General features: G+C 62.7%; 47 protein-coding genes (1 of these 47 running past the window's edge). 26 read left to right on the top strand and 21 right to left on the bottom strand.

What is annotated here, in order from left to right:
- Positions 1 to 1,178, bottom strand: the 5' portion of a protein-coding gene (locus tag VF285_RS07900; RefSeq protein WP_346952077.1) for a chloride channel protein. Its footprint begins 241 nt before the window's first position; 1,178 of the gene's 1,419 nt are visible here — the first part of the coding sequence; it begins with the start codon at positions 1,176 to 1,178; the stop codon falls past the left edge of the window.
- Positions 1,179 to 1,290: 112 nt separating this feature from the next.
- Here VF285_RS07900 and VF285_RS07895 point away from each other — a divergent pair, with 112 nt between their 5' ends.
- The 5 genes from VF285_RS07895 (at position 1,291) to VF285_RS07875 (ending at position 7,800) form a co-directional block, all read left to right on the top strand.
- Positions 1,291 to 2,247 (top strand): TAXI family TRAP transporter solute-binding subunit, encoded by a 957-nt coding sequence (locus tag VF285_RS07895; RefSeq protein ID WP_346952076.1) that lies wholly within the window; start codon positions 1,291 to 1,293, stop codon positions 2,245 to 2,247.
- Positions 2,248 to 2,340: 93 nt separating this feature from the next.
- Entirely contained in the window at positions 2,341 to 4,368 is a 2,028-nt protein-coding gene (locus VF285_RS07890; protein ID WP_346952075.1) for a TRAP transporter permease, read from the top strand.
- A gap of 34 nt (positions 4,369 to 4,402) precedes the next feature.
- Positions 4,403 to 4,822 carry a DUF1850 domain-containing protein gene (locus VF285_RS07885; RefSeq protein WP_346952074.1) on the top strand — a complete coding sequence of 140 codons (420 nt, stop codon included), beginning with the start codon at positions 4,403 to 4,405 and terminating at the stop codon, positions 4,820 to 4,822.
- A gap of 49 nt (positions 4,823 to 4,871) precedes the next feature.
- Positions 4,872 to 6,356, top strand: coding sequence for a DUF2868 domain-containing protein (locus tag VF285_RS07880; protein ID WP_346952073.1), 1,485 nt, complete (start codon positions 4,872 to 4,874; stop codon positions 6,354 to 6,356).
- Positions 6,349 to 7,800: a DUF3482 domain-containing protein gene (locus tag VF285_RS07875; protein ID WP_346952072.1), complete on the top strand. Its 1,452-nt coding sequence runs from the start codon at positions 6,349 to 6,351 to the stop codon at positions 7,798 to 7,800. Before VF285_RS07880 ends, VF285_RS07875 begins: the two co-directional genes overlap by 8 nt.
- 27 nt (positions 7,801 to 7,827) lie before the next feature.
- Here the strand turns inward: VF285_RS07875 and VF285_RS07870 are convergent, their stop codons facing one another.
- Positions 7,828 to 8,433, bottom strand: a complete 606-nt coding sequence (locus tag VF285_RS07870) for a glutathione S-transferase (RefSeq protein WP_346952071.1) — start codon at positions 8,431 to 8,433, stop codon at positions 7,828 to 7,830.
- A 114-nt stretch (positions 8,434 to 8,547) separates the two neighbouring features.
- Here VF285_RS07870 and VF285_RS07865 point away from each other — a divergent pair, with 114 nt between their 5' ends.
- The 5 genes from VF285_RS07865 to VF285_RS07845 all read left to right on the top strand — a co-directional run bounded on the left by VF285_RS07865 (position 8,548) and on the right by VF285_RS07845 (position 13,796).
- On the top strand, positions 8,548 to 9,075 hold the full coding sequence (locus tag VF285_RS07865) for a carboxymuconolactone decarboxylase family protein (RefSeq protein WP_346952070.1): 528 nt from the start codon (positions 8,548 to 8,550) through the stop codon (positions 9,073 to 9,075).
- A gap of 202 nt (positions 9,076 to 9,277) precedes the next feature.
- The gene (locus VF285_RS07860; protein ID WP_346952069.1) at positions 9,278 to 10,750 is read left to right on the top strand and encodes a DEAD/DEAH box helicase; all 1,473 of its coding nucleotides are present in this window, start codon (positions 9,278 to 9,280) and stop codon (positions 10,748 to 10,750) included.
- A 24-nt stretch (positions 10,751 to 10,774) separates the two neighbouring features.
- Positions 10,775 to 11,404 carry a LysE family transporter gene (locus VF285_RS07855; RefSeq protein WP_346952068.1) on the top strand — a complete coding sequence of 210 codons (630 nt, stop codon included), beginning with the start codon at positions 10,775 to 10,777 and terminating at the stop codon, positions 11,402 to 11,404.
- A 19-nt stretch (positions 11,405 to 11,423) separates the two neighbouring features.
- The gene (locus tag VF285_RS07850) at positions 11,424 to 13,034 is read left to right on the top strand and encodes a peptide chain release factor 3 (RefSeq protein WP_346952067.1); all 1,611 of its coding nucleotides are present in this window, start codon (positions 11,424 to 11,426) and stop codon (positions 13,032 to 13,034) included.
- A 111-nt stretch (positions 13,035 to 13,145) separates the two neighbouring features.
- Entirely contained in the window at positions 13,146 to 13,796 is a 651-nt protein-coding gene (locus VF285_RS07845; RefSeq protein WP_346952066.1) for a hypothetical protein, read from the top strand.
- On the opposite strand, the gene rpoN is transcribed toward VF285_RS07845, so the two are convergent.
- Positions 13,793 to 15,130, bottom strand: coding sequence for an RNA polymerase factor sigma-54 (rpoN, locus tag VF285_RS07840; RefSeq protein WP_346952065.1), 1,338 nt, complete (start codon positions 15,128 to 15,130; stop codon positions 13,793 to 13,795). The genes VF285_RS07845 and rpoN overlap by 4 nt on opposite strands.
- A gap of 20 nt (positions 15,131 to 15,150) precedes the next feature.
- Between rpoN and VF285_RS07835 the strand changes: the two genes are divergently transcribed.
- The gene (locus VF285_RS07835; protein ID WP_346952064.1) at positions 15,151 to 15,708 is read left to right on the top strand and encodes a hypothetical protein; all 558 of its coding nucleotides are present in this window, start codon (positions 15,151 to 15,153) and stop codon (positions 15,706 to 15,708) included.
- A 251-nt stretch (positions 15,709 to 15,959) separates the two neighbouring features.
- Positions 15,960 to 17,663 carry a 2-isopropylmalate synthase gene (gene leuA / locus VF285_RS07830; RefSeq protein WP_346952063.1) on the top strand — a complete coding sequence of 568 codons (1,704 nt, stop codon included), beginning with the start codon at positions 15,960 to 15,962 and terminating at the stop codon, positions 17,661 to 17,663.
- Between the two features lie 16 nt (positions 17,664 to 17,679).
- On the opposite strand, the gene VF285_RS07825 is transcribed toward leuA, so the two are convergent.
- A complete protein-coding gene (locus VF285_RS07825) occupies positions 17,680 to 18,027 on the bottom strand; it encodes a DUF1840 domain-containing protein (protein ID WP_346952062.1) in 348 nt (115 codons plus the stop codon).
- A gap of 94 nt (positions 18,028 to 18,121) precedes the next feature.
- On the opposite strand from VF285_RS07825, the gene VF285_RS07820 reads away from it, so the two are divergent.
- Complete coding sequence (locus VF285_RS07820) at positions 18,122 to 21,895, top strand: phospholipase effector Tle1 domain-containing protein (RefSeq protein WP_346952061.1); 3,774 nt, start codon at positions 18,122 to 18,124, stop codon at positions 21,893 to 21,895.
- A 54-nt stretch (positions 21,896 to 21,949) separates the two neighbouring features.
- Here VF285_RS07820 and VF285_RS07815 read toward each other — a convergent pair whose 3' ends face one another.
- The 6 genes from VF285_RS07815 to VF285_RS07790 form a co-directional block, all read right to left on the bottom strand.
- Positions 21,950 to 22,918: a 2-hydroxyacid dehydrogenase gene (locus VF285_RS07815; RefSeq protein ID WP_346952060.1), complete on the bottom strand. Its 969-nt coding sequence runs from the start codon at positions 22,916 to 22,918 to the stop codon at positions 21,950 to 21,952.
- 39 nt (positions 22,919 to 22,957) lie between these two features.
- A complete protein-coding gene (locus tag VF285_RS07810; protein WP_346952059.1) occupies positions 22,958 to 24,856 on the bottom strand; it encodes a TRAP transporter large permease subunit in 1,899 nt (632 codons plus the stop codon).
- Positions 24,853 to 25,836 (bottom strand): TRAP transporter substrate-binding protein, encoded by a 984-nt coding sequence (locus VF285_RS07805; RefSeq protein WP_346952058.1) that lies wholly within the window; start codon positions 25,834 to 25,836, stop codon positions 24,853 to 24,855. The genes VF285_RS07810 and VF285_RS07805 overlap by 4 nt, the downstream gene beginning before the upstream one ends.
- A gap of 113 nt (positions 25,837 to 25,949) precedes the next feature.
- On the bottom strand, positions 25,950 to 27,068 hold the full coding sequence (locus VF285_RS07800; protein ID WP_346952057.1) for a maleylacetate reductase: 1,119 nt from the start codon (positions 27,066 to 27,068) through the stop codon (positions 25,950 to 25,952).
- A gap of 25 nt (positions 27,069 to 27,093) precedes the next feature.
- Entirely contained in the window at positions 27,094 to 28,308 is a 1,215-nt protein-coding gene (gene dgoD, locus VF285_RS07795; protein ID WP_346952056.1) for a galactonate dehydratase, read from the bottom strand.
- Positions 28,309 to 28,462: 154 nt separating this feature from the next.
- Positions 28,463 to 29,353, bottom strand: a complete 891-nt coding sequence (locus VF285_RS07790) for a LysR family transcriptional regulator (protein ID WP_346952055.1) — start codon at positions 29,351 to 29,353, stop codon at positions 28,463 to 28,465.
- A 181-nt stretch (positions 29,354 to 29,534) separates the two neighbouring features.
- On the opposite strand from VF285_RS07790, the gene argS reads away from it, so the two are divergent.
- Genes argS through VF285_RS07775 form a run of 3 tightly spaced genes read left to right on the top strand, consistent with a single transcriptional unit; the run spans position 29,535 to position 32,631 of the window.
- On the top strand, positions 29,535 to 31,217 hold the full coding sequence (argS, locus tag VF285_RS07785; RefSeq protein ID WP_346952054.1) for an arginine--tRNA ligase: 1,683 nt from the start codon (positions 29,535 to 29,537) through the stop codon (positions 31,215 to 31,217).
- Positions 31,218 to 31,220: 3 nt separating this feature from the next.
- Positions 31,221 to 31,985 carry an SPOR domain-containing protein gene (locus VF285_RS07780; protein WP_346952053.1) on the top strand — a complete coding sequence of 255 codons (765 nt, stop codon included), beginning with the start codon at positions 31,221 to 31,223 and terminating at the stop codon, positions 31,983 to 31,985.
- A 19-nt stretch (positions 31,986 to 32,004) separates the two neighbouring features.
- Positions 32,005 to 32,631 (top strand): thiol:disulfide interchange protein DsbA/DsbL, encoded by a 627-nt coding sequence (locus VF285_RS07775; RefSeq protein ID WP_346952052.1) that lies wholly within the window; start codon positions 32,005 to 32,007, stop codon positions 32,629 to 32,631.
- Between the two features lie 13 nt (positions 32,632 to 32,644).
- Here VF285_RS07775 and VF285_RS07770 read toward each other — a convergent pair whose 3' ends face one another.
- The gene (locus tag VF285_RS07770) at positions 32,645 to 32,902 is read right to left on the bottom strand and encodes a hypothetical protein (RefSeq protein WP_346952051.1); all 258 of its coding nucleotides are present in this window, start codon (positions 32,900 to 32,902) and stop codon (positions 32,645 to 32,647) included.
- Between the two features lie 162 nt (positions 32,903 to 33,064).
- Between VF285_RS07770 and VF285_RS07765 the strand changes: the two genes are divergently transcribed.
- The gene (locus tag VF285_RS07765; RefSeq protein WP_346952050.1) at positions 33,065 to 33,808 is read left to right on the top strand and encodes an enoyl-CoA hydratase/isomerase family protein; all 744 of its coding nucleotides are present in this window, start codon (positions 33,065 to 33,067) and stop codon (positions 33,806 to 33,808) included.
- A gap of 26 nt (positions 33,809 to 33,834) precedes the next feature.
- Here the strand turns inward: VF285_RS07765 and VF285_RS07760 are convergent, their stop codons facing one another.
- From VF285_RS07760 to VF285_RS07715, 10 genes are all read right to left on the bottom strand, one after another.
- Positions 33,835 to 34,950 (bottom strand): sn-glycerol-3-phosphate ABC transporter ATP-binding protein UgpC, encoded by a 1,116-nt coding sequence (locus VF285_RS07760; RefSeq protein ID WP_346952049.1) that lies wholly within the window; start codon positions 34,948 to 34,950, stop codon positions 33,835 to 33,837.
- Positions 34,951 to 35,018: 68 nt separating this feature from the next.
- Entirely contained in the window at positions 35,019 to 36,224 is a 1,206-nt protein-coding gene (locus VF285_RS07755; protein ID WP_346952048.1) for a CoA transferase, read from the bottom strand.
- Between the two features lie 22 nt (positions 36,225 to 36,246).
- Positions 36,247 to 37,119: a carbohydrate ABC transporter permease gene (locus VF285_RS07750; protein ID WP_346952047.1), complete on the bottom strand. Its 873-nt coding sequence runs from the start codon at positions 37,117 to 37,119 to the stop codon at positions 36,247 to 36,249.
- 44 nt (positions 37,120 to 37,163) lie between these two features.
- Positions 37,164 to 38,063, bottom strand: coding sequence for a sugar ABC transporter permease (locus VF285_RS07745; RefSeq protein WP_346952046.1), 900 nt, complete (start codon positions 38,061 to 38,063; stop codon positions 37,164 to 37,166).
- Between the two features lie 97 nt (positions 38,064 to 38,160).
- Positions 38,161 to 39,441, bottom strand: a complete 1,281-nt coding sequence (locus tag VF285_RS07740; protein ID WP_346952045.1) for an ABC transporter substrate-binding protein — start codon at positions 39,439 to 39,441, stop codon at positions 38,161 to 38,163.
- 150 nt (positions 39,442 to 39,591) lie between these two features.
- Positions 39,592 to 40,377 (bottom strand): enoyl-CoA hydratase/isomerase family protein, encoded by a 786-nt coding sequence (locus tag VF285_RS07735; RefSeq protein WP_346952044.1) that lies wholly within the window; start codon positions 40,375 to 40,377, stop codon positions 39,592 to 39,594.
- 10 nt (positions 40,378 to 40,387) lie between these two features.
- Positions 40,388 to 41,158, bottom strand: a complete 771-nt coding sequence (locus VF285_RS07730; RefSeq protein WP_346952043.1) for an SDR family NAD(P)-dependent oxidoreductase — start codon at positions 41,156 to 41,158, stop codon at positions 40,388 to 40,390.
- A 205-nt stretch (positions 41,159 to 41,363) separates the two neighbouring features.
- A complete protein-coding gene (locus VF285_RS07725; protein ID WP_346952042.1) occupies positions 41,364 to 42,104 on the bottom strand; it encodes a TetR/AcrR family transcriptional regulator in 741 nt (246 codons plus the stop codon).
- Between the two features lie 93 nt (positions 42,105 to 42,197).
- Entirely contained in the window at positions 42,198 to 43,427 is a 1,230-nt protein-coding gene (gene metC, locus VF285_RS07720) for a cystathionine beta-lyase (RefSeq protein WP_346952041.1), read from the bottom strand.
- 81 nt (positions 43,428 to 43,508) lie between these two features.
- Entirely contained in the window at positions 43,509 to 44,582 is a 1,074-nt protein-coding gene (locus VF285_RS07715; protein ID WP_346952040.1) for an MBL fold metallo-hydrolase, read from the bottom strand.
- Between the two features lie 176 nt (positions 44,583 to 44,758).
- On the opposite strand from VF285_RS07715, the gene VF285_RS07710 reads away from it, so the two are divergent.
- The 9 genes from VF285_RS07710 (at position 44,759) to VF285_RS07670 (ending at position 57,517) form a co-directional block, all read left to right on the top strand.
- On the top strand, positions 44,759 to 45,154 hold the full coding sequence (locus VF285_RS07710; protein WP_346952039.1) for a MerR family DNA-binding transcriptional regulator: 396 nt from the start codon (positions 44,759 to 44,761) through the stop codon (positions 45,152 to 45,154).
- Positions 45,155 to 45,228: 74 nt separating this feature from the next.
- Complete coding sequence (locus VF285_RS07705; RefSeq protein ID WP_346952038.1) at positions 45,229 to 46,407, top strand: isovaleryl-CoA dehydrogenase; 1,179 nt, start codon at positions 45,229 to 45,231, stop codon at positions 46,405 to 46,407.
- Between the two features lie 45 nt (positions 46,408 to 46,452).
- Positions 46,453 to 48,312 (top strand): bifunctional isocitrate dehydrogenase kinase/phosphatase, encoded by a 1,860-nt coding sequence (aceK, locus tag VF285_RS07700; protein WP_346952037.1) that lies wholly within the window; start codon positions 46,453 to 46,455, stop codon positions 48,310 to 48,312.
- Between the two features lie 13 nt (positions 48,313 to 48,325).
- Positions 48,326 to 49,507, top strand: coding sequence for an acetyl-CoA C-acyltransferase (locus VF285_RS07695; RefSeq protein ID WP_346952036.1), 1,182 nt, complete (start codon positions 48,326 to 48,328; stop codon positions 49,505 to 49,507).
- A gap of 58 nt (positions 49,508 to 49,565) precedes the next feature.
- Complete coding sequence (locus tag VF285_RS07690) at positions 49,566 to 51,167, top strand: carboxyl transferase domain-containing protein (protein WP_346952035.1); 1,602 nt, start codon at positions 49,566 to 49,568, stop codon at positions 51,165 to 51,167.
- Between the two features lie 9 nt (positions 51,168 to 51,176).
- Positions 51,177 to 53,198, top strand: coding sequence for an acetyl/propionyl/methylcrotonyl-CoA carboxylase subunit alpha (locus VF285_RS07685; RefSeq protein WP_346952034.1), 2,022 nt, complete (start codon positions 51,177 to 51,179; stop codon positions 53,196 to 53,198).
- A gap of 154 nt (positions 53,199 to 53,352) precedes the next feature.
- The gene (locus tag VF285_RS07680; RefSeq protein WP_346952033.1) at positions 53,353 to 53,817 is read left to right on the top strand and encodes a DUF494 domain-containing protein; all 465 of its coding nucleotides are present in this window, start codon (positions 53,353 to 53,355) and stop codon (positions 53,815 to 53,817) included.
- An 8-nt stretch (positions 53,818 to 53,825) separates the two neighbouring features.
- Positions 53,826 to 54,725, top strand: a complete 900-nt coding sequence (gene gluQRS / locus VF285_RS07675; protein ID WP_346952032.1) for a tRNA glutamyl-Q(34) synthetase GluQRS — start codon at positions 53,826 to 53,828, stop codon at positions 54,723 to 54,725.
- A 122-nt stretch (positions 54,726 to 54,847) separates the two neighbouring features.
- Complete coding sequence (locus VF285_RS07670) at positions 54,848 to 57,517, top strand: DNA topoisomerase III (RefSeq protein ID WP_346952031.1); 2,670 nt, start codon at positions 54,848 to 54,850, stop codon at positions 57,515 to 57,517.
- Positions 57,518 to 57,671: the final 154 nt, after the last annotated feature.

Here is a 57,671-nt window from a genome sequence, read left to right as displayed (position 1 = left end):
TACAGAGTTCCGACGGTGCCACCAAACAGCTCCACTCCCATAAGAATCGCCGCCAGCGGCGTATTCGAGGCCGCCGCCACCACCGACACCAGGCCCACTGCGGCCCCCAACGTAGGGGCGATGCCGAACAAATGGGCAAAGGCGTTGCCCGCCACTGCACCGATCACGAACTGAGGCGTCACGATCCCGCCGTAGAATCCTGATCCCAGCGTGATCGCCACCAGCAGAGTCTTCCAGAAAAACCCGAGATAGGGCATGGTCTCGCCGCTCAAGGCACGGTCCATAAGGGGCAGACTCAACCCGAGGTAGTCGGTGGGAATCACCATCACCAGCGCCGCAATCAAGAGGCCGCCCGCCACCGGCATGAGCGGCGGCCAGACCTTGAACCGCGTCTGCAAGTGGTGGCAGGTGTTGCGCACGGCATAGATCATGTCCACGAAGATGCGCGCCACCAGCCCGCACAGCATCCCCACCAGCACGATGCGCAGGAACAGCGACTCCGAAAACGCCGCCACCCCATGCATGAAGAAATACTCGTAGGGGATGCCCATGAACTGGCTGACCTGAAACGAGGTCACCCCTGCAATCAGCGCCGGGAACAGAAAGTCATGCCGGATGCGGCCAATGATGAGCATCTCCACACCGTAGATTGCGCCCGCGATGGGGGTGCCAAACACGCTGGCAAAGCCCGCACTCACCCCGCAAGCGACGATGCGCTGGCGCAGATCGGCGTTCAGCCGAAACACCTGGCCCACTACCGCCGCCAGCGACGCGCCTATGTGCGAGCACGGCCCTTCCTTGCCCGCCGAGCCCCCACTGGACAAGGTGATGAGCGCCGCCACCGGCTTGATCCAGAGCGTGCGCCACGGCATGTGCCCACCCTGCTCATGGACGGCAGCAAAGATCGAATCCTTCAGCTCCGGCGTACCCAACCTGCGGTAGCCCGGCCCCATGAGCAGCCCATTGATCAACCCCGCGGCGGGCAGCGTCAGCCAATACGCCCACAAGGGCAGATGCACCGTACGGTCTGTCAGGTAGAACAGCGCACGTAAAAACACGCTGGTGCCCACCCCCACCACCAGCCCGGTGATCGTGGCGAGCACGAGCCACTGCACCACGGTGGCCAGCATCACGGCGGGTTCCAGCCAATCCACACGCGGCATGACGGGTCGTTTCATGAATGTAAGTATTTCTTCTCGGCTGATTCTTTAGGGTGATTCCGGAGTTTGAAGCTGACACAAGGCTGATACCATGCGGGGCTACAACAACAGGTGAAGAGGAGTTTTTATCATGACCATCACAAAATGGCTGGCGGCGTGCGCCATGGTCGCGGCCACCGTGGCTGCGGCACCGACCCAAGCTGCCACGCAATTCGTCAATATTCTCACAGGCGGCCAAAGCGGCGTGTACTACCCGTTGGGCGTCGCCCTGTCCCAGATCTACAACAAGCATATCCCCGACGCCAAGTCTACGGCTCAGGTCACCAAGGCGTCAGCCGAAAACATGAACCTGCTGCAGGCCGGGCGCGGTGAGCTGGCTTTTGCCCTGGCAGATACGGTGTCTGACGCCTACGCGGGCAACACCGAAGCCGGCTTCAAGGCGCCCCTGAAAAAGCTGCGCGGGATGACGGCCACGTACAACAACTACATCCAGATCGTGGCCAATGCCGATTCCGGCATCAAGACGTTGGCTGACCTCAAGGGTAAACGCATTTCAGTGGGCGCGGCGCGCTCGGGCACCGAACTCAATGCCCGCGCGGTCTTCAAGGCGGCGGGCCTGAGCTACGACGATTTCAAAAAAGTGGAGTACCTGCCGTTTGGCGAATCCGTCGAACTCATGAAAAACCGCCAGCTGGACGTCACCCTGCAGTCCTCCGGCCTCGGGGTATCTTCCATCCGGGACCTGGCCACCTCGGTAAAGATCGTGGTGGTCCCCATCCCGACTGACATTGTCCAGAAGATCGGCAATGCGGCCTATCAGCCGGCCACCATTCCGGCAGGCACGTACGAAGGCATGACGGGCGACACCCCCACGGCGGCCGTACCGAACTTCCTGGTCACGGCCAGCACGGTTCCCGACGACCTGGTCTACCAGATGACCAAGGTGTTTTACGAAAATCTGGACACCCTCAAATCGGCACACAACGCAGCCAAGACCATCCAGCTGCAAAACGCCCTCAAAGGCATGCCAGTGCCGGTGCATCCAGGGGCCGAGCGCTACTACAAAGAAGTGGGCCTGATCAAATAGGCTTCAGCCCCCCGAAAACACGCCGCACGCCCCGGCGGTCCAGATGACAGATCCGGACCGCCTTTTTACCGTTTCGCCGCTCAGGATGACCCCATGAGTTCTCCTCACGACATGCTCGACCAGCCCCTGCCACGCGCCATCTTCTGGATTGCGGTGGCTTTTTCCAGCTTCCAGATCTGGACCGCTGCCTACAGCCCGCTCTCCAGCCAGGTGATCCGGGGCATCCACGTAGGCTTCGTGATGCTGATGATCTTCACTTTGTATTCGGGCGGACGCACGGGCTCCTGGGGCAAGTGGCTGGGCTGGGGGCTGGGCATCCTGGCCTTTGCGCTGGGTCTGTATCACTGGGTCTACGAGGCCGACCTCACTGCCCGAGCCGGGCAGATGACCGAGGCCGACATGGTCGTGGGTATCCTGACCATCGTGCTGGTCTTCGAGGCCACGCGACGCATGATGGGTTGGGCCTTGCCCATCATTTGCGGCATTTTCCTGCTCTACGGCCTGTTTGGCCAGTACCTGCCCGGGCCGTTCGTGCACCGGGGCTTCGGGCTCGACCAGATCGTGAGCACGCTCAGCTTCGGGGTGGAAGGTATCTACGGCACGCCCACCTACGTGTCTTCGAGCTACATCTACCTGTTCATCCTGTTCGGTGCCTTTCTGGAACAGGCCGGCATGATCACGCTGTTCAGCGACTTCGCCATGGGCATGGTGGGCCACACGCGAGGCGGTCCGGCCAAAGTGGCGGTAGTGAGTTCCGGCCTCATGGGCACCATCAACGGTTCGGGGGTGGCCAACGTGGTCACCACGGGCCAATTCACCATTCCGCTCATGAAGCGCTTCGGCTATTCGCCGGCCTTCGCCGGCGGGGTTGAAGCCACCTCCAGCATGGGCGGCCAGATCATGCCTCCCGTCATGGGCGCCGTGGCTTTCATCATGGCCGAAACGCTCAACATCGCGTACATCGAGGTCGTCAAGGCTGCCGTCATCCCCGCCATCCTGTACTTCGCCACGGCCTTCTGGACCGTCCACCTCGAAGCGGGCAAGCGCGGGCTGCACGGCCTGGCCAAGGAAGACTGCCCAGCCCCCTGGAAGGCCGTGCGCGAGCGCTGGTTCCTGCTGCTGCCGCTCATCGGTCTGGTACTGCTCCTGTTTTCGGGCTATACCCCCCTCTTTTCCGGCACCGTGGGCCTGGGCCTGACGGTCGTGCTGATTTTCGGCGCCGCCGTCATCCAAGGGGTGGGCGCCCACTGGCTGCGCTATCTGTTCTGGTTGCTGCTGGGCGTAGCCTGCGCCGGCTTCGTGCAGTTCGGTGTCAGTGCCTTCTTCGTCATCGTGGCCGTTCTGGGCGTGCTGCTGGTGGCCCGCACCCAGGGCCGCCACACCCTGCGCCTCGCACTCGACGCGCTGGCCGAAGGCGCTCGCAATGCCTTGTCAGTGGCCATCGCCTGCGCCCTGGTGGGAGTCATCATCGGCATCATCAACCTGACGGGTGTGGCGGCAGAATTCGGTGGGCAAGTCATTGCCATCGGCGAGAACAACCTGTTCTTCGCGCTCTTCCTCACCATGGTGACCTGCCTGGTGCTGGGCATGGGAATCCCCACCATCCCCAACTACATCATCACCAGCTCGCTGGCCGCCCCCATCCTGCTCAAACTGGGAGTGCCGCTCATCATTTCGCACATGTTCGTATTCTATTTCGGCATCATGGCCGACCTCACTCCGCCAGTGGCGCTCGCCGCCTTTGCGGCCGCGCCCATTGCGCGCGAAGACGGCCTCAAGATCAGCATCCAGGCGCTGCGCGTGGCGGCAGCCGGCTTCGTGGTGCCCTACATGGCGGTGTACTCGCCGGCGCTGATGCTGCAAGGCGGCAGCCTGCTCGCGGTGGCCTACGTCACGTTCAAGGCCGTGGTGGCGATCGGGCTCTGGGGCGCCGGCATCACGGGTTACCTGAAGCAGCGCATGAACTGGGCCGAGCGTGTCTGGGTCGTGGCGGCAGCTGCGCTGCTGGTCGCGGCTGTTCCCATGACCGACGAGCTTGGCTTCGCCGCCACGGCATTGTTCCTGATCTGGCATCTCACCCGGGGGCGGCGCCCGCCGCAAACCCTCCAGGAAGCCGCATGATGCGCCTGCACGAAATGTCACCGCTGGCCAGGCCATGCCAATGATGCTGGCCACGCTGGGCGTGTGTCTGACGCTGGCGGCTGCCCCCAGCGTACCGGCGCGTTTCGTCCCGGTGCGGCACTTCACGCTGGCCTGGATGCACTCCATCGAAAAAATCCGCTGGGAAGAGGACTACACCGTCCGGCCGGACGCTTCGGGCAAGCCCATGCTGGTGGCAGGCCACGCGCGGATTCTGGGCTCGGGCGCCGGCATGGACCCTCCCCCCGATGCCGTGCACCATGCCAACGGATGGTACGAATACCAGCCCCACACCGCCCCTCTGGCCATTCTTCGGCTGACGCGCTCGCCCTACACCGCCGACTACGACTGGTGTGTGCAGGGCCACTGCGAACCACTACGGGCCATCATGCCCACGGATGGCGACGTCACCGTCCTCAAACCTTGCAGGCGTTAAGCACCCCGTCAGGCGGTATCATGGCGACTGAATCCACGCTCCAGATCCCATGAGGAATCCCACGTCTCCTGCCGATTCGACCGATCGTGCAAGGGCCACGACCCCGATCCACGCGCCGATTGCCCCAGACGAAGCAGCGGACGGCCGCCTGTTTCAATGCTGGCAAGCCGAAGCCGTGCGGCTGCGCGAGACCCACTGGGGCCCGCTGGAAGACCGGCTCGCCTGCCAAATGGCACTGCAGAGCGCGCCCACGCTGGAAGCGCGCATCGTTGCTCGCGCGGCCTGGCTCGCGCGTCAAGGTGGCCTGCACACGCGTCTGAGGCAGTGGGCGGTCAGCGCCCGCTGGGCCTTGTGTGCGCTCTGGCTGGCCGCAAGCCTGGCAGGCCTGGGGGCTGCCGCCGCAGCGCTTGGCCAACCCCACAACGCCGTCAATCTCTCACTAGCGCTACTGGCGCTGCTGGGTCTGCACACCCTGACCTTCCTCATCTGGCTGATGAGTCATCTTCCGGGGATTCCAGCCTCCACGGCGCTCTCGCGCCTATGGCTATGGCTCACCAAACGCCTGGCCCACAGTCCTGACAGCGCCCTCGCGGCACAGGCCTTCGTGTCGCTGACAAGCCGCATGCGTGCGTGGCGAAGCATACTGGGTCTCATCAGTCACGGCGCCTGGACCCTCGCCTTCCTGGGCATGGTTCCCACGCTGGTGATGCTGCTGAGCACTCGCCGCTACACCTTTCACTGGGAAACCACGCTGCTCTCGCCACAAGCCTTCGTCGACCTGACCCGTGCGCTGAGCGCCTGGCCGCAACAGCTGGGGTTCCCGCCGCCTGGTTCGATCGAAATCGCCGCCAGCGTGGGGACCCAGCCCTTGGCAGCCAGCGTGCAGGCCGATTGGTCCTGGTGGCTCATCGGCTGCATCGTGGCCTGGGGCCTGATTCCGCGCGCGGCCGCCCTGCTCTTCTGCGTCTTGCACCTACGCCAACGACTGCGCCAGCCACTGGTGGATGCGCACCTGCCGGGCTGGCTCGAGTTGCGCGAACGCCTGCTGCCCACCCACCATCACCTGGGCATAGACCGGCCTGCACCTGGCGACTGCCTCACACACGAAGCTGCAGGCCAGCCAGCACCGTCTGGCAACCAGACGGCGATCCTCGCCTACGAATTGGGCACCAACCTCGACTGGCCGCCGCCCTCATTGCCCGCCACCATCGAAGACTGGGGCCGCTGTGACAGCCGCGACGACCGCCTGCGCATCCGGCAGCGCCTCGAGCGGCCGCCCGCTCACCTGCTGCTCGCCTACGATGCACGACTCACCCCCGACCGAGGCACGCGCGCCTGGCTCCACGAACTGCGCCATCGCTGTCCGGATCTCGCCGTGTTGTCTCTGGGCACTCCCGCAATCGACGACGCCAACCCCAATTCAGTGGCCCACCGCGTGTCCGCATGGACCTCCATGCTGGCGTCCCTCAACATTGAGCAGATCCAAAGCCTGTCGGACTGGCTCAGCCGGGTCGAGAACGCTTCGCATGACTGATTCCCTGATCCCCATCGACCTGGCCATCGTCGGCCATACCAACACCGGCAAGACCTCGCTCATGCGCACGCTGCTGCGCGACGAACACTTCGGTGAAGTTGCCGATAGCCCCGGCACCACCCGCCACGTCGAAAGCACTCAACTGATCACTCAGGACGGGCAGCCCATCCTGATCCTGCGCGACACCCCGGGGCTGGAAGACGCCATGGGCGCCCTGGACTACCTGGAACAACTCATTCCAGACGGCGAGCGGCCCGACGGCCCAGAGCGCATCCAGCGCCTTCTGGACAGCCCCGAATCGGCGGGCCGCTTCGAACAGGAATGCCGCGTGCTCTCTGCGGTCCGTGATGCCCATGCGGCCCTGTACGTCATCGATGCCCGCGACCCGGTGCTCCCCAAGCACAAGGACGAACTCCAGCTGATCGCAGCCTGCGGGCGCCCCATCCTGCCTGTCCTGAACTTCACGCTCAGCGCACAAGCCCATCCCGACACCTGGCGCGAAGCGCTGGCTCGCCTGGGGCTGCACACCAGCGTGGATTTCGACACGGTGGCCCCCGCGCTCGACGGCGAAGCCCAGCTGCTGGACAGGCTCGTCCTCATGCTCGATCAGCATGCCGCCACCTTGCAGACCCTGCGTGCCGACCTGGTTCAACAACGGTTGCAGCGACTGCGCGACGCCACCCGCCTGGTGGCCGAACTGCTCATGGATGCTGCCTCGCTGCGCCTGCCCTGCTCGCAAGCCCCCTCCGACATCGCCGCCCTGACACGGTCGCTACGCACGCGCATGCGCGATCGCGAGCAGGACTGCGTGCACGCACTGCTCAAGCGCTATCGTTTCAGCAAAGCCACTTTCCCGCACCACCCCTTGCCGCTGGAGGGCGAACGCTGGGGCATGGATCTGTTCAGCCCCCAGACGCTGCGCGTCTTCGGTGTCCAGCTCAGCAAAGGACTGGCGACCGGAGCCATGGCCGGCGCCACCCTGGATGTCTTTACTGGCGGCCTGAGCCTGGGGACGGCGACGATTCTGGGCGCCGCCATCGGAGGGGCCTGGCAAGGCGCCAATCAGTGGGGGAAACGCTTGATGAGTCTCATGGCCGGCCACACTGAACTCACCGTGGACGACGCCGTCCTGCACCTGCTGGGCCTGCGGCAGATCGCCCTCATCCGCGCACTGGAAACACGTGGCCACGCCGCCCTGCGGCCCATCGAGGCCAACCTGATGCCGCCCGAAGACGCAGCCCTGCCGGAGGCAACCAGCGCGGCGGCTCCAGATCCGGCCCAACCCGCAATTGCCCAGAATCGCCTGCCACCAGGGATACAGGCCATCCTGCGCGAAGCCCGCAGCCATCCGGAATGGTCGCATGCCGGGGGCCACGTACCCGCCGACGCCCGGCGCGACCTGCTGGTGGGCCAGATGGCCCAATCCTTGTTCGACATTCTGTGATCCAGCAAGCGAGCGGATAGCCGCCAGTCAGCTCTTGAAGGCGGTCGCCTGCATCGAGGCGCGCTGGCTGAACGAAGCCATCCAGGCATCCAACGCCGGGCGCGTGCGGCGCCAGCCCAGGTCGGCAAATCGCAGGTCGAGGTAGCTGAGCGCGCAGGCCAGGCCAATCGTCCCGAGATCAACCCCGGCGAGGCACTGAGCCGCCGTCCGCTCCACTTGATCGAGCGCGCTCAGGACCTTTTCTTGCTGGCCCTGGCTCCAGGCGTCCCAACGAAACTCAGCCGGCCGAAGCGCAACCTCGTAGCGCATCAGCAAGGCCGCATCCAGGACGCCGTCTGCCAGCGATTGCGTCACACGCACCTGCCACCGGCTTGCATCCTTGGGAACCAGCGAGCCGCCCGCCTTCTCATTCAGATAATCGCTGATGACACGGCTGTCGTACAACACCATCCCGTCATCGGTCATCAGGGTCGGCAGCTTGCACAGAGGGTTCACTTGCATCAGCTCGGCATTGTGTGTCGTGGGGCCAGTTGAAAGCATCTTCACCTGCAGCTGATCGAAGAGCCCCAGCTCATGCGCCACCACAAGGCACTTGCGAGCATAGGGCGAGGTCACCGAACCAAATAATTTCATCGTCATTCCAGTCTTTGCCCAAAAGCCAAACCCACGCGTGCTATCACCACAGCACGCCCAGCCTTATTGTTACCATATCTTCAGCGCACCGACCAGTGCAGAAAGGAACCCCTGATGGCCCGAATCGAATATGCAGACCTCACCGCACCGGCTGCCGCCCAACTGGCTCAACGCATCGTGGCCGAACGCGGCAGCGTGCTGCACCTCTACCAGATGCTGCTGCACAGCGTGCCCGTGGCCGAAGGCTGGCTGCGGTACCTGACCGCCATCCGCCAGCAAACCCAGCTGAACGCCGCCATCCGCGAAATGGTGATCATGCGCATTGCGCACCTGAACCACGCGCCCTACGAGGCCGATCAGCATGCGCCCATCGCGCGACGCGAGGGCCTCGACGACGCACAAATCGAGGCCCTTGCCCAAGCAACACCGCCGGCGTTGCTGTTCAACGCAAGGCAAAACGCCGCGTTGGCTTATACCGATGCCATGACGCGTGAGATCCAGGTCGCCGATCCGGTATTTCAGGCAGTACGGGAGCAGTTCGGGGCGCAGGATCTCGTCGAACTGACTGCAGTCATCGCCGCCTACAACATGGTTTCCCGCTTTCTGGAAGCCCTGCAGATTCACTCGAACGATCCACGCTGAATCCGCCTTGCCTCCAATGGGCACTCACGCGCTATAATTGTGGGCTTCGCGCCGCCTACCAGTCGCTGCGCGTCAAAGGGATACGAGCACAAGGTTGAACCTTGTATCGGCAACGTCCTTCTTCCTTTCAGACACTCTTCATTCGTCAGCCTCGATTGGTATCCCTCGACTCGAGCGATAGGCGGTCGCTGGAGCACTATTCGTGGAATCAACCATTACCTTTGCCTCGCTAGGCCTGGCAGAGCCCCTGCTGCGCGCCGTTACTGACGCGGGCTACACCCATCCCACCCCCATTCAGGCGCAAGCCATCCCGCGCGTCATGACGGGCGGGGACCTGCTCGCCGCCGCACAAACCGGTACGGGCAAGACCGCAGGCTTCACCCTGCCCATCCTGCATTACCTGCTGCAACACCCTACGGCCAAGCCCATGCCGGGGCGCCCACGTGTCCTGGTGCTCACGCCCACCCGCGAGCTCACAGCCCAGGTCGAAGAATCCGTACGACTCTACAGCAAGTACACCAAGGTGCATTCCATGGTGATGTTCGGCGGAGTCAACATCAATCCCCAGATCGCCGCCCTGCGGCGTGGCCCCGACATCCTGGTGGCCACCCCGGGTCGCCTGCTGGATCACGTGGGCCAGAAGACCCTGGATCTGTCCGGCATTGAAATCCTGGTGCTGGACGAAGCCGACCGCATGCTGGACATGGGCTTCATCCATGACATCAAGCGCGTGCTCAAACTGCTGCCCAAAGAACGGCAGACACTGCTGTTCTCGGCAACGTTCTCGGACGAGATCCGCGGGCTTGCCCAGCACATGCTCAACCACCCGGACGAAGTCTCGGTGGCGCGGCGCAACACGGCCTCAGAACTCGTCACCCAACGCGTCGTGATGACGCAGCAGTCGCACAAGCGCGACCTGCTGAGCCACATCATCCGCAACAGCGGCTGGCATCAGGTGCTGGTGTTCACGCGCACCAAACACGGCGCCAACCGCCTGGCTGAAAAGCTCGAAAAAGACGGCCTCTCGGCCGCTGCCATCCACGGCAACAAGAGCCAGGCCGCCCGGACTCGGGCCTTGGCTGGATTCAAGGATGGCAAGGTGGCAGTGCTGGTCGCCACAGACATCGCCGCGCGCGGCCTGGACATCGAACAGCTGCCTCAGGTCGTGAACTTCGAGCTGCCCAACGTGCCCGAAGACTACGTGCACCGCATCGGCCGCACCGGCCGTGCCGGCAGCACGGGATCGGCCCTCTCGCTGGTGGATGCCTCCGAGATCAAGCTGCTCAAGGCCATCGAGCAGCTCATCAAGCAGCCCATCGAACGCCAGGAAATCGAAGGCTGGAACCCCTCCATGGCCACGGCAGACTCGGCCCCCGACGCACGCGAGCAGCGCGCCATGGCGCGCCTGCAGGGCGACTTCCGGGGCGCACCGCGCACCTCGGGGCGCCGCGATGGCGCTCCCGCGAACCGCGAAGGACGCCGCGACGGCACTCCTGCCGGGCGCAACGGACGCCGGCCGGCCGCCACGGGTGACCGACGCACCGCGCAAGAGCCGCGCGGCGGCCGCCCTTCCGGCGGCAACCGCCCTGCCAGCGCAGCATCGGGGGCCCCTCGGCGTGACACCCGTGCACGCACCGGCGGCCGTGCGGGTGCTTTGCTGCACAAGGCCGACTGACCTTCGACGAACTGGAGCATATTCATGGCTCTCTCGACCTGGTTGGCATTCTTTGCGGCGTCCTGGGCCATTTCATTTGCGCCCGGGCCCGGGGCCATCTGTTCGATGGCATCGGGCCTGAAATACGGCTACCGGCAAGGCCTCTGGACCATTTTCGGCCTGCAGCTCGGCATCCAGTGCCAGCTCTTCATCGTGGCCGTAGGCGTGGGCGCCCTGCTGGCGGCATCCGACACGGCCTTCAACGTCGTGAAGTGGATCGGCGCGCTCTACCTGGTGTACCTGGGCGTAAAGCAGTTTCGCACCGACGCCATGCCTGTCACGGTCGAAGCCGGACAGCCCTTGGACCGTCACCCCGTTCGCACCCAGATCCTGCACGCGTTCCTGGTGAACATGACCAATCCCAAGGGCACCATGTTCCTGCTGGCCGTGGTGCCTCAATTCCTGGACGTGAGCCGTCCACTTGCGCTGCAATACGTCCTGATCGGCGCCACCCTGTCGTTCACCGATCTGATTGCCATGAGTTGCTATACTTCGCTCGCCTCGCGCATGTTGCTGCTGCTGCGCAAGCCCGGCCGCATTCGCTGGATGAATCGAGGCTTCGGCTCCCTGTTCATCCTCGCCGGCACGGCGCTGGCCGCGTTCAGCAAGAGCTGAATCTCCACTCCACATCATCATGAGCCTGACTGCAGAAGTCGCCCGTCGACGCACCTTTGCCATTATTTCCCACCCGGACGCCGGGAAGACCACCCTGACCGAGAAGCTGTTGCTGTTTTCGGGCGCGATCCAGATCGCCGGCAGCGTCAAGGCGCGCAAGGCCAGCCGCCATGCGGCCTCCGACTGGATGGAGATCGAAAAGCAGCGTGGCATCTCGGTCGCTTCCTCGGTCATGCAGATGGAATACCGCGACTGCGTGATCAACCTGCTCGACACCCCGGGCCACCAGGACTTTTCCGAAGACACCTATCGCGTACTCACGGCAGTGGATGCGGCGCTCATGGTCATCGACGCCGGCAACGGCGTGGAACCGCAGACCATCCGCCTGCTGCAAGTCTGCCGCGCCCGCAATACCCCCATCATCACCTTCATCAACAAGATGGACCGCGAGGTGCGCGAGCCGCTGGAGTTGCTCTCCGAGGTGGAAGCGCACCTGGGCATGGACGCCATCCCGTTTTCCTGGCCTGTCGGCATGGGCCGGCATTTCGGCGGCGTCTTCGACATTCCGCACAACCACATGCGCGTCTTCCGTGCCGGCCTGGAACGTCACCAGGACGACGACGAGACCGTGGACGGGCTGGACAACCCCGAACTGCTCAAGCGTTTTGGCGACCAATACGAAAAGGCGCACGAAGAGATCGAACTGATCCGGGGAGCCTCGCCGGATTTTGATCACGAAGCCTTTCTGGCCGGAAGGCAAACGCCCGTGTTCTTTGGCTCGGCCATCAACAACTTTGGCGTACGTGAAGTGCTCGACGCCCTGGTAGAACTCGCTCCCCCACCCGGCCCACGCCAGGCGGTGGAACGCACGGTCCTGCCCGACGAATCCAAGCTCACAGGCGTGGTCTTCAAGGTACAAGCCAACATGGACCCGGCCCACCGTGACCGGGTGGCGTTCGTCCGCGTCAGTTCCGGCCATTTCCAGCGCGGCATGCGGCTGAAGATCGCCCGCAACGGCAAAGAGATCCGCCCCAACAACGTGGTGTCTTTTCTGTCGCAACGCCGGGAGATCGTTGAAGAAGCCTACGCGGGCGACATCATCGGCATCCCCAATCACGGTTTGCTGCAACTGGGTGACGTGCTCACCGAAGGGGAATCACTCACCTTCACCGGGCTGCCTTTCTTTGCTCCCGAGCTCTTCCAGGCCGTTGAAGTCAAAGACCCGCTGCGCACCAAGCAACTGCGCACCGGCCTCATGCAGCTGGGCGAAGAAGGCGCCATCCAGGTGTTTCGTCCTGAAGCAGCCGGCGGTGCCCTGCTGCTGGGCGCCGTCGGGCAACTGCAATTCGAAGTGGTCGCCCACCGCCTCAGGACGGAATATGGCGCCGACGCCCGGCTCATGCCAAGCCGTTACAACCTGGCGCGCTGGATTACATCCAAGGACCCCAAGGCCTTGAAAAAATTCATGGATGCCAACGCCGCCAACATCGCCCACGATGTGGTGGACGCAGCCGCCTTCCTGGCAACCTCGCCTGCACAGCTCCGAGTGGCCGAAGAACGCTATCCCGACATTGAATTCCACACCATGCGTGAACACGCGGGGAAGGTATTTGGTGAGCAGACACACTAACCCGCGATTGATGCAACCAGATACCAGCCCGGAGGAGGCATCCCGCGTCGTATGGGTCGCTTCTCCTATAATGAATCGCTTACTGGCATCGATCGAAGAGGAAACCTGCCCATGCCTTGGCGCCTGATCTTCGTCTTCCTGTTGCTGGCCGCAGGAGCCTCCGCGTGGGGGGGACTGCAGCTGGGCGACTGGCTGATCGCGCATGGACCAACCCAGATCCAGCGCGATGAGGCCGTGCGCCCAGAGCTGGTGCACAAAACGCCTATTCTGGATGCCAACGGCAAGCCTTTCGTCGCCTCGGCACCGCAGCCTCTGGCAGACGGCCGTCTCGGAGTTCCTCAGCTTCCAGCCCCCACCGATTGGCACCTGCAGCCCGAATCCCTGCTCAGCGAAAATCGGCCCATTGCACTGGCCACCACCACGATTTCCATGGACCAGGCCATAGCTGCAGCACAGCAGCAAATGAACAGCACCGGCGGCAATGGCCTGCAGGGCATTGCCAACGTGGGCAACCTGGGGAGCCAGGCCGTCCAGCCTGTTGACGTTACCGTGCCACCGCCACCGCCACCACCGCAACAAACGACACTGGCGCAAAACGACCCCAACTGGCAAAAAGCCTTCCACGCCGAGCTGAAAGCCTGCGAAAACGTGGGGTTCTTCTCACGCCCAACGTGCGCCTGGGCGGCGCGCAACAAGTACTGTGAGCCCCACAATGCCTGGGGCAAGGTCGCCGACTGCCCGGCCAAGAAACAGAATTTCTAAGACTTGCGCAGGCTGGCGGGCAGCACGCCCATCGCCTCGCGGTACTTGGCGACCGTCCGGCGCGCCACCACCACGCCACGCTCGGCCAGCAACTGGGCAAGCCGCATGTCCGACAATGGCTTGCTCGCAAGCTCGTCAGCCAGCAGTGAGGCCATGAGCACCTGCACCGCCTGTGCAGAGGTCTCGCCTCCGGATTCCGTCGCCACCGCCGCGCTGAAGAACTGACGTAATTCAAACACCCCCCACGGGGTAGAAAGATATTTCAGCCGCACGGCGCGCGAAACGGTGGATTCATGTAATTCCAGCAAATGCGCAACGTCCTTCTGGGCCAGCGCACGCAGCCCCGCCATCCCCTGCTCACGAAACCCGGGCTGCTGCCCGATGATGCATTCCGCCACCCGCAGCACGGTCTGGCGGCGCTGCTGCAAGCCCTGCAACAGACTTCGGGCATCCCGCAATTGCGCCAGCAGGCCGCCTGCATTCTTCAGGCCTTCGAGATCTGCTGCAAGCCCCGGGCTCACCCGGATCGGCCGCTCCACGGCGGGGTTCATGACACACTGCCACTGCCCCCGCACCACCCGCACCAGGACGTCCGGAACCGCATAATGCGTGGCTTCCGCCGACCAGGCTCGCGCGGGTCGCGGCTCGAGCTGGCGCAGCACGGCGCGGGCCGCCTCCAGCGACTCGCGGTCGCACCTCAGGCGGGCACACAGCTGCCCCCAACGGGCTGCCGCCAGATCGTCCAGGTGTTCCGTCAGCTGCGCCGCCAGATCCAGCAGGGGTTTTGACCACTCGGCATGTCGCACATGCAACTGCAAACGCAGGCATTCAGGCAGGTCGCGCGCCGCGACTCCCGCCGGGTCGAACGACTGCAGCAGACGCAGCGCCACCCGCCATTCAGCATCAGCCACCTCGATTCCGTCAGGCAGCTGTTCGGCCAGCACCTGCGGGTCGAATTCCAGGTAGCCCCGGTCGTCGAGTTCACCAATCAGCGCCCAGACCAGCGCCGCATCGCGCTCGCTGACGCGCGTCGCATGTAACTGTTGCAACAAATGCTCTGCGAGACCCGGTGTGTCGGCAGGTTCCGGGATATCATCCGACACAAGGTGTGACCGACCGCTTCCCCAAGGCGAGGCGTCGACCACAAGCGGCTCTGCGCCTGACTCGGGCGCCTCGTCCGCAAGTTCCAGCAAAGGATTGGTCGCCAGTGCCTGATCGATTTCAAGCGCAAGTTCCTGCGACGAGCACTGCAACAAATGCAGCGCTTGCCGCAGCTGCGGCGTCAGGCTCAGTTGCTGGCGCTGAGCCAATCCCAGAAAAGGTTGCGATTGCATACTCAATTAAAATCAGGCTCATGAATCCGGAACAGACGCTGACACCCACCACCCAGGACCATCTGCTGCTGGGGAAAATTCTGATCAAACTGACGGCCACCAGCAAGATCCTGTCGGCCATTCTGGTCGTGGTCATCGTGCTGGCCTGGTACGACCTGCTCAACCGTCTGTTGGCCTTCGGCAAAGGCATAGACTACACGGGCAACCACTTCATGGGCGCTGACGCCTCGGCCCTGTTGCAGCGATACAACCCGTATTTCTGGTGGGCGCTGATCATTTTATGCACGATCCTCATCCTCTACCTGCTGACGCTGGCCGTGCGCGCCATGGCGGATCGCGTGCGCCTGAAACTCGTGGACGACGGCTCGGTCACCCAAATGACTGACCGCCTCTCTGCACCCGCACTGGATGTGCTGCTCTGGGCCTGGCGCGAACGCGACGAGCCACTGCGCGTGGCGGACCTGCAGCTGGCCAGCCGCGCCCTGCGGGCTGGACGCGCAAGGCGCCTGCAACAAGCAGCCCTGCAACTGGCCACGTTGGAAGACGCGAGGGCACGGAAATCCTTGCCAAGTGCATGAAACTATGTTTGACTAATGGTCATGAACGCGACGCGCACCTTTTCTACCGCCAGCCTGCAGGCCTCTGCAGCCGGCTGTGTGCGCCTTCACCCGCGGCAAACCGCGCGTCCTCTTCTGGCCCTGTCGGGCCTACTGCTGCTAGCGACCGGTTGCCGAGCCTAGTGCCTTGTGGCAGTTCGGTAGCCCGCATACGCCACCCCGGTTTTTGCCCGAGCCCGTGATCCGGGCCACCTTACCCGACAGACATCGCCATGATCAAAAATCCTTCTGACAAATACGTCCCCTTCACGCCGTTCGCCCACGATTTTTCCGAACGCACCTGGCCCAGCCGCCGCATCACCCAGGCCCCCATCTGGATGAGCACCGACCTGCGCGATGGCAACCAGTCCCTGATCGAACCCATGAACATCGAGCGCAAGCTGCGCCTGTTCGACCAGCTGGTCAAGGTCGGCTTCAAAGAAATCGAAGTCGGCTTTCCCTCGGCCTCGCAGACCGAATTCGACTTTCTGCGCACCCTGATCGACGGCAAGCGTATCCCCGACGACGTCACCATCATCGTGCTCACGCAGGCCCGCGAAGAACTGATCCAGCGCACGGTCGAAGCCTGCGCCGGCGCCCGTGAAGTCATCCTGCACCTGTACAACGCCTGCGCCCCAGCCTTCCGCAAGATCGTCTTCCACATGAGCCGCGAAGAAATCCGCGACATCGCAATCGCCGGCACCAAAATGGTGAAGGCCGCCATTGCCACTCAGCCCGCCACCCACTGGCGCTACGAATATTCCCCCGAGGTCTTCAGCACCACCGAACTGGATTTCGCGCTGGACGTCTGCAACGCGGTGGTCAACACCTGGGAGCCCACGGTTGACGACAAGATCATCCTGAACCTGCCGGCCACGATCGAGTCCACCACCCCCAACGTGTATGCCGACCAGATCGAGTGGATGCATACCCATCTGCCGCAGCGTGACAAGATCATCCTCAGCCTGCACCTGCACAACGACCGGGGCACAGCGGTGGCTACGGCCGAACTGGGTCTGATGGCGGGGGCCGACCGGGTAGAAGGCTGCCTGTTCGGTAACGGCGAACGCACCGGCAACGTCGACCTGGTGACCGTGGCGCTGAACATGTACACCCAAGGCGTGGACCCCAAGCTGGACTTCTCCGACATCGACGAAGTCCGCCGCTGTGTGGAAGACTGCAACCAGTTGCCGGTGCACCCGCGCCACCCGTACGTGGGCGACCTGGTGTTCACAGCATTTTCCGGCTCGCACCAGGACGCCATTCGCAAAGGCATGGCCCTGCAAAAGCCCGACGCCGTCTGGGAAGTCCCCTACCTGCCCATCGACCCGGCCGACCTGGGCCGCAGCTACGACGCCATCATCCGCGTCAACAGCCAGTCCGGCAAAGGCGGCATTGCCTACTTGCTGGAGCACGAACAGGGCCTGGTACTGCCGCGCCGCCTGCAGATCGAATTCAGCCGCGCCATCCAGCGCGTCACCGACGAAACCGGCCACGAGGTCACGCCCAAAGACGTCTTCGACATCTTCTCGAGCGAATACCTGCAGCTGGATGCTCCCTGGACATTGATTCGCCACCGCATCACGGGCAGTCCCAAGACCACAGGCCAGAAGCAGTTTTCGATTGAAGTCGAGGCTCAGATCGACGGTGAAACCCGCCATCTGACCGGGACGGGCGACGGTGCGATATCCGCCTTTGTCGACGCCCTGGGAATCGATGCCCGGATCATGGATTACCAGGAACACGCAATCGGCACCGGCACCGACACCAAAGCCGCCTCGTACGTCGAGATGCGCATTGGCGATGCGCCCAACGGTTTTGGGGTGGGGATTCACGAAGACATCGTGACGTCTTCCTTCCTGGCAATCCTGAGCGCGGTCAATCGCCACGCAAAAGCAGGGGGTGTGGTAACCCCCAAGGCCTCGATAGCCGCCTGAACCCCCGCCGCCCCGCTTACCAAGAGGGGGCGGGCTCCCAGGTGACGTCCTCATCTTTTGCACGCGCCAGCCGCAGCATGGTCAGCAAAGGCCATGCGCGGCGGCGCATGCCCACGTGCTGCGAAATAGGGTGCTGGGCAGAATCGTCATGATCTCCTGAAGCATCGGTATCGGGGGCCAGATCCGCAGCCACCAAGGCTTCGATGCCGGCAATGGCCTGATCGAGCTGCGCCCGTGTGATCACCCCGCGCTCGGGCAAATTCGGCGTGTCGAACTTTTTTCCGGCGGCTTGCAGAATGGGTTTGGCGTGCTGCGCAAACATCAGGACCTCGGCGGCGGATTTCGACTGAAACAAAATGAGCATGATAGGGTTCCCTACATTGGACACATCCATACACTAACCTAACTGGCGCGCGCTTGCCAAGCAGCAGAATGAGGGCTCTGACAGGAGCCCTTCCATGCCCAAGACGACCGCTGCATGCCGCCTTCGAACCGCCCTGCAGATTGCGTGCGTATGCGTGCTCGTGGCCATCCGGGGAGGGCCAGCGCAAGCGCTCGTCCCGGGCGTATGCCGGGCCCCGGCCGACCACCCGCCTTGCGGGGCCAGCAGGGAAAACGCGGCCATCGAACCCGATCTGGATCCGGGGGTCAGCAACCCCGTGCATCTGGCCACGGGCGAGAAATACCTGCGCGAAATCGACCTGCCGACTCCGCTGCACAGCGGGCACCCCGCCTTTATCCGCTTTTACCGCTCGCGTCCCCCTCAGGCTCCAGACACAATCCTTGGGCCGCACTGGACCCACCAATACGACACCCGGCTCGAATTTCACCCGCTGGGCGCCCTGCTCGTCGAGGCAGACGGCCGACGCCTCGCGTTCAATGCCGCAGGCGCCGGGCCGGATCACAGCGCAGGCCTCCTCCAGCATCTGGCAAAACCCCAAGCCCGGTCACCCGACACTGAATCCACCCCCACCTGGCGCCGGGTGGAGCCGGATGGCCTTGAACAGGATTTCGACAGACATGGCCGCCTGCTCGCCGTTCGACGAACCGGGCAACCTCCGACGCTCATCTCGCGGCACCCCACGGGTCCACTTGCCGGGCAGATCCATCAGATCCGTCATGCCGGCGGCACGCTCACGCTGCAATACGACACGACACCAGGGCCACCCCTGCTGACGGCGCTGCTCACGCCGCTGGGGACTTTTCAGTACCGTTATGACACGGCGGCAGGCTCCTCAGCTCACACACCGACCAGGCTCGCGGAGGTTCTGCGCCCAGACGGCATGCGTCGCATCTACCACCACGAGCCCGAACATCAGGCGGGCCACCGCCACGCCATCACAGGCATCACACTGGCCGGCCCCAAGGGCCAGCACTGGCGGGCACGCACCTGGGCCTGGGACACACAAGGCCGCGTCGTTCAGGCCAGGTCGGGGGAATCCGACACTCACCGCCTGCGCTTCACGTATGACCTGCCGGGGCCACAGCCCGGCCTGCACCTCACCCGAGTCCACGGTCCTCATGGCCAAACGGATCTGACGTATCGTGCCCAGGCAGGCCGCACGCTGGCCCTGAGTGCCAGCACCCAAGCTTGCAAAGAATGTCCCCGCCAGTCATACCCGGTAGAACGCGACCGCCAGGGCAGGCTCGCAGCCATGGGGCCCCTGCAGATCTCGCGCTCTTCCACCGGGGCCATCCAGCAGCTGCAGCTCACGCAGAGCGGTTGGCCGGAGCTCATCCTGGATTACGACGCAATCGGACAACGGATAGCCTGGTCCAGCCAGCTCACGGGCAAGACTCGAGCCTCATACGATGCGAATCAACGGCTCCGGAGCCTGCACCATGCCAATGGCGACACACTGGACATTACCCGAGACGCCGCGGGGCGCCCCCGCCAACTGCACTACGCGGCGGCGGGTCAGGCCCCGATCACTGTGGCGCTGCAATGGCACGGCACCCACCTGCGGCGGCTTGTACACCCCAACGAAGAAGAGACTCGCCAGTACGACACCCAAGGCCGCCTGAGCATGCGCTCCGTCCGCCGCCCCCACCCGGTCGGCACGCTGCACTACCAGGAACGCTTTGCGTACGACATCGCAGGCCGGCTGCTGCGCCACGACCTGCCAGAAGGTGGCGCACTGCACTACCGCTGGGCAGACGGCAACCGCGTGCGGGCCATCACCTGGGCTCCGGCGCAGGGCCCCAGCCAGCCCGTGATCGAGACCGTGGCCGGCCAAGCCGGCTACCGCTATGGCAACGGTCTGCACCTGCAGACGGCGGCCTCGGGGTCCGACATCCACCTGCTGCTATCACAGGGATCGCATCCCCTATGGGGCGAACGCCGTACTCTGGACACACAGGGCCGCATCCAATCGCTGCACCACTTCAGAAGCGCCGCGGGCACCCCCACAGCACACATTCGCCAGGATTACGCCTACGACCTCGACGATCGGCTCGCGGGGTTACGCGAAACCGAGGGCGACACGCCCAGTCGCCACACCTGGCTTGCCTGGGCAGAGGATGGCCGCCTGGCCGGCCGCCACACGAAGCAGATCGGCGCGCTGTCGTACTCACGCGCAGCCGCCCTCAGCCCCATCCCGCGCGACGCCTCGGGTCTGCCGCTGTCGGTACAGGGCCATGCACCGAGATACCAGGCCCAGCGCCTGCTGTCCGAAATCCGCACCCGACAAGGCGTTCAGCTGCACTATCAGCACAATGCCCAGGGCCACACGATCCGCCGCCAGGCAGGCGCGCACGAAACCGAGCGCTACTACCTGGACAACCGGCTGGTGGCGATCTGGCACCGCCCCGAGGCCGGACATTCAAAAGACCTGATCCGCCCCACGTTTGGCGTCACGCAACGCTACATTTATGCCCACGAAGTCCCTGTGGGTCTGCTGCAAACCGATGCCCAGGGCAGTACGCAGCTCTACGCGATTCATGCAGATCTCACCGGCCGCCCCGTCCTGGTCACGGATGCACAGCGCCAGATCCGCTGGTCCGCGACCTACGACGCCTTTGGCAAAGCCCGCACGCAAGGCGACCTGACCCTGCCGCTGCGTGCCCCCGGTCAGGACGAGGACCCGGCCACCGGTTGGCACGACAACGTCTTTCGTACCTATCTCCCCGAACGGGGCCAGTATCTGGAACCCGACCCTCTGGGCCCGGTGCCGGGCCAACAAGCCCTCGGGTACGCAGCCCAGCAGCCCATGCGTCACGCCGATCCCTTGGGCCTCATCCTCCTGTCATTCGATGGCACACGATTCGACCGTCAAAACCAGGGCAACGTGTGGAAGCTCACGCAGGCCTACGACGACGGTCCGGCCTTTTATCGCGGGGGCCCCGGCAACAGTCAGTCCCTGGACTGGGACGCCCTCACTGCCGCCAGCAGCGGCCAGATCCTGCGGACGCAATGGCAATCGCTGCTGGGTGCCCTGCAGCGCGCTCAAGGGGCAGCGCAGGCCATCCCCATCGACCTGCTGGGGTTCTCGCGCGGCGCGGCGCTCGCCCGCGATTTTGCCAACCGCATCGCACGCCAGACGCGCGACGGCTGGTTTTCGTATGACGATCCGCTCCTGGGAACCATCGGGCTGTGCGTCAACCTGCGCTTTCTGGGGCTCTTCGACACCGTCGCCCAGTTCGGCCTGCTGGGCGCCGCCAACGCCGGCTACGACCTGACGCTGTCAGGGGCCTGGCAATGGGTGGCCCACGCGGTGGCACTGCACGAATTCCGCACGCTCTTTCCGCTGGTATCGGCCACCCTGGGAGGCAACGGCCACGCCGTCGAGGTCGGCTTCATCGGCGCACACGCCGACATCGGCGGCGGCCTGGCCCGCAACGATCAGGGGCAGCTTGCGCCCGGCGGCGATCTGTCGGACGTGGCGCTGAACTGGATGCGCTGGCAGGCAATGGCGGCGCTCGTGCCCATGCGCCCTCTGCCGGCCGAAGACCAGCGCGTCACGCAGGCACTGCTGCACGACGAACGAACCCCCGCAGAACGCCTGCTGGGCAGCGACCGCATCGTGCAGGACACCACTGCGCGTTCTCTAGGCCCGCAGAGCGCAACCGACCACATCGGAGCCGCCCAGCGTCAGGCGCTGGACGCCTTCATCCAGCGGATCGGCGCCTGGCAAATAGCGTCTGGCAACATCGTCGGCACGGTGGACATGCGCGGCTACGACCAATGGTTGCAGACGGAACTAGGACTGCCATCACTGGCAATCGAGAACTAGGGCCTACGTCCTCGCAGTCTCCAAGAGCGGGGCACCCGTCGTAACTTCACCGCCTCACCTACTTCTTACGACATTGACGAGGGGCTCTCCTTTCAAAAGACGAGTGATGTTTTGACCAATCACCGCATATCGTCTCGCAGGGAGCGAAGCCGACCACGCCGAACTATGCGGCGTTGCCACGACGTTAGGCAAGTCGAGCAGCGGTTCACCCGATGGTGGAACCGCCTGAGACTCGTCAGTGGGATACCGATACCAGACATCCAGGATGGCACCAGCTATCAGCCGATCACGTAGTGCAACATACAGGGCATGTTCATCAGCAATAGGGGCACGCGATACATTGATGAACACCGAAGTCGATTTCATCCGTGCAAACGCCTGCTCACCGAACAGCCCCTTCGTGCTATCGGTCAGTGGACACGTAACTGCAATGAAATCTGCCTGCGGCAGCACCTTGCCAAAATCCTTAGCCAGATAAAACCCATCAACCTCATTCGCGTAGGTAGACGTACCGTCTACTGCGATAACTCGTACGCCAAAGACCCTCGCACGCCGGGCGATGGCTCGGCCAATGCGGCCCAGGCCTATCAGAGCCAGAGTCTTCCCATATAACTCACCATGGGGCTGGCGATGGCGATAGCGGTCCGACCACGTCCGAGCGGTGAAACCAATACGCATCTCGCGAGAGCGTATCTCCCATTCGAGCATGCTCAACATGACGAATTCGGCAATCGGGATTTCATGCTCGAACACATTGCAGACCGTACAGCTATCAGGGACGTTCCCCAGATCTATCCCGTCGAGTCCCGCACCAGGCACATGGAGCAGCCGAAAATCAGGCATCACTCCCCCGGTACGAGTGAATCTCAGCGAGACCACGCAATCTTCTGCACCAACCTGGCTGTCAAACGTATCCGTATAAGCGGCCTCTCTGGGCCAAGGGACCAATTCGACACTGTCGGGAATATGTACGGCAAGCTGCGCAATGTGGCTAGCCGCCTCGCCCACCATAAAGACCTTCACGTTTCGTTCTCCCAGCCATGATGGCTCCAATAGAGCATCTCATTTGATGAATCCAGTGGAAATCCATGGCACTGCCGCAATAATGATGACCCCCACCAGCAGGGCAAGCATGTATCGGCCTATAGAATGAAGCCCAGCATCTGGTGATATGCGACCAATCGCCGAGGCAACGTAATACCCAACTCCGAAGGGCGGCGTGAATAGACCCATGCCCATTGCCAGAATGGCAACCATCGCATAGTGCACTTCATTAATTCCCACATCCCTCGCGATGGGAAACAGCAACGGGCCGAACAAGACAATCGCGGGAACACCTTCAAGAACGCTGCCCAATATGGCAAACATGACGATTGATACTGCCATGAAGCTAACTGCTCCGCCGGGCAACTCAGTCAGGGCATTAGCCAACCCCACTGAGAATCCCGAGCGGGTCAGGCACCAGGCCATACCGTTGGCACACCCAATGATCAGCAAGACCGCACCTGAAAGCGACGCAGTTTCCACCAGCATGGGGATCATGCGTGACCAGTCGAAGCAGCGATAGACGAACAGCCCGACGAGAAACGTGTAGGCAATCCCTATTGTGGAAACTTCTGTCGCGGTCGCCACACCGCTGACCACCGCGTAGCGAATCAGAAAAGGCAGCGCCAGCGCGGGAATAGCAACTACCAGTGACGTCGTGATCTCGCGTCTGCCTGCCTTCCTCACATTCGAAAGATCTTCATGGCGATAGCGTGTCCACACCACGCCACACAACACAATGGCCACCACCAGACCAGGCAATAACCCGCCCGTAAAGAGCGCTGCGATCGACACCCCGGTAACCGAACCGATCGTGATCAGGACGATACTGGGAGGGATCGTTTCAGTTTGTGCCGACGTCGCAGCCAGAAGTGCCAGTAAATCGCCGTCCTTAGCACCCCGCTTTTTCATCTCTGGGAAAAGCGCAGGTACGACTGCCGCCATGTCTGCTGCCTTGGAGCCCGAAATACCCGATACAAGGTACATCGCGCCCACCAGCACATAGGCGAGACCGCCTCGTCGGTGGCCAATCAAACTGGCAAGAAAATCAACCATCTTCCTGGCCATGCCCGTCATTTCCATCAGCAAGCCCAGGAACACGAACAAAGGAATGGCCAAGAGAACCAGATCCGACATCCCCTCATCCATGCGCCCCACGACGATCGTCAACGGCACACGGGTAGTCAAGGCCAAATAACCAAAAGTCGCCAAACCGAACGCAAAGGCAATCGGCACGCCGATCAGGACGGAAAACACGACCACGCCCAGAAAGAAAATCAGCAGATTGAGGTTTCCCAGGTGGGCCAGTACGGGGTGTAACAGATAAAACCCACCCACGATGATCGCGACGGCCCCCAACGCTCCCAACGCATTTTTCACGCTTCCACTGCGCGTCAGCCGAACGATCCCCAGGAGAATCATCAAGACGACACCAGAGGGAAGTGCCGCCGCGCGCCAGCTCCCAGACAACTCTAGAGCGGGGCTGGTAAATGCATTTTGCCCAACGGCATACGACACGGAAGGCACAGCCAACATGACGAGAAAGACCAGCGCCGCGCCAACCGCCAGCACGTCCAGAAAAGTTCTCAATTCAGCCGGGGCACGAGCAATCAGCGCGGTCATCCTCATGTGCTCTCCGCGTTGCAAGGCCACCACGGAGCCCATCATGGCCAACCACAGGAACAAAAGAGAGGCTGCCTCATCCATCCACACAATCGGAGAATGCAACACGAAACGCGCCACGATCCCGACAAAGAGGCTCACCACCTCCAAAATGACAAGCAGAGAAACCAAATACTCGACACCACGCGCCAAGAAGCGTTCGAGAACCCCGGCGCAAGTTGAAAACAGCGCCTTTTCTTGCGCACCGCCACCAGCCTCCCGCGATCGCTCATCAACCGCAGGATCCCGCGTCATGTGAGTTGCCCCGCCGACGCTTCCAACGCATCCCAGGCCTGCGCCCCGAATTTCTTCTTCCAATCATTGTAGAAACCTGCTTTGCGCACCTCTTCCTGGAACGGCGCGACGTCAACTTCATTGAACTTCAGACCCTTCTTCTGCAGGCTACCCTGCAGCGACGCATTCAGTTTCGCGATGTCATCACGCTGCACCGGAGCCATCTCGTTAAATGCCCCACTCACCACTTTTTGCAGATCAGCCGGCAAGGCCTGCCAAGAACCTGCGTTGACAACGATCCAGATTCCGTCCCAGATATGGTTTGTCAATGAGCAATATTTTTGCACCTCATAAAACTTCGTGGTGTCGGTAACCACCAGAGGGTTCTCCTGCCCGTCCACCACTCCAGTCTGTAGTGCGGTATAAACCTCTTTCAAATTGATGCCGGTCGGCGAAGCCTTTAGCGCTTTGAACAAAGACACATACAAGGGGCTGACCGGTACGCGAATTTTCATGGCCACGAAATCGGCAGGCGTACGAATTGGTTTAGTACTGGTGGTGGTCTCTCGGAACCCGTTGTCCCAGACCTTATCCAAAGCATGCAGCCCTTTCTTGGCAAAGGCACCACGCACGTATTCCCCAACGCTCCCGTCCATGGCTGACCAGACCGCTTGGTAATTCGAGAAAGCAAATCCGACGCCACTTAGCCCTGCGCCAGGCACCAAGGTGGACATGATGATGCCCCCCGTGCTGAACATATCGATGGCCCCCGAGTGGACTTGCGACAGCAAATCCGTATCTCCCCCGAGTTGGCTATTCGGAAACACCGAAATATTGAGACGGCCCCCAGTTTCTTTCTTGATGCGAGCAGCCACCTGAACGGCTCTGACGTTCAGGGGGTGAGTCGACGGAAAGCCGTGCCCGAATTGCCAATTGAAGGTTTCTGCAGCGTACACAGGCGTTACCGCGACTCCCAAAGCGGCAGAACCCACCACACTCATGAATTTCCTGCGAGAGATACCCATCGAAAGTTCCTCCTCTGGAACACATTTCACCTACTTCAGCATATGAAGCCCGCAAAGTACCTAGTCACGGTTCACGCACTCTCCAGCCTCTAGATTCGCGTACTGGACGATTCAGGGCGAGCCCCTACCCACGCCGCCTGCAAGATTTCCCGAACGGCCGGCAGAGTGACTGGGCCCGGATTCATGCTATTGTCCGTTTCCACAGTGATGCGTGCGGCCTCTTCGATCTGCCCACCGTCCAAGCCTGTACCCTGCAATCCGGGCGTAATTCCCAGGCGATGCAGCAGATCGTAGACTGCCCCCCCGAGATCCCCTCCCCCCAAAGCATCTGCAATGAGCCCAAGCCATTCGGATTCATACCTGCTGTTGTACTCGGCCACGTACGGCAGCACCAAGGCATGTGAATCACCGTGAGGGATGCCAAACGTACCGCCGAGCACGTGTGCGGCCCCATGCTGCAGCGCAAACCCGCCTGTTAACGCAACCCCCCCCAGGTAAGCGCCATAAAGGAGCGCCGAACGTGCCTGCAAATCATCAGGCCGGTCGATTACTTCCGGTGCCGCCCCGGCAATCACGCGCGCACCCTCAACAGCAGCCAACTTCGTGAAGGGATTTGCCGTCGGTACATATACAACGTCAATGCAGTGCGCCAGCGCGTTCATCGCACTGGCCGCGCTGACATGCACCGGCAGGCTGCGAGTCAATGCTGGATCGTAAATGATCGAATGAGCCAGCATGTTGAGATCAATGTGCATGCGTTTTACGCCATTGATCGTGATGCCACAGAATCCCGTCACTTCCGAGCCAGAATAAGTAGTTGGAACGGCAACAATGGGCAAACCCAACGCCAGCGAGATACCCTTGCCCAGCCCAATGGCGGCACCCCCTCCAGCGCTCACGATGCAATCCGCACCTTGTTCCAATACCGTGGCGCGCGCTTCCTCGGCCAATTCGACAGGAACCTGCGAAACTGCCTTGGCCAAGACGCCAACGCACAGATCTTTCAGCATCTCCCGTATCTGCTCACCAAGGGCGACACGGCCTGGCGTCGTCACCACCACAGCCCGTTTCCCCCCCAAGGCCATGACCTCATCACGCACTCGCGCCAACATGCCCGCGCCAAACAGGACACGAGGCGGCGTAGCGTTATACACGCCCCCGGGGCAAAAGAAGTTCATCATCCCTTTGTTCGTCCAATCAGTACTCATTTTCCACAACCCCTAGCTTCATCGCTTACCAATTCGCGATAGTGCCGTCCGCCAATACGGCATTTCGAGCATGAATGACCTCCGGTTTGAAAGGATGCCTGGCGGCCTGCGTCTCATCGATCTCCACCCCCAATCCTGGCTCAAGCGGTACCGCCCAATAGGCGCCAGTTCGATGCAGAGGGCCTCGCACGACATCGTCATACCAAGGGACAGCCCCACTCATTTCTTCCTGGATCAGGAAATTCGGAGTCGACACTGCAAAATGCAACGCTGCCGCCCCAGCCAATGGACCGTTAGGATTGTGAGGGGCGACGCCGACCAATTCTGCGTCGGCAAGTGCAGCAATCCGTTTCCCCTCGAGTAAGCCGCCTGTATGATTGAGGTCGGGCTGCACTATATTCACGGCCTTCGCCCGGAGTACTGGCAGGAACTCCCTCAAACCAATCAACCGCTCACCTGCCGCAATCGGACAAGGAGAATTCTCCGCAATCCGAGCCAGAGCCTCAGTATCACCCGGCGGAACAGGCTCTTCGCAAAACATCGGGTGATACGGGGCAAGCTCTCTAATGAAGTTCATTGCAGAGCTGATGGATGAAGGTCGCCCGTGAAAATCGACCATGATATCGACGTCATCTCCGACAGCCAAACGCAAGGTTTGCATCAATTCGCCGACATGCTTTCGAGCCGCAGACGATTCCACATGGTTGCCATATGGAATGAATACAACCTTTACGGCATCGTAACCTAGCGCCACGACTTTCTGTGCTCGCTCACGAAGCTCACCCGCGTCAAAAGTTTCATAGACTGCCTTCATGTTACCCAAACCAAGGTGGGTATAGAGTCGCACCTTCTCCCGCACTCTGCCACCCAAGAGACTCCAGACTGGAACCTGGTGAATCTTCCCGAGAATATCCCATAGCGCGTGCTCGATACCGCTGATCGCAGTACAACCTATAATTCCAAGCCGATAATAGCTATGCTTGTGCATGATCTGAAGGCATCGCTCGATATCACGGGGATCCACCCCAATCAGTAGCGGTGCCAGATCGTCCACAGCTCCAGTTACGGCATGCGTTTTCCAATTCAGGCTTGCTTCACCCCAACCAAACAGGCCATCTTGATTGGTAATCACTTTGACAAAAATCCAGTTACGCATTTCTGCGTTGACGACTAGCGTCTGAATCTGCCGTATCCTGACATTGGAGCCATCATTTAGACAGCCCTCTTGATAAGTCTCCATCGCGTTCCGTCCAACTATCAATTTGTCGACTGAACATCTGTTTTTTTAAATTATCTTGGAACGCAGAGAAAATATCCAATTGTTATTTTGTCTCATTTAATAATTTTTTATTATCGTGAGGCCCATAACAAGACGCCATGGCAAAACTGATCAACTAGCCCATTTCCTTCCCCACCGCCTCGGCCTCTTCAATGAATGCCTGCACCGTTGGTGACATATCGCTGACATGGTAGGCAACGCCCAACGGCAGGCTGGGAGCGGGCCCATCGAGCCGGCGGTAAACCACTCCTGGCCGCTGCAACTGCTGCAACGCAGAAGCGATGAAACCGATGCCGAAATTTGATGCGGCCAAGGCAATGATCGATTGAGCAGGCGACGCTTCCAAAATCACCTTTGGGCTGAATCCCGCATCCTGGCACAGACTGATGATCCGATCGTAGAGCTGGGGCCCAATTTCGCGGGGAAAGATGATGAACTGCTCGCCGGCGAGGTCTCGCAAAGAAAGCACCGGGCGGCGGGCCAGGGGATTGCGTTCGGACAGGACGATATTAAAGTTGGTCGTAGCGATGATCTTGTAGGCAAGAGAGGGATCATCCAAGGGTGGATGTCCAATGCCAACCTGTATATCCCCGTTGCGCAGGGCCTCCTCTTGTTCAGCCATCGTCATTTCACGGACAACCACGCCCACTTCGGGCAATCGCTGATTGAAGCGCTCGATAATTTCGGGAAAAACAATGTAAAGGGCGGAAACCGTGATCCCTACGACCAGCTGCCCCACTTCGCCTCTGTCGACACGCCTCGCGAGCGCCACGGCCTGGTCCATGTCACGGACTAGTTTTCTTGCCTGATCGAGAAACACCTCGCCCGACCGCGTCAAAGACACCTGACGGTGATTGCGGTACACAAGCTGCACCTGGAGATGCTGCTCCAACTGGCGCAACTGCTGCGAAAGCGCCGGTTGCGTCAAGTGACATCGGGCTGCAGCCCGATGGAAATGCAGTTCTTCTGCAAGTGCAATGAAGCATTCGAGGCGGCGACGGTCCATGGAAAGATCATACCGTCACAGCGACATCGTCAGGGTAGCTGGCGGTAGCCCGTTACGTGCCACAGTTGCTTTGGCCATCCAGCGCGCCGCCCCTGAATCGGGCTATCATTTCGGGATATCTCGACCCGCACGTCCTCTTTTTTGCAAGACGGCACGCCGCCACCTCCTTCACATCGAATTCATGCTACCAGAGCAACACGCCCAGCTCATCGCCCTTTTGCACGCCGTCGTCCAGACACTGGTCCCCGATCTCAGCCCGGACATCACCCTGGAGCGGCCCAAGGTGGCTGCGCATGGCGACGTCGCCTGCAACGTGGCCATGCAGCTCGCCCGTACGGCGCGGCGCAACCCACGCGAACTCGCGCAGGCCATCGTCGACGGCCTGCTCGCGCAACCGGGGGCGCAAGCCCTCGTGGCCCAGGCCGAAGTCGCCGGGCCGGGCTTCATCAACTTTCGCCTGTCTGCGGCCGCACACCAGGCGGTGCTCGAGGCCATCCGCACGCAGGGCGAGCACTACGGCTGGCAGCCCGCCGGCGATCGCCAGATTCTGGTGGAATTCGTCTCGGCCAACCCCACGGGGCCGCTGCACGTGGGCCATGCGCGCCAGGCGGCGCTTGGGGACTCCATCTGCCGGCTCTTCACGACACAAGGGGCTCGCGTCACGCGCGAGTTCTACTACAACGACGCCGGCAACCAGATCCACAACCTGGCCATCAGCGTGCAAGCGCGAGGGCGCGGGATCACGCCGGACGACCCGGCCTTTCCGGCCGATGGCTACAAGGGTGATTACATCCAGGACATCGCCGCCGATTACCTGGCGCACGCCACCGTGCAGGCCAGCGATGGCGAACCCATCCAGGCGGCGGGCGACCTCGACGACCTCGAAGCCATTAGACGTTTTTCGGTCGCTTACCTGCGCCGCGAGCAAGATCTGGATCTGCAGGCCTTCGACCTGAAGTTCGACAACTATTATCTCGAAAGCTCGCTGTATTCCAGTGGGCGCGTCGAACGCACGGTTCAGGCGCTGATCGCCGCCGGCTACACCTACGAAAAAGACGGCGCCCTCTGGCTGCGCACCACCGACCTGGGCACGGGCGACGACAAAGACCGCGTGATGCGCAAGTCTGAAGGCGGCTACACGTACTTCGTTCCCGACGTCGCCTATCACGTCGCCAAGTGGGAACGCGGTTTCCACACGGCCATCAATATCCAGGGCAGCGACCACCACGGCACCGTGGCGCGCGTACGCGCCGGCCTGCAAGGGCTCAAGCTCGGCATCCCGGCCGACTATCCTGCCTACGTGCTGCACAAAATGGTGCGCGTGATGCGCGACGGTGCCGAAGTCAAGATTTCCAAGCGGGCCGGCAGCTACGTCACCCTGCGCGACCTCATCGACTGGGTGGGTCGTGACGCCGTGCGCTTCTTCCTGGCACAGCGCCGTGCCGATTCCGAATTCACCTTCGACATCGACCTGGCGCTCTCGCACAGTGAAGAAAACCCGGTCTATTACATCCAGTATGCCCACGCGCGCATCCACTCGGTGCTGCGCCAGCACGAAACCACCCTGGACATCGCCACAGCCGACCCGGCCCCGCTTACGGCACCGACCGAAATCGCGCTGATGCAGCGCCTGGCTGAATACCCCAGCATGCTGACCCAGGCCGCGCACGAACTCGCCCCCCACCAGGTGGCATTCTGGCTGCGCGACTGCGCCGCCGACTTCCACGCCTGGTACAACAGCGAGCGCATCCGCGTCGATGACGATCACCTGAGCGCAGCACGACTGCGACTGGCGCAGGCCACCGCACAGGTGATTGCCAATGGCCTGAGCCTGCTGGGTGTCAGCGCGCCGGACCGGATGTAGACCATGGCCCGCAAGAAAGCGTCGCGCAAAGGCAGTACCTGGTCCGGCTTGTTCCTGGGCATCGTCCTGGGAGTCGCTGCCGCCGTGGCTGTGGCGCTCTACGTCACCAAGGCGCCCATGCCCTTCAAGGACAAGGCCAGCCGCAGCATTCCCAGCACCCTGCTGCCCGACGTGGGCCATGCCCCCGATCCCAACATCGCCCTCTACGGCGAAAACGGCCCTGCCGGCACGCGCTCGGCGGCCCAGGGGGGCAGTACCAACAATCCGCCTGCGCCGGCCCCGGAACCCGGGCAGACACAGAGCCCTGACGCCATTGGCCAACTCATCTCTGGCATCGACAACAAGCCGGGCACCGTTCCTGCCGGCAAACCGGCCACCATTGTGGCATCGGCCAAGCCCGCACTGACCCCACCCCCCATGCCGGCGCCCACCGAAAGAGCAGAAAAGCCGGCAAGCAAGCCGGCCTCACATCGGGCCAGCAGTCTGCCCATGCCTCCGCCGGCCCCCCCGGCTCCGGTTCACCGCTCGGCCAACACACAAACCACCTATTACTTGCAGACGGGTGCCTTCCGCTCCCGGGACGAAGCCGAAGCCATGCTGGCACGCGTCGTCCTGCTGGGGCTGCCGGTACACGTCGAAGCCGGGCAAGCCAATGGCTCGCCCATCAACCGGGTTCGTGTCGGCCCCTTCAAAGGCATAGACGACATGAACCGTGCTCGTACCAAGCTGGGCGACGACAAGATCGAATCCACGGTCGTCCGTCCCTGACTGGTCTTTCAGGAGTCCCATGATGAACACGCTGTTTTCCCGCATCGCCTCAGGCCTGGTCCTGGGCCTGGCGGCCCTTGCCATGACCCCCGCCCACGCAGCAGGCTTCCAGACACTGGACCCCGTCCAGCCCTCCGACTACCCTGGCAAGGTCGAGGTGCTCGAGTTCTACGCTTATTCGTGCCCGCACTGCAATGCTGTCGAGCCGCTGGTCATCCAATGGCTCAAGACGGCGCCCAAGGACATGGTGTTCAAGTACGTGCCGGTCGCCTTCAACGCCAGCATGCAGGACCAGCAGAAGCTCTACTACACGCTGGAAGCCATGGATCGGCTCGACCTGCACATGGCCGTCTTCAACGCCATCCACAAAGAGCACAAGCAGATCTTCACCGAGCCCCAGATCATCGACTGGGCGGTATCGCAAGGCCTGGATCGCAAGACCTTCACCGACACCTTCAATTCATTTGGCGTACAGACCAAGGTCAAGCGTGCGGATGAACTCACCAAGGCCTACAAGATCGACGGCACCCCCACCTTCGCCATCGGCGGCAAATACCTGACCTCACCGGCCAGCATGAACAGCTACCAAGGCGCCGTGGATGAAACCGACAAGCTGGTGAAGCAGCTACTGGCGGAAAAGAAGTAGCAGACAGGGGCGGTCACCTCTGAGGCGAAACATCGCCGCCGCCCCAGAATCGGAAATGTTCAAGCACCTGCGCACGCTCGGCGCCGCCATGCCGCAGCAGCAGCGTGAGCAACGCCTTGGCCTTGAGGCCATCCAGCCAGCCCGCGCGGATCAGGCCCCGGCGCTGCAAATCGATTTCACTTCCCGGGAAACCGTAGGTCTGCGCCAAGGTCTCGCCAGAGCCTGTCCGTGACGCCAGCGCCACGGACGTACCGGGCGACCCCGTTCCCATCTCTGCCGTGCAGGTGCATGGGCCGCTGGTACCGTACGGCGCACGAATCCTGTCCGACTGCTGGGCCGTGGCGCCATAATCCCCAAAATCTGACCGGGCTCCACCACGAAAATGCTGTACCCTGAACTAGTGCTGCCGACGCAGCGACAGGGATTGCCGTCCATGCATTACGTCCATATCGATCGCCGCGAATCCGTGGCGATCGTCACGCTCGACCGACCTGAACGGCGCAACGCGCTCGGCTCCGAACTGCTCTCTGGCCTCATCGCCGCGTTTGCGCAGTTGTCCACCGAGGCGGCTGTCGGGGCGATCGTGCTCGACGGCGCGGGCAAAGGCTTTTGCGCCGGGGCGGATCTCAAGGAATTCTCGGGCGACGACCGTGACGCCGTTTCGCGCCTGAATCTCGTCATGGGCGCCTTCGTGCGCTCGATCCCACTGATGTCCAAGCCGGTCATCGCTGCCGTGGACGGTTTCGCGCTGGGCGGCGGCCTGATGCTCGCGATATCCTGCGATCTGGTGGTGACCAGTCCGCAGGCGCGCTGGGGGCTGCCGGAAGTGTCACTTGGATGGTTGCCTGGCTTTGGCCTAAGCACGCTCGTGGACCGCGTCGGCCTCGTCAAGGCGCGGCGCATTGCGTTTGGCGCCGAACCATTCAATGGCACGGAGGCCGTCGCCATCGGGCTCGCCGACATCCTGAGCGGCGAACAGTCGGCGCTCGACACAGCGCTGTCCCATGCGCAGAAGCTGGCAGCGCTACCGGCGCGTGCAGTCGGCTCCGTCAAGCATTACTTCTCGCTCATGACGCGCAATGCCGAGACGATGGACGTGTTTGCCAATCGCGTGTATGCGCAGGATGCCGAGAGTCCCGAGGCACTCGACACGATGCGCGCACGGCGCGAAAAGTAAAAGTAGGAGCAAGCGCGGCCCGACACTTACCCGGGAAGGCAGGAATCGTCCTGAAGATCGATCCCCTTCAGGAGCAGGCCATCCCCCGCATCGAACAGGTACAGCCTGTCGGCGCTGCAGCCAATAGTCACCGTATCGCCCATCGCAATTCTTCGGCCAGGCTCGATCTGAGCCGTCACGACGGTCTTTCCCACCCGAACCTGCATCAGGGTGAAAGCGCCTAGGGGCTCGATGACCTCGACTGTGCCGGTCAGTCGGCGGGAAGAATCCTCCTGTCGCGACAAGTGCAAGTGCTCAGGGCGTATCCCGACGCAGATCTGCGCACGGTCCTTCGCGGCCGCGCGACCAGCCTCGTCCAGCGTCAGCACGAAATCCTCGCCGCCCGCCTTGTCGCCATCCAATGTGGCGTCCAGAAGGTTCATGGACGGCGTCCCGATGAAACCTGCGACGAACCGATTGGCGGGCCGCTGATACAGATTGTTGGGGGTATCGATCTGCTGGACCAGCCCGTCGCGCATCACGGCAACGCGCTGTCCCATGGTCATCGCCTCAGTCTGGTCGTGCGTCACGTAGAAGGTGGTGACTCCCAGGTTGCGGTGCAACTTGATGATCTCGGCGCGCATGTCCACGCGCAGCTTGGCGTCCAGGTTGGAGAGCGGTTCGTCCATAAGGAAGACTTGCGGCTGACGCACGATCGCGCGACCGAGCGCGACGCGCTGGCGCTGCCCGCCCGAGAGCTCACGCGGCTTGCGCTCCAGCAGTGGTTCGATTCCAAGGACCTGTGCAACCTTGATCACACGCTCTTTGATGTCGGCCTTATCGAACTTCTTCAGCTTGAGAGAGAACCCCATGTTCTCGCGCACGCTCATGTGCGGGTAGAGCGCATAGCTCTGAAACACCATCGCAATGTCGCGGTCCTTGGGCTCGACGCCGTTGACGTTGCTCCCATCGATGAGAATGTCGCCCTGCGTATGGTCCTCCAGACCCGCGATCATGCGCATGGTCGTCGATTTGCCGCAGCCCGATGGCCCCACCAGGACGACGAATTCCCCGTCCTCGGTCACCAGGTTGAAGTCATCCACGGCAAGCGACGTGCTTCCCGGGTAGCGCTTTCCGACATGCCTCAGCTCAACGACTGCCATGAACTCTCACCTGAAATTGAATGAATCATCGAATTGCGGCTGGGTGTCCCAGGATATCGCCGCCCCAGTCATGCTTTCGTCCGCGCGAGCGCTGCCATGATCTCGGCCGTGTGCTCCCCCAATTGGGGCGCGCGCTGGCGTGGTTCGGTGTTCGTGTCCGAGAACCGGAAAGGCGTGGCGAGAATACGAATTTGGCCCAAGACTGGATCCTCCAGACTGACGAACGAGCGGCGTGAGCGGGCAAGCTCACTGTCGGGCACATTCTTGACAGGTTCGACCGGCCCCGCCGGGACACCGGCCGCTTTCAGGGCCTCGATCGTCTTGCGGGCCGACCCAAGGCCACGCGACCAGGTTTCGATGCGCTGGCGCACGACACCACGGGCCTCGATGCGCCGTGCATTGGTACCGAGATCCTCGGCGGAGGCCCCTAGCGCTTCATCCAGCAAGTGGCTGAGGCGACCCCACAGCACTTCGGTACCGGCCGCCAGTACGAAGGCCGCATCGGGCGCTTCGTAGACCCCGTAGGGAACCACCTGCGGGTGCTCGTTGCCGTTACGCGTCGGATTGACCTCTCCGCGTCCGACACAGACTTGCATGAGCGCGATGTCGTGGTAGGGCAGGCACGAATCGAACAGCGAGATATCAATGTACTCACCTGCTCCGCCTTGGCTCAGCTTCTTGTACAGCGCCGTCACGATGGCACCGTAGGCGTGGATCCCCGACGACACATCGGCCAGCGAGACGCCCAGCGGCAGCGGCGGGCCGCCCGCCTCGCCGTTCATGTCGATCACACCAGCCATGCCCTCGGCGATGATGCCCTGCCCCGCCTGCCCGGCAAGTGCTCCGCTGTTCCCGAACGCGGAAATCGAACACATGATGAGCTGTGGATTCAGCGTGCGCAGATCCCCGAAGCCGAGACCCTTGGCCGCCAGGCTTCCCGGCCGCATGTTCTCGACCACCACGTCGGCCTGCGCGGCCAGATCACGCACCAACGCCACGCCAGCTGCATTGCGCAAGTCAGCGACAATGCTTTTCTTACCGGCATTGAGCCAGGCAAAGTAGCCGCTGTGCCCGGGGCCGATCTGCGGCGGCAGGACCCGCGACGGGTCTCCCGCCGGGGATTCGACCTTGATCACTTCGGCCCCCATGTCCGCTAGCAGCCGCGTGCAATAGGGCCCGGCGAGAACCTGCGTAAGATCGATGACGCGTACGCCGACCAAGGGCCGGGTGTCCGGCGCCGCATCATGACCGGCGCCGCCGTGTGATGTGCTCATGTTCATATTTGCTCCTGGGGCTCTACCCCTTGACGGCGCCGGCGGTGGCGCCTGCCAGCACATAACGCTGAGCCAGCATGGAAAACAGCAAAACGGGCAGCACCACCAGGATGCCGGCGGCTGCCATCTCACCCCAGAAGATGTTGCCGTCCGCGATGAACCCGATGATGGTGACGGGGAGCGTCTGCGTGCGCTGCGACGTCAGGACCAGCGGGTACAGGAAATCGTTCCAGGCCTGCACGAAGTTGAAAACCACCGTTGCAAACAGGCCCGAACTGATCAGCGGCAGAGTGATGCGCATCATGGCGCCGAATCGCCCCAGCCCGTCGATCATGCCGCTTTCCTCGAGCGAGGCTGGCACCTGCCGGATAAAGCCGGTCATCATCCAGACGACAAAGGGCACCTGAAAAGTGCTCTCTGCGATGATCATGCCGGTATAGGTGTCGTTCAAGCCCAGGAAGCCAAATAGCCGGTACAGCGGCAGCACCAGCGAGACTGCCGGCACCATGCGGATGAGCAGGTACGCCGCCAGCAGCGCGTTTTCCCATTTGATGCGAAAGCGTGCAAAGCCGAATGCGGCAATAGTACCGAGGAAGGTGGACAACAACGTGGAACCCACCGCAATCACGACGCTGTTGACCGCAGCGTCGAAGAAATTGTGAATCCTGCCAGCCTGGTAGAGTGACGTGAGCTCGCCGCCAAAGCCCATCACGTTCTTGTAGTGATCAAGCGTAGGGGTGAAGACCCACGCGGGCGGAATCTGGAAGGTCTCGCTCCGATCCTTGAGTGACGTCAGCAGGAACCACACGACCGGCGCGAGCGAAAACACCAGCGCGACGCAGATCACGATGAGGGGAACCCTGCGTCGAAAGGCCTTCAAGCTGGCGGATAGCATCGGCACACCTCTTCAGAATCGTTCATTTGCGATCGGCGCTCCACTCACGCCACGTCACTACGCAGCACCGAGCGCACCATCGGGATCGCAACCACCATCGCGATGAGGATGAGCAACCACGACACGGCGGCGCCACGGCCGAAATCAAAGCGCTGAAACGCATCCACGTAGACCATGTAGCTGAGCGTCTCGGTCGCACTGCCCGGACCGCCATTGGTCAGGACGAAGATCACATCGAAGACTTTGAGCGACGTCAGGGCTCGCGTGAGTGCCACGACGAGCAGGACTGGCTTGATGAGCGGCAGCACCACCCAGCGCACCATCTGCATGGAGCTTGCACCATCGATCGATGCAGCGTCGATCACGTCGCCCGGCATGGATTCGAGTGCCGCAACGGCCGAGATGATGACGAACGGCGTCCATTGCCACAGGTCGACGCCAATGACCGACCAGAGTGCGACATCCGGGCTGCTGAGCCATGAGACGGGACCGATACCCACGACACTGAGCAGATAATTGAGAATGCCATAGCTGCGATCCATGATCAGCAGGTACATGAGCCCGATCACCACGGGCGGCACGCTGAACGGGATGATGAGCAACAGCCGTACCAGCTTGCGGCCGCGCGTGAGCTTGATGAGGAGCAGTGCGATGGCCGTGCCCAGGATCATCTCCGACACGACCGTCGCCCCGGTGTAGATCGCGGTGACCTTGACCGCATTCCAGAAGTTGGAGTCGGTCAGGACGTCGACATAGTTCCGCACACCATTGAAGTGCGGCGGCTGTACCGACGTCGCACGGTTGAACGTGAGACTCGTCCAGAACGAGTAGACGAGAGGCACCAGCGTCGTGACAGCGATGTAGATCAGGCCCGGGAGAATGAGCACGTAGGGAAACGCCCGCCGACGCCACGGTGGCTTGCGTTCGATGTCGGCATCGCGCATGGGGTCTTCTCTTCGTATCAGGGTTGTCTGGCGCAAAGGGGCGCGTTTACCGAAGCGGCTCCGGCACATCCGGGACCCGCTTCGGCATTCAGGCGGCTCAGTTGCCGATCTGCTGTTTGGCGGCGGCTGCCATCTGCGTGACGCCTGCGTCGACCGACAGCTCGCCCGTCACGACGCGTGCGAGGATCGTCGACATGGCATCGTCAATCGCAGGCCAGGCCGGCGTGCGCGGACGCGGCACGGCGACCTCTTCGGCATCAGCCTGTGCGTTGAACCAGGGGAATTTCACCGACAGGTCCTTGTCTCTCAACAGGCTCGTGCGAAATGGCGTGCCGCCCAGATCGGCGACCTTGCGTGACATCGCCTGGCCGGTGGCCCAGCGGATGAACTTGAAGGCGTCTTCTTTATTGTGTGAGCTTGACGGGATGGTGAGACCCCACCCGCCGATCACGGCAGCCGGTACCTTGGCAACCGGCGCGGCTGCGAACGCCATCTTGCCCACGACCTTGGACTGCTTGGGCTCCAGCATGACGGCGGCCGTGTCGGTCCACTGCACCGCCATGGCAACCTCGCCCTGCGAGAGCCCGGTGGTGAGCCGCTCATACGCCCAGTTCGTCACGTCTTCAGGGGCGAATTTGCGCAGACTGACGTAGTACTTGAGGGCCTGACGTGCCTCAGGGCTATCAAGGATCACCTTGCCATGGGAATCGATCACGCCGCCGCCGAACGTAGACAGCCACTGAAAGTACTCGGACGTGAGGTTATGACTCTTCTTCATCGTCAAGCCCGTCCCGTAGACCTTGGGGGGTGCGTTGAGTTTCTGCGCGTAGCTGCGGTACTCCTCGGCCGTCTTGGGCGGGTGCGTCAGGCCGGCTGCTTCGAGCAGGTCCTTGCGGTAGTAGGTGATGTAGGACGCAACCTGCCAGGGCATTCCCACCTGCTTGTTGTCCCAGCGGTAGAAGTTCATGAGCGCATCCGGGATGCTCTTGAGGTCATAGCTGGCTGGCGTCAGCTTGGCATCCTTCAGATAGGGCGTGAGATCCGCCAGTACACCTTTGATACCATAGAACGGCATCGAATCGCCACGAATGCTGATGACGTCGAACGAGGTGCCCGATCCCAGCAGCTCCGTCGAAGTCTTGGTGTTGATGACCTCGCCACCGATGATCGTCAGATTGACCTTGATGCCGCTTTCCTTTTCAAAATCCGGCAGATTCTGCTGCGTGAAACTGGCAATCGGCCCTGCGAACAGCATGACATTGATCTCGCCGCTCTTGGCCTGTGCCGGTGTGGACGCCGCGAATACCGTCGCAGCGCATACACAAAGCGCCACCGCCGATTTTCGGAACGTACTCATTGTGCTGTGTGTCTGTTTCATGTCCTGTCTCCGCTATAAGCAACTTCACCGACGATGAATACAACCCTCGTTTAATCCCAATGCCATCCTCGCGACATGCAGAATTCAAGAACGCTGTGGCACAGGGCTCGAACCGAGTTTCAGCGTATGCCGAGATCCCTCCAGACCCCTTCATCGATGCTTGAAACGCGGCTTTTCCTTCGCGAAGAATGCCCTGACGCCTTCACGGCAATCCTCGGTATCGAATACTTGGTCGCTCAGATCCATGGTGTCGCGGATTGCTTCGTCCTCGGGCAACGCATAGGACAGGGCAATCGCGGCCTTGCAGAACTGAAGAGCCCGGTTCGGCTGGCCTGCCAAGCCTTGCGCCATGGCTTGCGCCACATCGCGACTCTGCCCAACCGGGACCACGCGATTCACCAAGCCCCAGAGAAGCGCCGTGGAAGCGTCAATCGGTTCGCCATAGAACATCATTTCCTTGGCCCGGCTCTCGCCAATCCTGCGGGTCACGCGCACCGTTCCGCCGCTGCCGGGAAATACGCCCAGTTTGATCTCCGGCAAACCCAGACGAGTCGCTTCGTCGACCACGATGAAATCGCAGCACACCGCCAGCTCAAGGCCACCACCATAGGCCAGGCCGGTCACTGCAGCAATCGTGGGCTTCGGGAACTTTGCCACCTTCCCGTAAACCTGATTTTCAAACTCGAGTTTCATGGGAACGATCTTTCCGCGACCCAGCATGTTCGGGAACTCGCTGATGTCGGAGCCGGCGCAGAATGCCCGCTCCCCAGCCCCCGTGAGAATGAGCACGCGGACACCGGGATCCTCCGCCAAGATGGGCAGCACCTCATCAAGTTTCCGCGACATTTCGAGCGTGACGACATTCAAAGGCGGATTGTTCAATGTGACCGTGGCCACACCCTCGACCACATGCCATTCGACTTGCTCGCTGATCATTCCCATCCCCTCACAACAGCCACATTCCGCCGGTGACATTCAGCGCCTGCCCGGTCATGTAGTTGGCTTGATCTGAAGCAAGAAACGACACCAGGCGGGCGACGTCATCAGGCAAGCCGACCCGGCCGACCGGTATTTCTCCTTCGCGTTGTTTCGCCGTTCGCAAGCCCTGCCTGATCGAGGCAGCGTCCGCTTCGTCCCGCATGACGGTATCGACGATGACCCCTGGGCACACGGCATTGACATTGACTCCCTGGCGGGCCACTTCCATGGCAAGCGATTGCGTCAAGCCGATGATGGCAGCCTTCGAAGCGCAATACGCGCCGTAATTCGCTTTGCCGACCTTGCCCAGCCAGGACGAGGTATTGATGATCTTCCCTCCCCCCTGCTTGAGCATATGGGGGACCACCGCCTTGCAGCCGTAAAAGACTCCGTCGACATTGACGTGGAACACGGCGTGGAAATCTTCTACCGAGGTCTCGATCACCGTACCGACCCGGGTAATCCCCGCATTGTGAACGGCAACGTCAATAGCGCCGAATGATTGGACGAACGCATCGACGGCTTGCCGAACCTGTGAGTAATCACCCACGTCACCACGCACGACCTTACAGACACGGCCGACGGCACGTATCATGTCCGCCGTGTCGTGCGCTCCTTCTTCGTTGATGTCGAAGAGCGCCAGATCCGCCCCGTCCTGCGCCAGCCGGACAGCGATGGCGCGCCCTATGCCTGCTGCCGCACCGGTGACGAGAGCAACTTTCCCTTCCAGGTTACGCATATTCGGATTCGTGCCCAAGCATGTTGACTTACTTATGTGCAAGTCAGCATAGTTTGAGCAATCTGCCAATACAACAGGGGTTTTCCCGGTATGGATTCAGATGCGCGGCAGACACTGTTGTGGCGCCCAGACGCGCCGAACCAGGCGGGCGGAGCGACTGCAAACAGTCAGACCCCCGGGCAAGGCCAACCCAACACCTCTGGGATCAGGGAACCTGCTTGCGCTGCCGCCTGGAGGCCGCCATACCGCGCGCATCAGTCGCTGCCCCACCAGGCACAGCGGCAAACGGCCGTTTGGCCAGCTTGGGTGCAGTCTGCACATCCTGATTGCCGTAAGCAGCAACGACTGTCCTCAAGAACGCGCGATAGATCAGTTCCAGCTGATCGAAACGTGCCGCATCCTGGGTGACGAGGCCGGCGCTATTGATGATATTGACCAGCAGGGCCACAACGTCCTCGATCGGCGTGCCAGAGGATAGCTCACCCTGGTCGACTGCGTTGGAAATGCCCACCCTGATCGCGTTCGTCAACTCGGATGCAAAGCGCTGCACCGAGGCGACGCTGCGCGGACTCAGCGCATCACTGTCCGCACGCATCCGCGCCACCAGACTCCATGACAGGCCGTCGTCGTCGCCTACGTTGAACTCGTCGTAGCGCTGGCGGTTGAATGCGATGGTGGCATCCAGCTTGAAGCCGATCGAGGTATCCGTATTCTTCCAGATCGAGCGGAATCGCGCCAACGTGGCCGTCACATACTCGTCCGTCACCTCTTCAACGAGCGAGTTCTTGTTGCCGAAGTGGTAGTGAATATTGGCCCGCGTGGTGGACAGACCGTCGGCAATATCGCCAAAGCTCACACCGCGGTACCCATGTTTGATCAGCAGCGTCGCGGCGAGCGACTTGATCCGTTGGCGCATGTCCGGCTGCTTGATATCCGTTGATTTCACTTCTGCTCGTGACCAGGTTCTTGCGAATCTACAGGCTGCCTGGATTGCCTGAATCAGGCGTATCCATGAACTGGCAGGTGAGTCAGTAGTCTATCACTCGTCGGCCACCTCCCCCCGCGCCGACTCAAACGCCTGTTCCAGGTCGGCAATCAGATCGGCCGAGTCTTCCAGGCCCACGTGCAGTCTGAGTACGGTGCCGGCCTTCATGCGATCGGTGGCGACGCGCTGCCAATAATGGTGACTCTTCAGGGCCGAGGGCTCGACCTGAGTCACCAGGCTCTCGTAGCCGCCCCAGGAATAGCCTAGGCCAAACAAGCGCAGGCTGTCGATGACGCGGCGCACCTGTGCCTCGTTGAAATCAACCGCAACCGAAAACAGGCCGTTGGATCCGGTGGCATCGCGTTGCCAGAGCGCATGACCCGCATCCCCAGGCCAGGCCGGGGAGAAAATATGCGAGACCTCGGGGCGCCTGGACAGCCACTGGCAGATTGTCATGGCATGATCGCCGCACGCCTGCATGCGCAAGCCCAAGGTCCGCGCCCCCCGGATCGCAAGCCAGGCATCATCGGCGCTCACGGTACTCCCCAACGCGTAGTGGGTCTCATGCAGCCGAGCAACCAGGGCCGGGTCCCGCGTGACGGCCGCGCCCAGCATCAGATCGGAGTGGCCACCCACATATTTGGTGGCCGCGACGACTGAAATATCGGCACCCAAGGCCAGCGGCCGGTAGATGTAACCCGAGCCCCAGGTATTGTCGGCAACCACCGTCAGACCGTGTTCATGCGCCCACTGAGCGAGCGCCGGCAGATCCAGCATTTCAATCAGCAGCGAACCGGGGGATTCCAGGTACAGCACCTTGGTTTCGGGGCGCAGCGCGGCTTGTAGGCTCGCGATGTCAGGCGCCACGAAATCCATGGCCACGCCCATGCGCGACAGAATGGCCTTGTGCAGCTGTCGCACCGGCCCGTAGACGCAGTCCACCACCAGCGCATGGTCGCCCTGGCTCAGCAACGCCATCAGCGCCATGCTGATGGCCGCCATGCCCGACGGGGCCAGAAATGCGCGTGTGCCGCCTTCAAGCTGGCACATCAGCTCTTCGAACGCAGCATGGGTCTGCAGCCCCACCCGACCATACGTGGGCACCCGCTCGCCGCGTTGCTTGGCGGCCTGCGCCGCATCCAGCGCATCCATGGAGGCAAAGCGCACCGTACTGGTGCGATAGGACGGCAAGGCGACAGGACCGGAACCTGTAACGGGGTCCAGCGTCGCCTGCCCCGTATGCTGCAGCAAGGTGTCGATACGGTCATCGGAAGAAGTATTCATGGTGCATGAGTCTCAAAGAAAATTGCGCAAGGCTGAAGGCGACAACGCGGGCAAAAACACAAGCGGCCAGGCGGCAGGATGTCAGGTCTTCTGGAAGCGATAAACGCCATCCTCATCCAGCGTGCGCCGCAACTTGCCTTCGAAATACAGGGCGTGCAAGTGCGCAATGGATTCGCCCATGGCAAAGCTCAACTGATGCACATCCAGCTTTCGATGGAACAGCACCGGCAGCAGATCGTACGCACTGCAGGGCACGCGGCAGGCGTCCATCACCTCGGCCAGGCGAGCCGCGTGATGCGCGAACTGCTGCGCAACGCGCACCGGCAGCCCGATGAAGGGTCGGCCGTGCGACGGCAGAACCAGGGCGTCGTCGGGCAAGTCATCGAGTTCGCGCAGAGAATTCAGATAAAGCCGCAAGGGGTTGGCCTCGGGCTCCAGCCCCGACACGCTCACGTTCGTGGAAATGCGCGGCAGCACCATGTCGCCTGAAATCAGCACCCTCAATGCAGGGCACCAGAGAGAGACGTGCTCCGGCGCATGACCGCGCCCGACCCGGATGGTCCAGGTGCGGCCACCGATTTCCAGGCCGTCCCCTTCGACCAGGCGGTGAAACTGCGAAGGGATGTCCGGCACCAGATTGGCGTAATAGCCATCGCGTGCCCGGATCTGCGTCTGCACTTCGGGGTCGACCAGGCCGTGCCGCGCGAAGTGACGCACGGCAGAATCGCCCGTCAGCCCGCCGTCTTGGGGGGTCCGCTCGGCCGAAGCACCGGCCCACAGGCGCGCCAGTACGTAATCCGTCATCGACATCCACAACGGTACTTGCCAGCGCGCACACAGCCAGTGCGCCAGCCCCACGTGATCTGGATGCATGTGGGTGACCACCACGCGCAGCACCGGCAAGCCCTCCAGCGCCTGCGTGAAGGCGGTTTCCCAGCAGGCTCTCACCTCGGGCCGATCGACCCCGCAGTCCACCACCGTCCAGCCCTCGCGCCCGTCGATGCGGTCGCGCAGCAGCCAAAGATTGACGTGGTTCAAGGCAAACGGCAGAGGCATGCGCAGCCAGCGCACGCCATCGGCCACGGTCAGGGCCTCGCCCGCTACCGGCAGGGTTTCGCCATGCGGATAGCGCAATTTTTGTTCGTCAGAGTTCATCTGGTTCACACTCCACAGCCAGTCGGCATGCAGCCTCAGTATAGGAGGGATCTGGGCCCGGACCCTTCGTGCGCCCTTCGACACCCCGGATTCCAAGTCCCGCATCCGCCAAAAGCATCAAAATGAATGACGTTGACGTAAACTGCATCCAATCCGACCACTCATCCCAACTGCCCATGAGCCAAGCTACCTGGACCATCACCGAGCTCTCGCACGAATTCGGGGTGACACCGCGCACCATCCGCTTCTACGAAGACCAGGGGATCGTGACGCCGGCCCGCGAAGGGCGGCGGCGCATCTACGTCACTCGTGACCGCACGCGGCTCAAGCTGGCATTGCGTGGACGCCGCCTGGGCCTGCAACTGGCCGAGATCCTCACCCTCATCAACCTGTACGACCACACCAGCGCCAGCTCCACCACGCAGCTGCACCACTACGCCGAAGTGCTGGCTGCGCACCGCGGAAAGCTGGAACAACAGCGCCGCGACCTGGACGAAACGCTCAAAGAAATCTGCCGCCAGCAGGCTGATTGCGATCAACAACTCAAAGCGCGGGAAGCGACGTCACGTTGAACGACCCAGCATTACCCTAATTGACGTTAACGTAAACGTGAGATCACAATAACGCATCCTCACAGGAGACACCCATGGATCTGCCCGGCCTGAACTTCGATCTAGGCACCGACCTCGACATGCTGCGCGATGCCGTACGAGAATTCGCGCAGTCCGAAATCGCCCCGCGCGCAGCCGAGGCCGATCGCAACGACCAGTTCCCTATGGATCTCTGGCGCAAATTTGGCGACCTGGGCCTGCTGGGCGTCACGGTGGCCGAAACCTACGGTGGGGCGCAACTGGGCTACCTGGCGCACATGATCGCCATGGAAGAAATCTCACGCGCCAGCGCGTCCATCGCGTTGTCGTACGGGGCGCACTCCAACCTGTGCGTGAATCAGATCCACCGCAACGGCACCGAGGCGCAAAAGCGCAAATACCTGCCTGGGCTGATTTCGGGCGAACAAGTGGGCGCACTCGCCATGAGCGAGCCAGGCGCTGGCTCCGACGTAGTCAGCATGCGGCTGCGCGCCGAAAAACGCGGTGATCACTACGTGCTCAACGGCACCAAGATGTGGATCACCAACGGGCCGGACGCCGACACCCTGGTGGTTTACGCCAAGACCGACCCCGAGGCCCGCCAACACGGCATCACCGCTTTCATCGTCGAAAAATCCTTCCCGGGATTCTCGGTGGCGCAAAAGCTCGACAAACTGGGGATGCGCGGTTCGCACACGGGCGAGCTGGTCTTCCAGGATTGCGCCGTGCCCGCCGAAAACGTGCTGGGCGCCGTCAACGGCGGGGTCAAGGTGCTCATGAGCGGGCTCGACTACGAACGCGCCGTGCTGGCCGCCGGGCCACTGGGCATCATGCAGGCCGTCCTCGATGTGGTCGTGCCCTACGTGCACGAACGTCACCAATTCGGGCAATCCATCGGTGAATTCCAGCTCATCCAGGGCAAGCTGGCCGATCTCTACACCACGCTGCAAGCCTGCCGTTCGTATTGCTACACCGTGGGCAAAAACCTGGATCAGCTGGGTACCGGACACGTGCGCCGGGTGCGCAAGGATTGCGCCGGGCTCATCCTGTACTGCGCTGAAAAAGCCACCTGGATGGCGGGCGAAGGCATTCAAATCCTGGGCGGCAACGGCTACATCAACGACTACCCCACCGGGCGCCTGTGGCGCGATGCCAAGCTCTACGAAATCGGTGCCGGCACGAGCGAAATCCGCCGCATGCTGATCGGTCGCGAACTCTTCAACGAAACCGCCTGAGGCCTGCCGTGCACGCCAGCGGCATCCTCTGTTCCTGATCGCCCCATGCGCAACGACGGCGACCTGCAGTACGTTCAACCCGTGAGCCCGCACGCGCACGGGCCCGATGCCGTCGCGCGCATGATACTGGCCGGGTTCGACCGCCACTATGCCCTGTTTCGCTACAGCGCCCAACGCGCCAAGGCACTCTTTGAATCGGCCAACTGGCACGGCATCCAGCAGCTCTCGCGCGAACGCATCGAATACTACGACATCCGGGTACGCGAATGCGCGGCCTCGCTGGCACAGGCCCTGCGCGACACGGCGCCTGCACAAGCGACGCCGGGCCTGGCCCTGGCACACGAGCAGATCGAATTCTGGCAGGCCACCAAGACCTGCTATATCGGCCTTCTGGCGAGCCACCGCCAGCCTGCCTGCGCCGAGACCTTCTTCAACTCGGTGTCTTGCCGCATCCTGCACCGCAACTATTTCAACAACGACTTCCTGTTCGTGCGTCCCGCCGTCGCCACGGATTACATCGACGGGGAACTGCCCGCCTATCGCTCGTATTACCCGCTCACACAAGGCCTGCTGCCCAGCCTGACCCAGATGGTGGCCGACTTTGGACTGGCGTGTCCCTATCTGGATCTACCCGCAGACGTCCGGCGTCTCGCGCGCCGGGGCCTGCGCCATCTGCACGAGGCACTGCCACGCGATCTGGGCCGACGCCTGGCGGCCGATTGCCAGATCCAGGTGCTCAATTCCCTGTTCTTCCGCAACAAAGGCGCCTATATCGTAGGGCGGCTCATCAACCAGACCGTCATCCACCCTTTTGCCGTGGCGCTGTTGCAAACCCCCTCGGGACATGTCCAGTTCGACGCCCTCCTGCACACCAGCGACGACCTCAGCACCTTGTTCAGCTTCACGCGGGCGTACTTTCTGGTCGACATGGAAGCGCCGGCCGCCTATGTCGAGTTTCTGGCATCCCTGTTCCCGCGCAAGCCCAAGGCCGAGATCTACACCACGCTGGGCCTGCAAAAACAGGGCAAGACCCTGTTCTACCGCGACTTTCTGCATCACCTGTCGCACTCCAGCGACGCCTTCGACGCCGCACCGGGCATCCACGGCATGGTGATGACCGTGTTTACGCTGCCCTCGTACCCCTACGTCTTCAAGCTCATCCGCGACCACATCCACAAAGAAGGCATGGACGAGGCCACCGTGCGGCGCAAATACCTGATGGTAAAGAAACACGACCGCGTGGGACGCATGGCCGACACCTGGGAATACTCGCAGGTCGCCCTACCGCGCAGCCGATTTTCCGCCCGCCTGCTGGCCAGCCTGCGGACCGACGTGCCCAGCCTGCTCGAAGAAACGGGCGACCTGGTCGTACTCAAGCACGTCTACATCGAACGCCGCATGACCCCGCTGAACCTGTTTCTGGTCAACGCCCCCGACGCTGCGCTGGACGCCGCCATCCAGCAATACGGCCAGGCGATCCGCGAGCTGGCGGCCGCCAACATCTTCCCGGGCGACATGCTCTACAAGAACTTTGGCCTTACCCGACTGGGCCGAGTCGTGTTCTACGACTACGACGAAATCGAACGCATGACCGACATGCAGTTTCGCCGCATTCCCCCCGCCCCCAACGAAGAAGCCGAGCTTTCGGGCGAACCGTGGTACCCCGTGGGGGCACACGACGTCTTCCCCGAAGAATTCGCGCATTTTCTGCTGGGCAACCCGCGTGTTCGCGCCGCTTTCCTCAAATACCACGCCCCCCTTTTAGAGGCACAATGGTGGCAGGAATGCCGCACGCGGGCCGCGCAGGGGCACATCGAAGACATCTACCCATACCCTCCGGCCCGCCGGCTGCAGACCCGAGGCCTGCCCGTGCAAGACCCGAGCGTATCACCCCATATCCGTTGAAACAGGAGACATCATGTCCGATTCCATCGTCATCGCATCCGCCACCCGTACCCCCATGGGGGGCATGATGGGTTGTCTGTCCGCCCTCTCGGCGCACGAACTGGGCGCCGTGGCCATCCGCGCTGCAGTCGAGCGCGCCGGCATTGCGGGCGAAACCGTCCAGGAAGTCATCATGGGCAACGTCCTGCAGGCAGGCCAGGGCCAGGCACCGGCACGCCAGGCCACCATCGAGGCGGGCCTGCCCAAGAGCACCCCCGCCAGCACGCTGCACAAAGTCTGCGGCTCCGGCATGAAAGCCGTCATGCTCGCGCACGACATCATCAAGGCTGAATCCGTCGACATCGTGGTCGCCGGCGGCATGGAAAGCATGAGCAACGCGCCCTACCTGCTGCTGCGCGGTCGCCAAGGCTACCGCTACGGGCATTCCACCGTCTACGACCACATGGCCCTCGACGGCCTGGAAGACGCCTACCAAAAGGGCACGGCCATGGGCGTGTTCGCCGAAGACTGCGCCGGCAAGTACCATTTCACGCGCGAAGCGCAGGACGCCTTCTCGCTCGAATCCCTCCGGCGCGCTCGTACGGCCAATGAAGACGGCAGTTTCAAGTGGGAAATGGTCCCGGTCACGATCCACGACCGCAAGGGCGACGTGGTCGTCGACAAAGACGAAGCCCCCTTCAAGTCCAAGCCCGAAAAAATCCCCACCCTGAAGCCCGCCTTCAAGAAAGACGGCACCGTCACCGCTGCCAATTCGTCGTCCATCTCGGATGGCGCCTCGGCACTGGTCGTGATGCGTGGCTCCAAGGCACAAGAACTGGGCGTCAAGCCCCTGGCGCGCATCGTGGCCCATACCCAGCACGCGCAAGAACCCCAATGGTTCACCACGGCACCCGTGGGCGCCATGCAGAAGCTGCTTGCCAAGACGGGCTGGAAGGTCGCCGACGTGGATCTCTTCGAGATCAATGAAGCCTTTGCCGTAGTCACCATGGCGGCCATGCTCGAGCTCGACATCCCGCACGACAAGGTGAACATCCACGGCGGCGCCACGGCCCTGGGCCACCCCATCGGCTGCTCGGGTGCTCGCCTCATCACCACGCTCATCGGCGCGCTGCGCCAAAAAGGCGGCAAGCGCGGCATTGCCTCGCTGTGCATCGGCGGCGGCGAAGCCGTGGCCATCGCGATCGAAATGCTGTAATCCTCCGCAACACGCCGGGGCGTGGGCTCGCGCCCGCCCCCGGCCTTCGGGACTCGCCATGCCGGTCATTGAATCCAGAATCAACCCACGATCACAAGACTTTCAGGACAATGCGCGCGCCATGCAGGCGCAGATCGACGATCTGCGCAGCCAGGTCGCTCACACGGCACAAGGCGGCAGTGAATCTTCCCGCGCCAAGCATCTGGCGCGCGGCAAACTCCTGCCCCGCGAGCGCGTCGAGCGCCTGCTCGACCCCGGCACCCCGTTTCTGGAGCTTTCTCCACTGGCTGCACACGACGTCTACGACAACGCATCCCCGGGGGCGGGCCTCATCACCGGCATCGGCCGCGTCAGCGGCACCGAATGCGTCATCGTCTGCAACGACGCCACGGTCAAAGGCGGCACTTACTACCCGCTCACCGTCAAGAAACACCTGCGGGCACAAGAAATCGCGCAGCAAAACCACCTGCCCTGCATCTATCTGGTCGACTCGGGCGGGGCCAACCTGCCCAACCAAGACAGCGTCTTCCCGGATCGCGACCACTTCGGGCGCATTTTCTACAACCAGGCGGTCATGTCCTCGATGGGGATTGCGCAGCTGGCCGTGGTCATGGGCTCCTGCACGGCCGGTGGCGCCTACGTGCCGGCCATGAGCGACGAATCCATCATCGTACGCAACCAGGGCACCATCTTTCTGGGGGGGCCCCCCCTAGTAAAGGCGGCCACGGGCGAAGAAGTCTCGGCCGAAGACCTGGGCGGCGGTGACGTGCACACACGACTTTCGGGCGTAGCCGACTACCTGGCCGAAAACGACACCCACGCGCTGCGCCTGGCGCGCGACGCGGTGGCGCGCCTGAACATCGCCGCGCCCCCCCCTGCCGGCCCCTGGGCTGAACCCTTGTACGATCCGGCGCAGCTGGGGGGCATCATCCCGGCCGACACCCGCAAGCCCTACGACGTGCATGAAGTCATCGCGCGCATCGTCGACGGCTCTGAATTCGACGAATTCAAGGCCCGTTTCGGCACCACGCTGGTCACCGGTTTTGCCCGCATCTACGGCATGCCCGTCGGCATCATCGCCAACAACGGCATCCTGTTCTCGGAATCGGCACAAAAAGGCACCCACTTCATCGAGCTCTGCTGCCAACGCAACATCCCGTTGGTGTTCCTGCAAAATATCAACGGCTTCATGGTGGGCCGCAAATACGAAAACGAGGGCATCGCGCGCCACGGTGCCAAGATGGTCACGGCGGTGTCCACGGCTGCCGTGCCCAAATTCACGGTGCTCATCGGCGGGTCGTTCGGTGCCGGCAATTACGGCATGTGCGGCCGTGCCTTTGGCCCGCGCCTGCTCTTCATGTGGCCCAACGCCCGGATCTCGGTCATGGGCGGCGAACAGGCGGCCAGCGTGCTGGCGACGGTGCGCCGCGACAGTATCGAGCGCAAGGGCGGCCAATGGTCGGCCGACGAAGAAGAAGCCTTCAAGGCGCCCATTCGCGCGCAATACGAGCACGAAGGCCACGCCTACTACTCGACCGCCCGGCTGTGGGACGACGGCATCATCGCACCGGCTGACACCCGCCGCGTCCTGGGCCTGGGCCTCGCGGCCGCCCGCCATGCTCCCACCGACGACACGCGCTTTGGCGTATTCCGGATGTAAGGAACCTTCATGTTCGATACCCTGTTGATCGCCAATCGCGGAGAAATCGCCTGCCGTGTCGCCGCCACGGCGCGCCGCATGGGCATCCGTACCGTCGCCGTCTATTCCGACGCCGACGCCCGGGCACGCCACGTCCAGGCCTGCGACCTCGCCCTGCGCATTGGCGGGCCGGAGCCCTCTGAAAGCTATCTGCGCGTGGACGCCATCCTCGACGCCGCCCGGCGCTCCGGCGCCCAGGCCATCCACCCCGGCTACGGTTTTTTGTCTGAGAACGCCGGCTTCGCGCGTGCCTGCCAGGAAGCCGGGCTGATTTTCGTGGGCCCCACGGCGGATGCCATCGCCGCCATGGGCAGCAAATCGGCCGCCAAGACGCTGATGGCCAAGGCCAACGTGCCGCTGGTACCCGGTTACCACGGTGACCGCCAGGAACCCGATTTCCTGCAGGAGCAGGCCCGCGCCATCGGTTATCCCGTACTCATCAAGGCCAGTGCCGGAGGTGGTGGCAAAGGCATGCGCACCGTCGAGCGTGATGAAGACTTCAAGGCGGCGCTGGCATCCTGCCAACGTGAATCGGCGGCCAGCTTTGGCAACTCGCAAGTGCTCATCGAGCGCTACCTGCAAAAGCCGCGCCACATCGAATTCCAGATCTTCGGCGACACGCACGGCCAGTGCGTCTACCTGTTCGAGCGCGATTGCTCCACGCAGCGGCGCCACCAAAAGGTGATCGAAGAGGCGCCCGCCCCTGGCATGACCCCCGAACGCCGCAAGGCGATGGGTGAGGCAGCAGTCGCGGCGGCGCAGGCCGTGGGCTACGTAGGCGCCGGCACGGTCGAATTCATCGTCGAACCGGACGGCCGTTTCTATTTCATGGAAATGAACACCCGCCTGCAGGTTGAACACCCCATCACCGAAGCCATCACAGGCCAGGATCTGGTCGAATGGCAGCTGCGAGTCGCTGCGGGTGAACCCCTGCCGCTGCAGCAAAGCGACCTGCAGATTCACGGCCACGCCATCGAAACCCGCATTTACGCCGAAAACCCGGCCAACGACTTCCTGCCCAGCATTGGGCACCTGGACGTGCTCACCTGGCCCGACCACGTGAACTTCAAGGTGGGGCCGCTGCGGGTAGACGGCGGCGTGCGTCAGGGCGACACCATCAGCCCCTATTACGACCCCATGATCGCGAAGCTCATCGTCTACGCCGATGACCGCGAACAGGCGCGCCAGCGCATGCAGCGCGCCCTGGGCGCCATCTGCTGCACCGGGCTGCACACCAACATCGCGTTCCTGGGCCGGCTCATGAGTTCACACTCATTTGCAGCCCCCGAGCTCGACACCGATCTCATCGAACGTGAGCGCGCACACCTGTTTCCCACGCCTCAACCCGCAGCCGACACGGTGCTGGGTCTGACGGCCGCCACGCTGCTCCCTGATGCCGGGACCCACGCGACAGGCGCCCCCGGTACCCTGCCTCCATGGCAACTGGCCGACGGCTGGCGCGTCGGCGGGCACTATGCCCGCACCCTGACCTTGCAAGACACCACCGGCGAGCGCAGCCTGCAGTTGTGCCGCGACACGGGCGTCTGGACATTGGCCGTCGATACCGGCAAGCCCCAGCCCTTCCAGTGGCAGCGCAGCACCGACGGCATCCGCATCCAGTTGGGGGATACCGAGGCCCAAGGCCGCGTTTTCCGCCACGACCTGCACCTGGACGTCTTCAGCGACGGCGAGCGCACGACCCTGCAATGGCAAGACCCGATCGCCCTGGCCTCTACCCAGGAAGACGACACGACAGGGGGGCTGACGGCCCCCATGCCCGGCAAGATCCTGTCCGTCGCTGTCGCGGTAGGCGATGCCGTGAAGAAAGGCACCCCCCTCGTCGTCATGGAAGCAATGAAAATGGAACACTCCATCGAGGCCCCCCACGACGGCACGGTTCAGGAAATCTTCTACGCCGTCGGCGACCAGGTCACCGAGGGAGTGACGCTGATCGCGCTGGAGGCGGCGCCTGCAGAGCAGAAGGCACGCTGATGGTGCCGCTGCAAGACAAGCCAGTTCGGGAGGCTGCGTACCCGCACCCGTCGAGAACGGATTTCTGGTGGGATCCATCACACGCTCCGCATCGCACACAGCGCGATGCCCCAAGCAAGTACACTATGGGGGCACATCGCTTCACCCGGCCACCATGTACGATATCCTGGTCTACCTCTTCGAAAACTACTACACGCCGCAGGCCTGCCCGCGCGCGGAAATCCTTGCCAGCAAGCTGGCAGCAGCTGGCTTCGAGCACGACGACATCGACGACGCGCTCACGTGGCTGCGCGAGCTCGCGCAAACCACAGAGCAATACCTGGACCTTGCGCTCAAGCCGCAAACCTCCAGCGCGCCGCGCATCTACACCGACGAGGAATACCGCACCCTGGGCACCGAGGCCATAGGCTTCATCGTGTTCCTGGAAAACTCGGGCGCACTGCCGCCTCCCATGCGCGAAATCCTCATCGGCTGCGCCCAGGCCACCAACGAAGGCCCGCTGTCGCTGGCCGAAATCAAGGTGCTGGCCCTCATGGTGCTCTGGAGCCAGGAGGCCGAAGTCGATCACCTCATCTTCGAAGAGTTGCTCGCCGACGACAGCCAGCGCAGCCCGCACTGACCGTCTCCATGCCATACATCGGGCGTTTCGCCCCCAGCCCCAGCGGCCCCCTGCATGCGGGCTCGCTGGCGGCCGCGCTTGCGAGCTACCTGGATGCTCGGGCACACCACGGCCAGTGGCTGGTGCGCATCGAAGACATCGACATCCCTCGTACCGTGGCGGGGGCCGACCAGATCATTCTGCAGCAGCTGCACACGCTGGGCCTGCACGTGGACGCCCCCGTGGTCTGGCAGACACAGCGCCTAAGCCTTTACACCCAGGCGCTGGCTCAACTCCGGGCCCAGGCGCAGGTCTATCCCTGCACCTGCCATCGTCGCGATCTGCCCCCTGGCCCCTACCCCGGCACGTGCCGCCCCAAGTCGCAACAGCAGCCCTCGTCACTCCTCCAGGCTCCACCGCCGGCCCCCTCACCTACGGCAGCCAAGCGGCGCGCCTGGCGGTTTCTCGTCCCTGCCGGCATCGAATTTTTCACGGACCGTTGGCTGGGGCCGCAATCGCAAGATGTCGCACACGAAGTCGGCGACTTCATCCTCAAGCGCACGGACGGCCTCTGGGCCTACCAGCTGGCCGTGGTGGTGGACGATGCAGCCCAGGGGGTTACGGACATCGTGCGGGGGGCCGACCTGCTGGATTCCACGGCCCGGCAGCGACAGCTGGCGCGGGCTCTGGGGTTGCCCCTGCCGTGCACCTTGCACGTTCCGCTGGTCATGGACACCCACGGATACAAGCTCTCGAAGCAGAACCACGCGCCTGCACTGGACTTGGGAAGCCCCCTGAAGGCGCTGATGCAAGCATGGCAGGCACTGGGCTTCGAGGCCTTCCCGGCACGCACCCCAGAGGACTTCTGGCCGCAGGCCACGCATCGCTGGGCAGACCGGTTTGCTATATTGAGACCCAAAGACGGATAACGGGCAGTGACTCCAGGGGACAATTCATACACATTCCCCACGCCGGCACACTTGCGACGCAAGGGCCCGCCTCGTATCATCCGCGCTAATACGGTCGTTCAAGCGGCCGCCAATGGAACCTCATGACCAAAACGCTCATCATTGCCGAAAAACCTTCTGTAGCGCAGGACATCTCCCGCGCTCTGGGGGGCTTCACCCGCGAAGGCGACTACTTCGAAAGCGAGCAGTACGTACTGTCCTCCAGCGTAGGACACCTGCTCAGCCTCGTGGCGCCCAACGACCCCGTGCGCGGCAAATGGAGCTTTGCACAGCTGCCGGTCATCCCGCCCAAATTTGAACTTGGCCCCACCGACAAGCGCTCGGGCGAGCGCCTGAAGATGCTCACCAAGCTGCTCAAGCGCAAGGACGTGGGCGCCGTCATCAATGCCTGCGACGCGGGCCGCGAGGGCGAGCTCATCTTCCGCTACATCATCCAGTATGCGGGCATCAAAAAACCCATCCAACGCCTGTGGCTGCGTTCGATGACGCAGGCGGCCATTCGCGATGCCTTCGCCAACCTGCGCGATGACACCACCATGAAACCACTCGAAGCGGCCGCGCGTTCGCGCGCCGAGGCCGACTGGCTGGTGGGCATCAACGGCACCCGGGCCATGACGGCCTTCAACAGCAAGGACGGCGGCTTCTTCAAGACTCCCGTGGGCCGCGTGCAAACGCCCACCCTGGCCATCGTCACAGAGCGCGAAGACCGCATCCGCGCTTTCGTATCACGCGATTACTGGGAAGTCCACGCCACCTTCGTCGCGGCCGCCGGCTTGTACGAAGGCCGCTGGTTCGACCCCAAATTCAAGAAAGACGACCAGGACCCCGATTCACGCGACTCGCGTCTGTGGTCCGAATCCGCCGCCCAAAGCGTGGTGGCGGCCTGCCGCAACCAGGCGGGCACGGTCACCGAAGAATCCAGGCCCAGCACGCAGGTTTCACCTGCGCTGTTCGACCTGACGACCTTGCAGCGCGAAGCCAACTCGCGTTTCGGGTTTTCGGCCAAGACCACGCTGTCCATCGCGCAGACCTTGTACGAACGCCACAAAGCGCTCACCTACCCTCGTACCGATTCGCGGCACTTGCCACAAGACTACGTCAACACCGTGCGCGACACCATGAAGGTGCTGGCGCACAGCGAAGGCGCTGCCCGTACCGTGCAGCCCTTTGCGGCACAGGTGGTGGAACAGGACTGGGTCAAGCCCAACCGCCGCATTTTCGACGACAGCAAGATCTCGGACCACTTTGCGCTCATCCCCACGCTGCAGATTCCTCGCGAACTCAGCGAAGCCGAATTCAAGGTGTACGAGCTGGTCGCCCGCCGTTTCCTGGCCGTATTCTTCCCGGCGGCAGAATTTCGCGTCACCACCCGGATCACCCAGGTGTCGGGGCATGTGTTCAAGACCGAGGGCAAGGTGCTGGTGAACCCGGGGTGGCTCGCCATCTACGGGCGCGAAGCCCAGGGTCAGGACGACAACCTGGTGGCCGTGGCCGACGGCGAGCGCGTCCGCACCGAAGACATCGAAGCCCGGGCCCTGGCCACCAAACCGCCCGCCCGCTACAACGAAGCCACGCTGCTCTCGGCCATGGAAGGCGCCGGCAAGCTGGTCGACGACGAAGCCCTGCGCGAGGCCATGTCCGAGCGGGGCCTGGGCACGCCAGCCACGCGCGCCGCCATCATCGAAGGCCTCATCAACGAAACCTATCTGCGCCGCGAAGGGCGCGACCTCATCCCCAGCGCCAAGGCGCGCCAGCTCATGACGCTGCTCTCGGGGCTGGGCGTAAACGAGCTCACCTCGCCCGAACTCACGGGCGAATGGGAGCACCAACTCAAGCTCATCGAACAGCGCAAGCTGGACCGCGACTCCTTCATGCGCGAAATCGCGCAGATGACGCAAGTCATCGTCAAGCGCGCCAAAGAATACGAGCGTGACACGGTTCCCGGCGATTACGCTACGCTCAAGACGCCTTGCCCCAAATGCGGCGCGGTAGTCAAAGAAAACTACCGACGCTACGCGTGCACAAGCTGTGATTTCTCTATCGGCAAGCACCCGGGCGGCCGCACCTTCGAGGTGTCCGAGGTCGAAGAACTGCTGCAGAACCGGCAACTGGGCCCGCTCACGGGCTTCATCAGCAAAATGGGTCGTCCGTTTGCGGCGCTGCTGCGCATCACCGACGAATTCAAGCTGGAATTCGATTTCGGCCAGAAAGATGACGAAGATGCCGAGGCCGTGGATTTCACCGGCCAGACGCCGCTGGGCGCCTGTCCCAAGTGCCAGGGACGCGTGTTCGAACATGGCATGAACTACATCTGCGAACACTCGGTAGGACCGAACAAATCCTGCACCTTCCGCAGCGGCAAGGTCATCCTGCAGCAAGAAATCCCCACGGAGCAGATGAGAAAGCTGCTCGAAACCGGCAAGACCGACCTCTTCCAGGGCTTCGTCTCGAGCCGCACCAACCGCAAGTTCAAGGCCTACCTGGTGCGCCAGAAAGACGGCAAGATCGGCTTCGAATTCGAAGCCCGCGCCCCCAAGGCGGGCGATGCCAAGGCCAGCAAAACAACCAAGGCTGCAAAAGCGCCAGTCACCGAAAAAGCCACGACAAAGGCCACAGCAACCAAGACCAAAGCCACCTCTGCCAAAGCAGGTGCAACCAAAGCAGCTGCAAAGCCCGCCGCCCGGAAACCCGCCAGCAAAAAGGCCACCGCAAAGAAGGTGGCACCTACCCCAGACGACGGCGCCGCGTTCTGAAGAAACCTCGCGACCACCGAGCCACTCGGCGGAATCGCGATCGTGTATTCGAACCGCGGACCACACTTGGAGCAGCGGGCCACGCTCTGGCGTCACGTGCAGGCCGATGATGGTTCCTCGCGCCGACCATTTCCCAGTGCCAGCTCATAAGAGA

The sequence above is a fragment of the Castellaniella sp. genome, from assembly GCF_036379515.1.
Lineage (GTDB): Bacteria > Pseudomonadota > Gammaproteobacteria > Burkholderiales > Burkholderiaceae_B > Castellaniella.
Note: the sequence above shows the minus strand (reverse complement) of the source record. Positions and strands in the feature narration are given on the sequence as shown.

Excerpts from the sequence above, each read along its gene's own strand:
- VF285_RS07885 (WP_346952074.1), top strand. The coding sequence starts at position 4,403 with ATGCCAATGATGCTGGCCACGCTGGGCGTGTGTCTGACGCTGGCGGCT.
- VF285_RS07705 (WP_346952038.1), top strand. The coding sequence starts at position 45,229 with ATGGATCTGCCCGGCCTGAACTTCGATCTAGGCACCGACCTCGACATG.
- VF285_RS07670 (WP_346952031.1), top strand. The coding sequence starts at position 54,848 with ATGACCAAAACGCTCATCATTGCCGAAAAACCTTCTGTAGCGCAGGAC.
- leuA (WP_346952063.1), top strand. The coding sequence starts at position 15,960 with ATGATCAAAAATCCTTCTGACAAATACGTCCCCTTCACGCCGTTCGCC.
- VF285_RS07805 (WP_346952058.1), bottom strand. The coding sequence starts at position 25,836 with ATGAGTGTGGTGGGTTCTGCCGCTTTGGGAGTCGCGGTAACGCCTGTG.
- VF285_RS07685 (WP_346952034.1), top strand. The coding sequence starts at position 51,177 with ATGTTCGATACCCTGTTGATCGCCAATCGCGGAGAAATCGCCTGCCGT.
- VF285_RS07895 (WP_346952076.1), top strand. The coding sequence starts at position 1,291 with ATGACCATCACAAAATGGCTGGCGGCGTGCGCCATGGTCGCGGCCACC.
- VF285_RS07765 (WP_346952050.1), top strand. The coding sequence starts at position 33,065 with ATGCATTACGTCCATATCGATCGCCGCGAATCCGTGGCGATCGTCACG.
- gluQRS (WP_346952032.1), top strand. The coding sequence starts at position 53,826 with ATGCCATACATCGGGCGTTTCGCCCCCAGCCCCAGCGGCCCCCTGCAT.
- VF285_RS07750 (WP_346952047.1), bottom strand. The coding sequence starts at position 37,119 with ATGCTATCCGCCAGCTTGAAGGCCTTTCGACGCAGGGTTCCCCTCATC.
- dgoD (WP_346952056.1), bottom strand. The coding sequence starts at position 28,308 with ATGGAGACTTATCAAGAGGGCTGTCTAAATGATGGCTCCAATGTCAGG.
- argS (WP_346952054.1), top strand. The coding sequence starts at position 29,535 with ATGCTACCAGAGCAACACGCCCAGCTCATCGCCCTTTTGCACGCCGTC.
- VF285_RS07740 (WP_346952045.1), bottom strand. The coding sequence starts at position 39,441 with ATGAAACAGACACACAGCACAATGAGTACGTTCCGAAAATCGGCGGTG.
- VF285_RS07875 (WP_346952072.1), top strand. The coding sequence starts at position 6,349 with ATGACTGATTCCCTGATCCCCATCGACCTGGCCATCGTCGGCCATACC.
- VF285_RS07695 (WP_346952036.1), top strand. The coding sequence starts at position 48,326 with ATGTCCGATTCCATCGTCATCGCATCCGCCACCCGTACCCCCATGGGG.
- VF285_RS07810 (WP_346952059.1), bottom strand. The coding sequence starts at position 24,856 with ATGACGCGGGATCCTGCGGTTGATGAGCGATCGCGGGAGGCTGGTGGC.
- VF285_RS07760 (WP_346952049.1), bottom strand. The coding sequence starts at position 34,950 with ATGGCAGTCGTTGAGCTGAGGCATGTCGGAAAGCGCTACCCGGGAAGC.
- VF285_RS07800 (WP_346952057.1), bottom strand. The coding sequence starts at position 27,068 with ATGAGTACTGATTGGACGAACAAAGGGATGATGAACTTCTTTTGCCCC.
- VF285_RS07870 (WP_346952071.1), bottom strand. The coding sequence starts at position 8,433 with ATGAAATTATTTGGTTCGGTGACCTCGCCCTATGCTCGCAAGTGCCTT.
- VF285_RS07745 (WP_346952046.1), bottom strand. The coding sequence starts at position 38,063 with ATGCGCGATGCCGACATCGAACGCAAGCCACCGTGGCGTCGGCGGGCG.
- VF285_RS07865 (WP_346952070.1), top strand. The coding sequence starts at position 8,548 with ATGGCCCGAATCGAATATGCAGACCTCACCGCACCGGCTGCCGCCCAA.
- aceK (WP_346952037.1), top strand. The coding sequence starts at position 46,453 with ATGCGCAACGACGGCGACCTGCAGTACGTTCAACCCGTGAGCCCGCAC.
- VF285_RS07775 (WP_346952052.1), top strand. The coding sequence starts at position 32,005 with ATGATGAACACGCTGTTTTCCCGCATCGCCTCAGGCCTGGTCCTGGGC.
- VF285_RS07845 (WP_346952066.1), top strand. The coding sequence starts at position 13,146 with ATGCCTTGGCGCCTGATCTTCGTCTTCCTGTTGCTGGCCGCAGGAGCC.
- VF285_RS07835 (WP_346952064.1), top strand. The coding sequence starts at position 15,151 with ATGAATCCGGAACAGACGCTGACACCCACCACCCAGGACCATCTGCTG.
- VF285_RS07680 (WP_346952033.1), top strand. The coding sequence starts at position 53,353 with ATGTACGATATCCTGGTCTACCTCTTCGAAAACTACTACACGCCGCAG.
- VF285_RS07780 (WP_346952053.1), top strand. The coding sequence starts at position 31,221 with ATGGCCCGCAAGAAAGCGTCGCGCAAAGGCAGTACCTGGTCCGGCTTG.
- VF285_RS07825 (WP_346952062.1), bottom strand. The coding sequence starts at position 18,027 with ATGCTCATTTTGTTTCAGTCGAAATCCGCCGCCGAGGTCCTGATGTTT.
- VF285_RS07715 (WP_346952040.1), bottom strand. The coding sequence starts at position 44,582 with ATGAACTCTGACGAACAAAAATTGCGCTATCCGCATGGCGAAACCCTG.
- VF285_RS07820 (WP_346952061.1), top strand. The coding sequence starts at position 18,122 with ATGCCCAAGACGACCGCTGCATGCCGCCTTCGAACCGCCCTGCAGATT.
- VF285_RS07730 (WP_346952043.1), bottom strand. The coding sequence starts at position 41,158 with ATGCGTAACCTGGAAGGGAAAGTTGCTCTCGTCACCGGTGCGGCAGCA.
- VF285_RS07790 (WP_346952055.1), bottom strand. The coding sequence starts at position 29,353 with ATGGACCGTCGCCGCCTCGAATGCTTCATTGCACTTGCAGAAGAACTG.
- VF285_RS07690 (WP_346952035.1), top strand. The coding sequence starts at position 49,566 with ATGCCGGTCATTGAATCCAGAATCAACCCACGATCACAAGACTTTCAG.
- VF285_RS07770 (WP_346952051.1), bottom strand. The coding sequence starts at position 32,902 with ATGGGAACGGGGTCGCCCGGTACGTCCGTGGCGCTGGCGTCACGGACA.
- VF285_RS07755 (WP_346952048.1), bottom strand. The coding sequence starts at position 36,224 with ATGAGCACATCACACGGCGGCGCCGGTCATGATGCGGCGCCGGACACC.
- VF285_RS07710 (WP_346952039.1), top strand. The coding sequence starts at position 44,759 with ATGAGCCAAGCTACCTGGACCATCACCGAGCTCTCGCACGAATTCGGG.
- VF285_RS07850 (WP_346952067.1), top strand. The coding sequence starts at position 11,424 with ATGAGCCTGACTGCAGAAGTCGCCCGTCGACGCACCTTTGCCATTATT.
- VF285_RS07735 (WP_346952044.1), bottom strand. The coding sequence starts at position 40,377 with ATGATCAGCGAGCAAGTCGAATGGCATGTGGTCGAGGGTGTGGCCACG.
- VF285_RS07880 (WP_346952073.1), top strand. The coding sequence starts at position 4,872 with ATGAGGAATCCCACGTCTCCTGCCGATTCGACCGATCGTGCAAGGGCC.
- metC (WP_346952041.1), bottom strand. The coding sequence starts at position 43,427 with ATGAATACTTCTTCCGATGACCGTATCGACACCTTGCTGCAGCATACG.
- VF285_RS07890 (WP_346952075.1), top strand. The coding sequence starts at position 2,341 with ATGAGTTCTCCTCACGACATGCTCGACCAGCCCCTGCCACGCGCCATC.
- rpoN (WP_346952065.1), bottom strand. The coding sequence starts at position 15,130 with ATGCAATCGCAACCTTTTCTGGGATTGGCTCAGCGCCAGCAACTGAGC.
- VF285_RS07855 (WP_346952068.1), top strand. The coding sequence starts at position 10,775 with ATGGCTCTCTCGACCTGGTTGGCATTCTTTGCGGCGTCCTGGGCCATT.